This is a genomic window from Bacteroides sp. AM23-12 (assembly GCF_003434395.1).
GTDB lineage: Bacteria > Bacteroidota > Bacteroidia > Bacteroidales > Bacteroidaceae > Bacteroides > Bacteroides thetaiotaomicron.
In genome coordinates, this window is record NZ_QTLF01000023.1 from 1 (window position 1) to 57671 (window position 57671).

50 protein-coding genes (1 of these 50 running past the window's edge) are annotated in these 57671 nt (G+C 42.9%); 28 read left to right on the plus strand and 22 right to left on the minus strand.

All coding sequences use genetic code 11. The features are described from left to right. Positions 1–15 precede the first annotated feature (15 nt). The 10 genes from DW640_RS16830 (at position 16) to DW640_RS16875 (ending at position 17256) form a co-directional block, all read left to right on the plus strand. Positions 16–2991: a SusC/RagA family TonB-linked outer membrane protein gene (locus DW640_RS16830; RefSeq protein ID WP_072066160.1), complete on the plus strand. Its 2976-nt coding sequence runs from the start codon at positions 16–18 to the stop codon at positions 2989–2991. A gap of 12 nt (positions 2992–3003) precedes the next feature. After that, on the plus strand, positions 3004–4500 hold the full coding sequence (locus DW640_RS16835; RefSeq protein ID WP_117578736.1) for a SusD/RagB family nutrient-binding outer membrane lipoprotein: 1497 nt from the start codon (positions 3004–3006) through the stop codon (positions 4498–4500). A 27-nt stretch (positions 4501–4527) separates the two neighbouring features. Further along, complete coding sequence (locus DW640_RS16840; protein WP_011108196.1) at positions 4528–5220, plus strand: BT_2262 family domain-containing protein; 693 nt, start codon at positions 4528–4530, stop codon at positions 5218–5220. 10 nt (positions 5221–5230) lie between these two features. Then, entirely contained in the window at positions 5231–5731 is a 501-nt protein-coding gene (locus tag DW640_RS16845) for a lipid-binding protein (protein WP_008759578.1), read from the plus strand. Positions 5732–6171: 440 nt separating this feature from the next. Continuing rightward, positions 6172–9102: a SusC/RagA family TonB-linked outer membrane protein gene (locus tag DW640_RS16850; protein ID WP_238618409.1), complete on the plus strand. Its 2931-nt coding sequence runs from the start codon at positions 6172–6174 to the stop codon at positions 9100–9102. Between the two features lie 19 nt (positions 9103–9121). After that, complete coding sequence (locus DW640_RS16855) at positions 9122–10582, plus strand: SusD/RagB family nutrient-binding outer membrane lipoprotein (protein WP_008764022.1); 1461 nt, start codon at positions 9122–9124, stop codon at positions 10580–10582. A 106-nt stretch (positions 10583–10688) separates the two neighbouring features. Continuing rightward, positions 10689–11948: a GTPase HflX gene (gene hflX / locus DW640_RS16860; protein WP_062694536.1), complete on the plus strand. Its 1260-nt coding sequence runs from the start codon at positions 10689–10691 to the stop codon at positions 11946–11948. A gap of 56 nt (positions 11949–12004) precedes the next feature. Beyond that, positions 12005–13996 (plus strand): DUF4954 family protein, encoded by a 1992-nt coding sequence (locus DW640_RS16865; protein WP_008759582.1) that lies wholly within the window; start codon positions 12005–12007, stop codon positions 13994–13996. A gap of 311 nt (positions 13997–14307) precedes the next feature. Then, positions 14308–15942 (plus strand): fumarate hydratase, encoded by a 1635-nt coding sequence (locus DW640_RS16870; RefSeq protein ID WP_074859049.1) that lies wholly within the window; start codon positions 14308–14310, stop codon positions 15940–15942. A gap of 153 nt (positions 15943–16095) precedes the next feature. Next, positions 16096–17256 carry an acyltransferase gene (locus tag DW640_RS16875; protein ID WP_074859052.1) on the plus strand — a complete coding sequence of 387 codons (1161 nt, stop codon included), beginning with the start codon at positions 16096–16098 and terminating at the stop codon, positions 17254–17256. A 117-nt stretch (positions 17257–17373) separates the two neighbouring features. On the opposite strand, the gene pelA is transcribed toward DW640_RS16875, so the two are convergent. From pelA to DW640_RS16910, 7 genes are all read right to left on the minus strand, one after another. Next, a complete protein-coding gene (gene pelA, locus DW640_RS16880; RefSeq protein ID WP_016268680.1) occupies positions 17374–18468 on the minus strand; it encodes a pectate lyase in 1095 nt (364 codons plus the stop codon). Positions 18469–18618: 150 nt separating this feature from the next. Continuing rightward, positions 18619–19965, minus strand: a complete 1347-nt coding sequence (locus DW640_RS16885) for a TolC family protein (RefSeq protein WP_074859056.1) — start codon at positions 19963–19965, stop codon at positions 18619–18621. Continuing rightward, entirely contained in the window at positions 19962–22994 is a 3033-nt protein-coding gene (locus tag DW640_RS16890) for an efflux RND transporter permease subunit (RefSeq protein ID WP_048693989.1), read from the minus strand. The genes DW640_RS16885 and DW640_RS16890 overlap by 4 nt, the downstream gene beginning before the upstream one ends. 15 nt (positions 22995–23009) lie before the next feature. Then, positions 23010–24092, minus strand: coding sequence for an efflux RND transporter periplasmic adaptor subunit (locus tag DW640_RS16895; RefSeq protein ID WP_008764016.1), 1083 nt, complete (start codon positions 24090–24092; stop codon positions 23010–23012). Positions 24093–24407: 315 nt separating this feature from the next. Then, positions 24408–25340, minus strand: coding sequence for a ribosome small subunit-dependent GTPase A (rsgA, locus tag DW640_RS16900; protein ID WP_008764015.1), 933 nt, complete (start codon positions 25338–25340; stop codon positions 24408–24410). Between the two features lie 94 nt (positions 25341–25434). After that, on the minus strand, positions 25435–25995 hold the full coding sequence (gene frr, locus DW640_RS16905; protein WP_008764014.1) for a ribosome recycling factor: 561 nt from the start codon (positions 25993–25995) through the stop codon (positions 25435–25437). A 51-nt stretch (positions 25996–26046) separates the two neighbouring features. Continuing rightward, on the minus strand, positions 26047–26958 hold the full coding sequence (locus DW640_RS16910) for a DMT family transporter (protein WP_048693993.1): 912 nt from the start codon (positions 26956–26958) through the stop codon (positions 26047–26049). A 410-nt stretch (positions 26959–27368) separates the two neighbouring features. Between DW640_RS16910 and DW640_RS16915 the strand changes: the two genes are divergently transcribed. Genes DW640_RS16915 through DW640_RS16930 form a run of 4 tightly spaced genes read left to right on the plus strand, consistent with a single transcriptional unit; the run spans position 27369 to position 31891 of the window. After that, positions 27369–27671 carry a RyR domain-containing protein gene (locus DW640_RS16915; protein WP_048693997.1) on the plus strand — a complete coding sequence of 101 codons (303 nt, stop codon included), beginning with the start codon at positions 27369–27371 and terminating at the stop codon, positions 27669–27671. Positions 27672–27674: 3 nt separating this feature from the next. Beyond that, complete coding sequence (locus tag DW640_RS16920) at positions 27675–29723, plus strand: hypothetical protein (protein ID WP_117578737.1); 2049 nt, start codon at positions 27675–27677, stop codon at positions 29721–29723. 20 nt (positions 29724–29743) lie between these two features. Continuing rightward, the gene (locus DW640_RS16925) at positions 29744–30799 is read left to right on the plus strand and encodes a hypothetical protein (RefSeq protein WP_233525448.1); all 1056 of its coding nucleotides are present in this window, start codon (positions 29744–29746) and stop codon (positions 30797–30799) included. Positions 30800–30805: 6 nt separating this feature from the next. Beyond that, a complete protein-coding gene (locus tag DW640_RS16930; RefSeq protein ID WP_117578738.1) occupies positions 30806–31891 on the plus strand; it encodes a carboxypeptidase-like regulatory domain-containing protein in 1086 nt (361 codons plus the stop codon). Positions 31892–31896: 5 nt separating this feature from the next. Here the strand turns inward: DW640_RS16930 and DW640_RS16935 are convergent, their stop codons facing one another. The 4 genes from DW640_RS16935 to DW640_RS16945 form a co-directional block, all read right to left on the minus strand. Further along, complete coding sequence (locus tag DW640_RS16935; RefSeq protein ID WP_233525449.1) at positions 31897–34011, minus strand: tetratricopeptide repeat protein; 2115 nt, start codon at positions 34009–34011, stop codon at positions 31897–31899. Beyond that, the gene (locus DW640_RS24030; protein ID WP_233525450.1) at positions 33974–34378 is read right to left on the minus strand and encodes a carboxypeptidase-like regulatory domain-containing protein; all 405 of its coding nucleotides are present in this window, start codon (positions 34376–34378) and stop codon (positions 33974–33976) included. Before DW640_RS24030 ends, DW640_RS16935 begins: the two co-directional genes overlap by 38 nt. 139 nt (positions 34379–34517) lie before the next feature. Further along, positions 34518–35228 carry a UMP kinase gene (pyrH, locus tag DW640_RS16940; protein WP_008759596.1) on the minus strand — a complete coding sequence of 237 codons (711 nt, stop codon included), beginning with the start codon at positions 35226–35228 and terminating at the stop codon, positions 34518–34520. Between the two features lie 73 nt (positions 35229–35301). Continuing rightward, the gene (locus DW640_RS16945) at positions 35302–36621 is read right to left on the minus strand and encodes an MATE family efflux transporter (protein ID WP_011108187.1); all 1320 of its coding nucleotides are present in this window, start codon (positions 36619–36621) and stop codon (positions 35302–35304) included. Positions 36622–36732: 111 nt separating this feature from the next. On the opposite strand from DW640_RS16945, the gene DW640_RS16950 reads away from it, so the two are divergent. Beyond that, positions 36733–37416: a lipopolysaccharide assembly protein LapB gene (locus tag DW640_RS16950; protein ID WP_008764006.1), complete on the plus strand. Its 684-nt coding sequence runs from the start codon at positions 36733–36735 to the stop codon at positions 37414–37416. Between the two features lie 62 nt (positions 37417–37478). Here DW640_RS16950 and DW640_RS16955 read toward each other — a convergent pair whose 3' ends face one another. The 4 genes from DW640_RS16955 to DW640_RS16970 all read right to left on the minus strand — a co-directional run bounded on the left by DW640_RS16955 (position 37479) and on the right by DW640_RS16970 (position 40376). Beyond that, a complete protein-coding gene (locus DW640_RS16955; RefSeq protein ID WP_074859065.1) occupies positions 37479–38783 on the minus strand; it encodes a zinc-dependent metalloproteinase lipoprotein in 1305 nt (434 codons plus the stop codon). A gap of 72 nt (positions 38784–38855) precedes the next feature. Then, positions 38856–39620, minus strand: coding sequence for a biotin--[acetyl-CoA-carboxylase] ligase (locus DW640_RS16960; protein WP_187323705.1), 765 nt, complete (start codon positions 39618–39620; stop codon positions 38856–38858). After that, positions 39604–39960 carry an MmcQ/YjbR family DNA-binding protein gene (locus DW640_RS16965; RefSeq protein WP_117578740.1) on the minus strand — a complete coding sequence of 119 codons (357 nt, stop codon included), beginning with the start codon at positions 39958–39960 and terminating at the stop codon, positions 39604–39606. Before DW640_RS16965 ends, DW640_RS16960 begins: the two co-directional genes overlap by 17 nt. A gap of 50 nt (positions 39961–40010) precedes the next feature. Further along, on the minus strand, positions 40011–40376 hold the full coding sequence (locus DW640_RS16970; protein ID WP_008764002.1) for a YraN family protein: 366 nt from the start codon (positions 40374–40376) through the stop codon (positions 40011–40013). Between the two features lie 67 nt (positions 40377–40443). Between DW640_RS16970 and DW640_RS16975 the strand changes: the two genes are divergently transcribed. Continuing rightward, positions 40444–40677 carry a hypothetical protein gene (locus tag DW640_RS16975; RefSeq protein WP_008759602.1) on the plus strand — a complete coding sequence of 78 codons (234 nt, stop codon included), beginning with the start codon at positions 40444–40446 and terminating at the stop codon, positions 40675–40677. A gap of 2 nt (positions 40678–40679) precedes the next feature. Continuing rightward, on the plus strand, positions 40680–41120 hold the full coding sequence (locus DW640_RS16980) for a nucleoside deaminase (RefSeq protein ID WP_008759603.1): 441 nt from the start codon (positions 40680–40682) through the stop codon (positions 41118–41120). Positions 41121–41174: 54 nt separating this feature from the next. Here the strand turns inward: DW640_RS16980 and DW640_RS16985 are convergent, their stop codons facing one another. The 3 genes from DW640_RS16985 to DW640_RS16995 form a co-directional block, all read right to left on the minus strand. Beyond that, entirely contained in the window at positions 41175–41474 is a 300-nt protein-coding gene (locus tag DW640_RS16985) for a DUF4834 family protein (RefSeq protein WP_008759604.1), read from the minus strand. A gap of 66 nt (positions 41475–41540) precedes the next feature. Further along, positions 41541–42248, minus strand: coding sequence for a CDP-diacylglycerol--serine O-phosphatidyltransferase (gene pssA, locus DW640_RS16990; RefSeq protein ID WP_008759605.1), 708 nt, complete (start codon positions 42246–42248; stop codon positions 41541–41543). A gap of 10 nt (positions 42249–42258) precedes the next feature. Next, a complete protein-coding gene (locus tag DW640_RS16995) occupies positions 42259–42945 on the minus strand; it encodes a phosphatidylserine decarboxylase family protein (RefSeq protein WP_008759606.1) in 687 nt (228 codons plus the stop codon). 161 nt (positions 42946–43106) lie between these two features. On the opposite strand from DW640_RS16995, the gene dnaE reads away from it, so the two are divergent. The 5 genes from dnaE to DW640_RS17020 all read left to right on the plus strand — a co-directional run bounded on the left by dnaE (position 43107) and on the right by DW640_RS17020 (position 49236). Beyond that, positions 43107–46910, plus strand: coding sequence for a DNA polymerase III subunit alpha (dnaE, locus tag DW640_RS17000; protein ID WP_008759607.1), 3804 nt, complete (start codon positions 43107–43109; stop codon positions 46908–46910). Between the two features lie 68 nt (positions 46911–46978). Next, positions 46979–47293, plus strand: coding sequence for a thioredoxin (trxA, locus tag DW640_RS17005; protein WP_008759608.1), 315 nt, complete (start codon positions 46979–46981; stop codon positions 47291–47293). A gap of 43 nt (positions 47294–47336) precedes the next feature. Further along, positions 47337–47672, plus strand: coding sequence for a hypothetical protein (locus DW640_RS17010; protein WP_008759609.1), 336 nt, complete (start codon positions 47337–47339; stop codon positions 47670–47672). Positions 47673–47833: 161 nt separating this feature from the next. After that, a complete protein-coding gene (locus tag DW640_RS17015; protein WP_016268649.1) occupies positions 47834–48328 on the plus strand; it encodes a GNAT family N-acetyltransferase in 495 nt (164 codons plus the stop codon). A 302-nt stretch (positions 48329–48630) separates the two neighbouring features. After that, positions 48631–49236: a DsbA family protein gene (locus tag DW640_RS17020; RefSeq protein WP_008759610.1), complete on the plus strand. Its 606-nt coding sequence runs from the start codon at positions 48631–48633 to the stop codon at positions 49234–49236. Positions 49237–49245: 9 nt separating this feature from the next. Here DW640_RS17020 and DW640_RS17025 read toward each other — a convergent pair whose 3' ends face one another. After that, positions 49246–49971, minus strand: coding sequence for an RDD family protein (locus DW640_RS17025; RefSeq protein WP_074859085.1), 726 nt, complete (start codon positions 49969–49971; stop codon positions 49246–49248). Positions 49972–50071: 100 nt separating this feature from the next. On the opposite strand from DW640_RS17025, the gene DW640_RS17030 reads away from it, so the two are divergent. The 6 genes from DW640_RS17030 to DW640_RS17055 are packed head-to-tail and all read left to right on the plus strand — an operon-like array spanning position 50072 to position 56209. Continuing rightward, the gene (locus DW640_RS17030) at positions 50072–51034 is read left to right on the plus strand and encodes a stage II sporulation protein M (RefSeq protein ID WP_074859140.1); all 963 of its coding nucleotides are present in this window, start codon (positions 50072–50074) and stop codon (positions 51032–51034) included. Beyond that, positions 51015–51947, plus strand: a complete 933-nt coding sequence (locus DW640_RS17035; RefSeq protein ID WP_074859089.1) for a hypothetical protein — start codon at positions 51015–51017, stop codon at positions 51945–51947. Before DW640_RS17030 ends, DW640_RS17035 begins: the two co-directional genes overlap by 20 nt. Positions 51948–51967: 20 nt before the next feature. Beyond that, positions 51968–52582 (plus strand): DUF4129 domain-containing protein, encoded by a 615-nt coding sequence (locus DW640_RS17040; protein WP_008763992.1) that lies wholly within the window; start codon positions 51968–51970, stop codon positions 52580–52582. Next, positions 52579–53853 (plus strand): DUF4350 domain-containing protein, encoded by a 1275-nt coding sequence (locus tag DW640_RS17045; protein WP_117578741.1) that lies wholly within the window; start codon positions 52579–52581, stop codon positions 53851–53853. Before DW640_RS17040 ends, DW640_RS17045 begins: the two co-directional genes overlap by 4 nt. A gap of 11 nt (positions 53854–53864) precedes the next feature. Beyond that, positions 53865–54839 carry a MoxR family ATPase gene (locus tag DW640_RS17050; RefSeq protein WP_048694035.1) on the plus strand — a complete coding sequence of 325 codons (975 nt, stop codon included), beginning with the start codon at positions 53865–53867 and terminating at the stop codon, positions 54837–54839. Positions 54840–54898: 59 nt separating this feature from the next. After that, on the plus strand, positions 54899–56209 hold the full coding sequence (locus DW640_RS17055) for a DUF58 domain-containing protein (protein ID WP_117578742.1): 1311 nt from the start codon (positions 54899–54901) through the stop codon (positions 56207–56209). A gap of 60 nt (positions 56210–56269) precedes the next feature. Here DW640_RS17055 and DW640_RS17060 read toward each other — a convergent pair whose 3' ends face one another. The 3 genes in view from DW640_RS17060 to DW640_RS17070 are tightly spaced (at most 14 nt apart) and all read right to left on the minus strand, a layout consistent with a single transcriptional unit that may run on beyond the window. Beyond that, complete coding sequence (locus tag DW640_RS17060; RefSeq protein WP_016268643.1) at positions 56270–56506, minus strand: immunity 17 family protein; 237 nt, start codon at positions 56504–56506, stop codon at positions 56270–56272. Further along, entirely contained in the window at positions 56503–56916 is a 414-nt protein-coding gene (tsaE, locus tag DW640_RS17065) for a tRNA (adenosine(37)-N6)-threonylcarbamoyltransferase complex ATPase subunit type 1 TsaE (RefSeq protein WP_008759702.1), read from the minus strand. The genes DW640_RS17060 and tsaE overlap by 4 nt, the downstream gene beginning before the upstream one ends. Positions 56917–56930: 14 nt before the next feature. Beyond that, on the minus strand, positions 56931–57671 hold the 3' portion of the coding sequence (locus DW640_RS17070) for a metal ABC transporter permease (protein ID WP_008759703.1). It continues 69 nt past the right edge of the window; the window shows 741 of its 810 coding nt (coding positions 70–810); the start codon falls outside the window, past its right edge; the stop codon is at positions 56931–56933.

Below are 57671 nucleotides of genomic sequence, written 5' to 3' on the forward strand. Positions count from 1 at the left end.
AGTTCTGCAAAGACTTTGCAAATTTCGTACATCGGTATGCAAACTCAAGAAGTAGCGATTAAGCCTAATTTAAAGGTAGTACTTAGGTCGGATGCTCAACAGATCGATGAAGTTGTTGTTACAGCAATGGGTATTAAAAGATCTGAAAAAGCATTAGGTTATGCTGCGACTTCAGTGGGTGGAGAAAAAATTGCGGAAAGCCGTACATCTGATGTGATGTCAAGCTTGGCAGGTAAAATTGCAGGTGTACAGATTTCCAGCACTTCATCTGACCCCGGAGCCTCTAATTCGGTCATTATCCGTGGAGTTAGCTCACTCTCCGGTACCAACCAACCACTATATGTCGTGGATGGAGTACCTTTGAATAACTCTACCGTATACTCTACAGATGGCTTGAATAGCGGATATGATTTTGGAAACGGTGCCAACGCTATCAATCCGGATGATGTGGCAAACATGACTATTTTGAAAGGTGCTGCGGCCACTGCTTTGTATGGTAGCCGTGCTGCCAACGGTGTAGTCATGATTACTACCAAAAGCGGCCGGAAAGAAAAAGGAGTTGGAATCGAGTATAACGGTGGAGTTCAGTGGTCAACTGTTCTGCGTCTGCCGGAATTTCAAAATGAATTTGGTATGGGATGGAACGGCAACCATACAGAATTGGAGAACGGTTCCTGGGGACCTCGTTTCGATGGTTCCATGCAGTTGTGGGGTAATGTGTACAACAACTCTCAGAAACTGAAACCTTATGTGGCAATGCCTGATAACATCAAAGACTTTTTTGATGCGGGATTCAGATATAGCAACAGCCTTTCATTCAATGGAGCTACAGATAAAAGTGATTATTATGTATCATTCTCTCAGATCAGCGATGATGGTATGATCCCGACAGATGCTGACAGCTACGATAAATATACTTTTTCTGCACGCGGCAGCCATAAGGCAGGAGCGTTGACATTCTCTTCTTCACTGAATTACGCTTATCAAAAGAATAACTTTGCTACTACGGGACAAGGTTTGTCTATGCTAAACTCTTTATATCAGACACCAAGAGATATCAGCATAATAGGACTGGAAGACCAGAATGATCCGTTCAACACTCCGGGATATTATTATACCCCCTACGGAGTTATGAACCCTTATTATATTTTGAATAACTATTTGAATGAATATGAATCTGAAAGATTCTACGGAAAATTTCAATTGGATTATGAATTCCTGAAATACTTCAAGTTTACGTACCGTATGGGCTTGGATACTACAACAGGACAAAGTGACAAAGGAAAACCGAATCTGTACGCTCTTTATTATGAAGGTACTCCTAATGGAGAAGGTCAGGGCTCCAGCAGTCCTTTCTCTGGTGAAACCGGACAATATTCCGAGCAGATAACCCGTCGTCGCGAGATAAACCAGGATATTATGGTTAATTTCAATATGCCGGTTAACGATTTTAATATCAATGCACTGGTCGGTTTCAATGGCAATGAACGTAAAGTCTCTTATCAATATTCAGAAGTTAATGATTTAACGATTCCTACATGGTTTAATCTGAAGAACTCCGGCAAAACTCCTATAGTAGAACAGCACATGGAACTCAGACGTCTGATGGGTGTTTTCGGACAGTTTGAAGGTTCATGGAAGAATATGCTCTATTTAACGGTTACTGCCCGTAATGACTGGTCTTCTACTCTTCCGAAAGAAAATCGCAGTTTCTTCTATCCTGGTATTACCGGTAGTTTTATTTTCAGCGAATTATTGAATGACAATCTGCAAGATGTGATAACTTTTGGTAAGATACGCGCCAGCTGGGGTAAAACAGGTAACGATGCTGATGTGTATATGGTTAATCCTGTGTATGCCCAATCTTCCAATAGAATACCTTTCGGTTCTCTGACTTTCCCTCTAGGAGGTGTCAACGCTTACTCTGCAGGAAATGTACTCGGAAGTAATACATTAAGTCCGGAAATGACCACAGAATCTGAAGTCGGTTTAAATATGGCTTTCTTCAAAAACCGCCTCTCTTTTGACGTATCTTATTATAATAGGAATACCGATAAGCAGATTTTCTCTTTGGCTATGGACCCTGCTTCAGGCTATACAGCACAGAATATGAACCTGGGTAAGATTCGTAACCGTGGTATAGAACTCCTGATCAGCGGCACTCCGATAAGAACAAAAGATTTCAGTTGGGAACTGACATGGAACTTCACAAAGAACTGGAGTAAGGTGATCAGTTTACCGGAAGAATTGGGTGGCATTACAACGATTTATGGTCTCAATGGAGGTACCAGTATGTACGCTATAACAGGCATGCCTGTTGGTGTTTTCAAGGCTCAGGTAGCCGAACGTGATCCGCAAGGACGTATTGTAGTAAATTCATCAACAGGTCTTCCGGTTGAAGCCAGCGAATTCGGAATCTGCGGAGATATGAATAACAAATATCAAATGGGTGTTTCTACTAACTTGAAATATAAAGGTATAAGCTTAGGCATTGATTTTGATATCCGTCAGGGCGGAGTGATGTATTCACGTACTAAAGATATAAACTATTTTACCGGTAACGCGATACAGACTGCCTACAATGACCGTAATCCTTTGATTGTTCCTAACTCAGTAAATAAAATAGTGAATGGAGAAAACGTTACTTATGTAGAAAATACAACTCCTATTACAAGCTCTAACATTTATAAATACTGGGGCGACGGTGGCTCTGATATGGGAAGCTGCTTCCTGGTAGACAAATCATACGTCAAGCTTCGTTCTGTTGTATTAGGTTGGGACCTGCCCAAAAGATGGTTGGCAAAAACTCCTTTCCAGGCAGTAAAAGTGTCTGCATATGGCAATAACTTATTTGTCTGGACTCCATCCAGCAATACATTTATTGATCCCGAAATGACTTCATTTGGTAACGACCTTGAAGGTAACTATGGAGAATACACGGCTAATCCCAGCTCACGTCGTTTCGGTTTCAACTTAATGGTTAAATTTTAAACAGGAATAAAAATGAAAAAAATATTATTATATGCATCATTAGCAACAACAGCATTGTTTGCAGGTTGCGACCTGAACATCAATGACGACCCGAACTACCCGATGAATGATCAGGTGACGGCGGATTTGATATTCCCCTCTATCAGTGCTTCCATTGCTTCGGCGGTAGGCGGAGAAATTTATAATTACGCTGGCTTTTTCGCTCAGTACTATGAACAGAAACCGGAGTCGAATCAGTATAACACTCTATGTGAATATACATTTACCGAATCTTCCCAACAAATGGATTATTCTTATAGAATCCTGTTTGCAGGAGCTTTGGAAGATGCAAAGCAGGTGCTGGAAAAGACCACAAACCCTGCCGACCGATTCGCCACTACCATACTGAGAGCATATGCCTTTCAGATAATGGTAGATAATACCAGTGACTCACCTTATTCGGAAGCTCTGCAAGGTAATGCCAATGCCACACCTAAGTGGGATACGGGTGAAACAGTATATAAAGGTATATTAGGTGAGATAGATGCGGCAGAAGCTGCTTTGGATGGAAGTGGTATGGATGTGCCGGATTTGATATTCAACAAAAATATCGCTCAATGGAAAGGTTTTGCCAATGCTCTTCGCCTCCGTATGTATCTGCGTTTCATTGATGCCAACATAGATGCGGCTTCGTATACAGAGAAAGTGAAGACCTTAGTACAAAACAACGAATTCTTTACCGGTGACGTGAAATTGGATTGTTTCTTGGATGAAACAGACAAACGGAATCCATGGTATAATACGAATGCGGTCGGCTTGACCGGTAATCATTGTGCTGCCTATCCGTTAGTATCTTATTTAAGCAGCACGGGAGACCCTCGAATCGCTTATGGTATTAGTAAAACAGATGCGGATGGAAAGTATGTCGGTCAACTTCCCGGAGGAAAAACACATATGCAAAGCATTCTGGGTACTGACAACTGGAAAAACAAAAACGTAAGTGCGATTGATTACTCTATCGGAGCCACAAAACCTGTCTATTTCTTTACTCAGGCTGAATTACAATTCCTGATAGCTGAGGTATATGCTCGTTTTCACAATGATGATGCGAATGCAAAGAGTGCTTATGAAGCAGGTGTAACTGCAGACTTTGCCGTTCGTGGATTTGCAGGTCAAGAGAATACCATTTTGGAAGGAGCGTGTGCATGGTCTGCTGCTTCTACACAGGCAGACAAGTTAAACTTGATTTATATGCAGAAATGGGTATCTCTTTTCTATATGAATCATATGGAAGCATGGAGTGAGATTCGTCGTACGGATTGTCCGAAACTGTCTTCTTATTCAGCAGCACAGATACAGGCTAATGAGTCAGTATACACTCCGGGAGAGTTAGTTGCCCCATGGACTAATGGTCTGGAAGCGGGTGGACTGATGAAACGTATGACTTATCCATTAAGCGCACGTCAGCAAAATGTGAATACTCCTGCAGGGGTACCGGGAAGTACTCCGGTTTGGTGGGATATCAAATAGTAACCAATAACTTAGTAAGTTTTACGTATGAAAAATATAATATACAGCATATTAGTATGTTTGCCGTTTGTCTTTGGAGCTTGCGACAAATCAACAGATGACACTTCTAAAGTCACCTATTTTGTTACGTTGGAAAGAGAGGGTGATGAAAAGATCGTTTTAGAAAAAGGGCAACCCTTTGTGGAGCCGGGATATTATGCGGAAATGAACGGAGAAGATATTACTGAATCTGTTCAGATAAAAGGTAGTGTTGATGTCAACACTCCGGGAATCTACAATTTAGTATATGCGGCATACAACGAGGACGGTTTTGCCAAAACATTTACACGAACAGTATATGTGGCAGATAATACTGCTTCTCCTTTGAAATCCGGAATTTATACCGTAGCCGAAGGAAGCAAACGTACCGCCCCTTCTGTGGTAGCTTTCAGTGGATATGAGATTGTGATTTTCCAGATGGAACCGGGGATTTTTTATATCAGCGATTTCTTAGGAGGCTGGTATGACCAGCGTGCTGGCTATGGACCGGACTATGCAATGGTTGGCAAATTCGAATTGAATGATGATAATACCATTACTCCTCTGGAAAGTTATGTTGCAGGTTGGGGAGATTCCATGGATCAAATGACTAATACATTATTGGACCCTGCGACTGGGACTCTGAAATGGACTGTTGCTTATGCCGGTCAGCTATCTTTTGACATTATAGTAAAACAATAAAAATACGATTATGAAGAAATATATGATATTACTTTTAGCTTCACTGGCTTTTACATTCGTGGCATGCGACAACGATACAGAACCAGGTGGTACTGCTGTTGAAAAAATGGCAGGAGACTGGTGGGTGACAGTGAATGCATTTATTGACGGGAAAGAAGTAGAAGATCCTTTCGGAGCAGGACATCTGCAAATGAGTACTTACAATACAGCCAGCAACAGTGAAACTGAAATGTGGTTGGATGATTTAGGAAACTTCTGGGAATATAAACTGAAAGTAAACGTGAATTATGCAGCGAGGACTTTCTCGACAACAGGCTTTGTGGATAATGTAACATATGAATCCAAAGTGAAAATAACTGATGGCAAGGTACTGGAAAAAGCTGCCACAACTCCTAGTGGTATGCCTGCTGACAGTATCGTATATATGGTACAATTCGACGACGATGAAGATGGATTAACTTATAAAGTTTCAGGCTTCCGTCGAACAGGTTTCCCTGCTGACGATTTTTAACAGAAGAGTTTAAATATAGAGAGGGCTGTTCCAATGATCGGAGCAGCCTTTTTTTGCAATCTAACCTCAACTAAGACAGATCAATATATAAGCAGTCTCCAATATTTACAATATTTCCTTGCCTTTAAAAGAAAAATGAATGGGACAATGTTTTTAATTAGCAACATCCATTACCTGATTAATTGTATACAAATAAAAGCGCCTCTTATAGCATGATACTATTTTTTGTTTATAATAGCTCCTTGTTTTATAGATATAATATTGATTATAAGATAAATAGTTTTCATTTCGGTAGAGAAGTGGTATTACATAAAAGAGAGTAAAACATTAGCTGAATTAGGGTAATTAACTGTCAAATAGATATATAAGCTATTTCTGCTTGATAAAATATCGACTGGTGTTACTGATTTATCCCCTATATACCTAACTGATTATCAGTTATATATAAATCCATTAGTTCTGCAAAGACTTTGCAGATTTCGTATATTGGTATGCAAACACAAGAAGTCGTAATCAAACCTACTTTGAAAGTTTTGTTAAAGTCTGATTCTCAGAATCTTGAAGAGGTAGTGGTAACAGCTATGGGTATTAAGCGATCTGAAAAATCTTTAGGTTATGCAGTATCCAGTGTAAAAGGAGATGAGATAACTAAAGCGCGTGAAAGTAATGTGCTTAATTCATTGTCCGGTAAGATTGCAGGTTTGCAAATTGCACAGTCGTCTGGAACGGTAGGTGGTAGTTCAAGTATACAGATTCGTGGTGCTTCCTCTATTGGCACAGTTTCTTCCCCTTTATTTATTATTGACGGACTTCCTATTGACAATGGTTCTTACAATCCTGACAGAACCAATGGTATAGTCGATGTAGGTAACCGTGCAGGAGATATCAACTCTGACGATATTGAATCTATTAACGTATTGAAGGGTGCAGCTGCAACTGCATTGTATGGAGCACGTGCAAAAGACGGTGCAATTGTTATTACTACTAAGAAAGGGAAGAAGAATTCACCGGTATTTGTTACGGTAAACTCTTCAACACGATTTGAGAATGTACTTAAATTGCCTGATTTCCAGAATGAGTATGCACAAGGTAGCTACGGAGTATATAATGTAAAAATGCTGAATGGATGGGGACCGAAGATTTCATCGGTACAAGATCAGCAATTTACAGATTATAAAGGAGATAAAGTGACCTTGAAAGCAAATCCTGATAATGTGAAGGATTTCTATGAAACCGGAATGAGCTATATTAATAATGTGTCAGTAGCCGGAGGTGGTGAAAAGGCTGATTTCCGTTTGAGCTTTACTTCTACTAATCAGACCGGTGTTGTGCCAGGTTCTGACTATAACAAATATGCATTCTCTGTGAATGCAGGTATGAACTTTACTAGCAACTTCACAGGACGCATCTCTGCCCAATATATACGTTCAGATTCTGAAGGTCGTCCGGCACAGGGGGCAAATGATAGCAACTTGCTGATTCCTTTAATCAATGGATTGCCAAGAACGATTGATATTCATGATATTAAGCAGAACTGGATTGATGAAAATGGCAAACAGGTTACGTTGGATCCGGAAGGCAAAAGTAATAATCCGTACTGGATTATTAATAAGAATAAATTTACCAATAATCTGGATCGTATGATCGGTAATATCACATTGACTTATAAGCCGATTGAAGGATTGACTATCACTAACAATGCCGGAACTGACTTCTATACAGAAGGAAGACGTAAACTTTACGCAAAGGGTACTGTAGGAGCCTTAAATGGTAAGTTTCAGACTTGGAATTTGTATAAAAGAATTATAAATAATGACTTAATGGTTTCCTATGAGAAGACTTTTGCCAATGATTATCATTTTAAGGCGATGGTAGGTCATAATCTCTATCAGGAAGAATGGAAGAATGAAAATGTACAAGCTCAGAACCTGGTAGTTGACGGATTGTATACATATACTAATGCGAAATCTACTACTCCGGTGAATTATTATGAAAAGAAACGTCTTGTCGGTTTATACGGAGATATTAGCTTGGGATACAAAGATATGCTTTTTATTAATGTAACAGGACGTAATGACTGGTCGTCTACTCTGCCTATTAATAACCGTTCTTATTTCTATCCATCTATCAGCGGTAGCTTTATTTTCACAGAATTGATGGAGAATAAAGACATCCTGAATTACGGTAAGATTCGTTTAAGTTATGCGAATGTGGGTAGTGACGAAGATCCGTACAATTTGGCATTTAAATATACTCCAGCTAGTACTTACTTTTTGCAATATCTGGGTAATGTCAATACTTTCCCACACATGGGACTGGTTGGTTTTACCGGGCCTCGTGTTCTGCCGAATGAAAACTTGAAACCTCAGAACCAAAGTTCATTCGAAGTCGGAGCTGATTTACGTTTTTTTGGTGGAAAGATTCGTTTGGATATGACTTATTATAGCAATATCACAAAGAATCAGATTGTAAGTATTGATGTCCCGTTATCAACAGGTTACTTTGCTAATAATATCAATGCCGGAAAGATTGCCAATAAGGGTGTCGAAGTAACTTTGGGCTTGACTCCTGTAGAAACACGTAACTTTAAATGGGACTTGGATGCAACGTTTGCTTCTAATAAGCAGACTGTAGAAGAGTTGGCTGAAGGACTTGATGAATATACATTGACTAGCGGATTGAGTGGTTTGCAGATTAAGGCTGCCAAAGGTGATTCGTTCGGTTTGTACGGTACTGCCTGGAAGCGTGATGATCAAGGTAATTATGTAATCAACTCTAAGACAGGTTTGAGAGAAACAGTCAATAACGTACGTTTGGGAGACGTTTATCCTGACTTTACAATGGGTATCAACAATACACTTACTTATAAAGGGCTGACTTTTAGTTTCTTGATTGATATCCGTCATGGAGGTTCCTTATATTCGGAAACAGTAGCTAATTTGAGAAGCAGTGGTTTGGCTGCAGAAACAGTGGCTCACCGTGAAGATGCCTCTTTTATTGAACCGGGTGTTATTCTTCAGGATGACGGAACTTACAGACCTAATGATGTTCCGGTGAAGAGTATGCAGGACTACTGGCAGCATGTGGCGAACTCCAGTAATAATGAAGGAAATATCTATAATGCATCATTTGTGAAACTTAGAGAAGTGCAATTGTCCTATAGTTTTCCGCGTAAATGGTTTAAGAGTTTCTTTGTTAAATCATTGGATTTAGGCTTCGAGGCACGTAACTTATGGATCATCAAAGATCATGTGCCGCATATTGATCCGGAAGCTAACTTCTTCGGTCCTTCTCAGATCGGAGGCGGTGTAGAGTTTAACAGTATCCCTTCTACCAGAAGTTTCGGATTTAATCTCAGACTAACATTGTAAGAATTAAACGAACATGATTATGAAAAAGAAAATATTAGCATATGCATTGAGCGCTTTGACATGTGGGTTATTTACTTCATGCAGCGACTGGCTTGATATCAACCATGACCCCAATACTGCCGAGAAAGTTGATCCCGGATATTTGTTTAACTATGTAGCCGTAAACTGGGCCGGAACACGTACCGGTGGTGACTTCTATATTCCGTTATCAATGAGTTCACAGTGTCAGGTTGATGGTGGACTTGATTATGGTGGCTGGGATGAATCGGTATATACCATTTCCCCTTATAGTACAGGAAATACGTGGAAACATTACTACTCTGTCGGTGGTAATAACTTGATGCTGGCTATTAAAAATGCGGAAGAAGCAGATCCGGTGAATCACAATGCTATTGCACAGTGTAAGATTCTGTTGGCTGAACATATGTATGAAGCGACGATGCTATGGGGGGATATCCCTTTCACTGAATCTTGGAACGGAACAATTAAGTATCCGAAATTTGATTCTCAGGAAAGTGTATTGAATGGGGTGTTGTCATTGCTTGATGAAGCACTGCAGATCATGGATTTGAATGATGCCAATGCGATTGATGAATACGATATCTATTATAAAGGTGATATGAATAAATGGATGACTTTGGCCAAATCTTTAAAGTTCAGAACACTGATGGTTATGGTGGACAAAGATCCTTCTAAAGCTACTGCCATTGGTACGTTGTTACAGGCTGGAGGCATGGTATCATCAGCATCAGATAATTTGGTGTTCCCTTATTCTGCAGAACCGGGTAACCAGAATCCTAAGTATGAACTTATAGAATTGGTTGGCGGTACACAGATATTGTTTTTTGCCAGCAACTATATGCTGAAGCCGATGCAGGAACGTAATGACCCCCGTATTCCTTGTTATTTTGAACCGGGTGCCGACGGTGTATATAGAGGCTTAGGTAACCGTGAACCTGCTGTTACTGATGACAAAGATAATATGTTATCATCTGTTGTGAGCAGTTATCTTTTCAGAAAAGATGCACCGGAGTTAATATACTCTTGCCAGGAGCAGTTGCTTCTGGAAGCGGAAGCTTATGCGCGCGGTTTGGGAGTTGCTCAGAATTTGTCGAAGGCTAATGAATTGTATAAGAAAGGCATTCGGGAAGCATGTGCATTTTATGGAGTAGCGGAAGCGGATATTGATACATATGTTACAGGTTTGCCGGAATTGACAGCGCTGACTCAGGAGAAAGCACTGTATGAGATTCATATGCAGCAGTGGATTGATTTAATGGATCGTCCGTTTGAGGAGTTTGTACAGTGGAGACGTTCTGGTACTGCTGGAAATGAAGTCCCGACCTTACAAGTGCCGGAAGATGCAACTTCAAAAGAACTGATCAGAAGATGGGAGTATAGCCCGGAAGAGATGACTGCTAATATCAATGCACCGAAAGAATCTCCGAAAATTTGGGAAAAGTTATGGTTTGATTTATAATTGAATTATTATAAATGGTTACGAAAAAGAGGACAATACAACATTGTCCTCTTTTTTTTTGTTATATTTGCGACCATATTTAGATTTATATAGTAGAAGTTAAAGAATGAAAGAATTTATAATATCCGAAGCCAAAGTAGAAACCGCAGTACTTGTCGGACTCATTACCCAGATGCAGGATGAGCGGAAAACGAACGAGTATCTGGATGAATTGGCTTTCCTTGCTGAGACGGCTGGGGCGGAGGTAGTGAAACGATTTACACAGAAATTGCCGACAGCCAATTCGGTTACTTATGTCGGAAAAGGAAAACTGGAAGAGATCAGACAATATATACGGACAGAAGAGGAAGAAGAACGTGAAGTGGGAATGGTCATCTTTGACGATGAACTTTCCGCGAAACAAATACGTAACATTGAAGCCGAACTGAAAGTAAAGATACTAGACCGTACTTCATTGATCCTCGATATATTTGCGATGCGTGCACAGACTGCCAATGCGAAAACGCAGGTAGAACTGGCTCAGTACAAATACATGTTACCACGTTTGCAACGACTCTGGACTCACCTGGAACGTCAGGGTGGTGGCTCCGGTAGCGGAAGCGGTAAAGGAGGTTCTGTGGGACTTCGCGGACCGGGTGAAACGCAGCTCGAAATGGACCGCCGTATCATCCTCAACCGTATGTCACTGTTGAAAGAACGTCTGGCGGAAATAGACAAACAGAAAGCCACACAGCGCAAGAACCGCGGACGCATGATCCGTGTTGCATTGGTCGGCTATACAAATGTTGGAAAATCGACCATCATGAACTTGCTGGCAAAGAGCGAAGTGTTTGCCGAAAACAAGCTGTTCGCTACGCTTGATACAACGGTACGCAAAGTGATCATCGATAACCTGCCGTTTCTTCTGTCGGACACAGTCGGATTTATCCGTAAGTTGCCCACTGACCTGGTAGACTCATTCAAATCGACTTTGGATGAGGTACGTGAAGCCGATTTACTGGTGCATGTAGTAGACATCTCTCACCCCGGATTCGAAGAACAGATCGAAGTGGTGAACAGGACACTTGCCGACATTGGCGGCGGTGGCAAACCCATGATACTTATATTCAATAAAATAGACGCCTACACCTACGTGGAGAAGGCGCCGGACGACCTTACCCCCCGAACAAAGGAAAACTTAACACTCGAAGAACTGATGAAGACGTGGATGGCAAAGATGGAGGACAACTGCCTCTTTATTTCCGCCCGCGAACGAATCAATATAGACGAACTGAAAGATGTAGTTTATCAGCGAGTGAAAGAATTGCATGTTCAAAAGTACCCCTATAACGATTTTCTTTATCAGACTTACGAAGAGGAAGAATAATAATCAATGTACCGCTTACTGATTGGGGGAGGCGGTACATATCTATTTTTATCTATATGAAAGACTATCGTAAATTGACTGAGGACGAAGTGCTTCAGTTGAAGAGCCAGTCGTGTCTGGCTGATGATTGGGGAAATGTTTTGGTTGCCGAGGGGTTTAACTGTGAGTATGTTCACCATACCCGCTTTTCGGGTGAAGTGAAATTAGGCGTATTTGATGCCGAATTTACACTGCCCGGAGGGATCAGAAAACATTCGGGACTCCGTCATGTAACTCTGCACAATGTGGTAGTAGGGGATAACTGCTGCATTGAAAACATTCAAAACTACATTGCTAATTATGAAATCGGAAATGATACCTTCATTGAAAATGTGGATATCATTTTGGTAGACGGGCTAAGCACCTTTGGTAATGGGGTGGAAGCGACAGTGCTCAATGAAACGGGCGGACGTGAAGTGCTGATCAATGATAAATTGTCGGCACACCAGGCATACATACTTGCATTGTATCGTCACCGTCCGGAACTGATTAATCGCATGAAGGCGATTGCCGATTATTATTCCAACAAGCATGCTTCTGCGGTAGGTAGTATAGGTGATCATGTGATGATTCTGAACACAGGGTCTATCAAGAATGTACGGATCGGTGATTATTGCCATATCTGCGGTACTTGCCGTTTGACAAACGGTAGCGTCAACAGTAATGTGACAGCGCCTGTACATATCGGACATGGAGTGATATGTGATGATTTCATAATCTCTTCCGGCTCCGAAGTAGATGACGGAACGATGCTGACCCGTTGTTTTGTCGGTCAGTCTTGCAAACTGGGACATAACTATTCAGCCTCCGATTCCTTGTTTTTCAGTAACTGCCAGGGAGAGAACGGGGAGGCATGCGCCATCTTTGCGGGACCTTTCACGGTGACTCACCACAAATCGACTTTATTGATTGCCGGTATGTTCTCGTTTATGAATGCGGGATCGGGATCGAATCAGAGCAACCATATGTATAAATTGGGACCTATCCATCAGGGAACCATGGAAAGAGGGGCCAAAACGACCTCCGACTCCTATATCTTATGGCCGGCACGTGTCGGAGCCTTTTCTCTGGTAATGGGACGTCACGTTAATCATGCCGATACCTCCAATCTTCCTTTCTCTTATCTGATCGAGCAACGGAACACGACTTATCTGGTTCCGGGAGTGAATCTGAGAAGTGTGGGTACCATTCGCGATGCTCAGAAGTGGCCGAAACGTGACAAGCGGAAAGACCCGAACCGATTGGATTATATCAATTATAATCTTCTGAGTCCATACACCATTCAGAAAATGTTCAAGGGACGTTCTATTCTGAAAGAGCTTAAGCGGGTATCCGGCGAAACATCTGAAATCTATTCCTATCAGAGCGCAAAGATCAAGAACTCCTCTTTAAATAATGGTATCCGTTTTTATGAGATCGCTATTCATAAGTTTTTGGGTAACTCCATCATAAAACGCCTGGAAGGCATTAATTTCCAGAGTAACGAAGAAATACGCCAGCGTCTGAAACCGGACACGGAAATCGGAACCGGCGAATGGGTGGATATGTCCGGACTGATCGCTCCTAAGAGTGAAATAGACCGTCTGCTCGATGGCATCGAAAATGGTTCTGTCAACCGGTTAAAGTCCATCAACGCCAGCTTTGCGGAAATGCATGAGAATTATTATACGTATGAATGGACCTGGGCTTACAACAAGATTCAGGAGTTTTACGGCTTGAATCCGGACGAAATAACGGCACAGGACATAATCCGTATCGTAAAAGCGTGGAAAGAGGCGGTAGTCGGTCTTGATAAAATGGTATATGATGATGCCCGCAAAGAGTTCTCGCTGTCTTCGATGACAGGATTCGGAGCCGATGGTTCTCACGATGAAATGAAGCAGGACTTCGAACAAGTACGTGGTGATTTTGAAAGTAACACGTTTGTGACGGCTGTCTTGAAGCATATTGAGGACAAAACTGCGCTTGGCAATGAATTGATCAAAAGAATCGGGTCCATTCAAGAGTAAAATCTAAAGTCGGCTTGTTGGTTAGTCGCCTCATTAACAGTAGTTATTGTGATCTAAAGTTCTCAGACCATTCTCATCTCGATGAGAAAAAATTCTCACCACAATGAGAAAATTTTCTCATCGCAGTGAGAAAAAATACTCATAGGCATGAGAAAAAGTTCTCACTGCAATGAGAATAAATTCTTGTTGCGGTGGGCATAGTTCCTTTCTGCGTTATTCATTCTTAATTCTTCATTCTTCCGTTATCATTCTTTATTTTTAATTACTACCTTTGCCTCACTAACTAACATTACGTAATAAAATAAGAAATTATGGCAACACCTCCGTTTAAGTATCAGCCCATGTTTGAAAAGGGAAAAGATACCACTGAGTATTATCTGCTTACAAAAGACTATGTATCGGTAAGCGAGTTTGAAGGAAATCCTATCCTGAAAATTGAGAAAGAAGGCTTGACTGCGATGGCAAATGCAGCTTTTCGTGATGTGTCATTCATGCTTCGCCGTTCGCACAATGAACAGGTTGCTAAGATTCTGAGTGATCCGGAAGCCAGCGAGAACGATAAGTACGTAGCACTGACTTTCCTGCGTAATGCGGAAGTGGCTGCCAAAGGTGTACTTCCATTCTGTCAGGATACCGGTACTGCTATTATCCACGGTGAAAAGGGACAGCAAGTGTGGACCGGCTATACCGACGAGGAAGCTCTGTCACTGGGTGTTTACAAAACATATACCGAAGAAAACCTGCGTTACTCTCAGAATGCGCCTCTGAATATGTATGATGAGGTAAATACAAAATGTAACCTGCCTGCACAGATTGACATCGAAGCTACCGAAGGCATGGAATACGAATTCCTCTGCGTAACGAAAGGTGGTGGTTCTGCCAACAAAACATATCTGTATCAGGAAACAAAAGCAATTTTGAACCCTGGTACACTGGTTCCGTTCCTGGTGGAAAAAATGAAGACTCTGGGAACTGCCGCTTGTCCTCCTTATCATATCGCTTTTGTGATCGGCGGTACTTCTGCTGAGAAGAACCTGCTGACAGTGAAACTGGCTTCTACTCACTTCTACGATAATCTGCCGACTACGGGAAATGAATTTGGCCGTGCTTTCCGTGATATCGAACTGGAAAAACAAGTACTGGAAGAAGCTCACAAGATCGGTCTGGGTGCACAATTTGGCGGTAAATATCTGGCACATGATGTTCGTATCATTCGTCTGCCTCGTCACGGTGCTTCTTGTCCGGTAGGTCTGGGCGTATCTTGTTCTGCCGACCGTAATATCAAATGTAAAATCAATAAAGATGGTATCTGGATTGAGAAACTGGATTCAAATCCAGGTAGTCTGATTCCGGCAGAATTGCGTCAGGCTGGTGAAGGTGATGTCGTGAAGATTGATCTGAACCGTCCGATGGCTGAGATTCTGAAAGAACTGACCAAATATCCTGTATCTACTCGTCTGTCACTGAACGGTACTATCATCGTTGGCCGTGACATCGCTCACGCTAAACTGAAAGAACGTCTGGATCGTGGAGAAGATTTGCCTCAGTATATCAAGGATCATCCTATTTACTATGCTGGTCCGGCCAAGACTCCGGCTGGCATGGCTTGCGGTTCAATGGGACCGACAACTGCCGGACGTATGGACTCGTATGTTGAGTTGTTCCAGAGCCACGGTGGTAGCATGGTTATGTTGGCGAAAGGTAACCGTAGCCAGCAGGTTACAGATGCTTGTCAGAAATATGGCGGCTTCTATCTGGGTTCTATCGGCGGACCGGCTGCAATCCTAGCTCAGAACAACATCAAGAGCATTGAATGTGTGGAATATCCGGAACTGGGTATGGAAGCTATCTGGAAAATAGTAGTAGAAGATTTCCCGGCATTTATTTTGGTAGATGACAAAGGAAATGACTTCTTCAAACAGATAAAACCACGTTGTGCCAAATAACAAATAACAAGTAATAAGTAATAAGTAACAAGTAATAAGTAATGGCAAGTTATTCTTGCGGTTGATTACATAAACATTCATTTGGGATACCTGTCAGTTTTCGTATGGGTATCCCTTTTTTTATAAACTTGCTTATCTAATAATTAAAACACCATGAAACCACTAGTGATGAATTTATCCAATCAAAAGAACCAGCATATTGTTTGGCTGGATGTCGTTCGTTTTATTGCGATGTTTACAGTTGTCTGCTGTCATTGCACCGATCCGTTTAATTTTTATCCCGGCACGGCTCCGAATATCGGAGAAATAAAACTTTGGGGGGCTATCTACGGATCTGTACTGCGTCCGTGCGTGCCTCTGTTTGTGATGATTACCGGTGCATTGCTTCTGCCTGTAAGAAGTGATGCTTCTACTTTTTACAAGAAACGTATTCCCCGCGTCTTTTATCCGTTCCTGATATGGTCGGTGCTCTATAATCTGTTCCCTTGGATTACAGGCCTGTTGGGGCTGAATCCTCAGATTATTCTTGATTTCTTCCCGTATGCGGGAGAGGAAGTGATGCAGCAATCATTCTCTGTATCTTTGGAATATATTTTGATGATTCCGTTCAACTTCTCCATTTTAGCCGTGCATATGTGGTATATTTATCTGCTTATCGGGTTGTATCTGTATTTGCCGGTTTTCTCAGCTTGGGTAGAGAAGGCTTCGGAACGTGCCAAACTGATGTTTCTGCTGGCTTGGGGGGTAACTTTGCTGCTTCCTTATTATTATCAGTTTGTTTCTAATTATTTATGGGGAACCTGTTCATGGAACTCTTTTGGAATGCTGTATGCTTTTGCCGGTTTCAATGGCTATCTGTTGTTGGGGCATTATCTGAAAAATCTGGAATGGAGCTTGAAGAAAACGTTGGCGATTGGCATTCCGATGTTTGCAGTCGGTTATGCGGTGACATTCTTAGGTTTCAGGCATATAACCGCATTGCCGGAATATACGGATGAGATGCTGGAACTCTTCTTTACCTATTGTTCTCTTAATGTTGTAATGATGACGATACCTGTGTTTATGTTGGCAAAGAAAGTAAAAGTGAACTCGGAAAGGATGAAAAAGGCATTGGCGAATCTCACTGTTTGCGGATTCGGTATTTATATGATACATTATTTCTTTACAGGGCCGTCGGTCGTGCTGATGAGAGCTATTAATATGCCGATTGGTTTGCAGATACCTGTAGCCGCTATTCTTGCTTTCGCTGTTTCATGGGGATTGGTATGGCTGATCTATCGTGCAGGAAAGGTTGCTAAATATATAGTAGGATAGTCATAGAAAATAGAAATAGATGAGAGGTTATCAAAAGTCAATAGTAACTCTCCTCCTTCAGGAAGGAGGAGAGTTACTATTGACTTTTGACATCCCCTCTTATCGCATCCTCCGGTATTATTTCCTATTTAATTCCTTCTTCCATTTCTCATATTTTGCCAGTACTTTGCTGCCGTCTTTATTGTACCAGCTATATCCGTTCCGGCGTTCATGTCCGATTTCTGAGATATCGTATTTTTTAATTCCGTCGCGGTCGGAGAAGAAAGGACGATTGGTATCCAGTTCATAAAAACGTGCCCATAATACGGGGCAATCTTCGCAAGGGACCATCCGGTAATCTCTTTTTCCGTCACTGTTGGTGAAGTATTCTTTTTGTACTCCTTTTATTTCGGACTTCTTGAACCATTTGACGGCTGATTCTATCGATTCAATTACTTTTTCCGATGGATGGGGGAGAGACATCAGTAGAAGCACGATATTGTCAGATTCTTGTCCGCTCAATGAAGGTAACTCGTATGCACGTGCCTTGCAGGGCTCCAGTGTAATGCGGTCATGCTGCGCGCACCATACTGTCAGTTCCCCGTTTTGGCGAACCTGTGTCCGGAGGATACATTCTATTCCTTTGTCAAAGGCTTTACGTGCTTGCTGGCAGGTTTCATCGGGGATGAAAGTATAAGGGGACTGCTTTTCGTAGATTTCCCGTAACTGCTGCATGACTCTGACCATTGCGTTATCATTGTAGGTGATTTGGATATAGTATCCTGTAGGACGCGGATAAAACTGAGGCCATCCGCCATTGTCATATTGTGCTTTGAGCAGATATTGGATACCTTTCAGTACTCCTTCTTTGTATTTCTCTTTTTGTGTAGCTTGATAAAGACGGGCCAGATATTGAATTTCGGTTGTCGTGGCGTTGTTGTCAATGGTACTTTGGTTGACGTCTTCTTTCGCATTCCTTGCTTTGGCATATTCCTGCTCAGTCAGTTCTGCCGGCATATAGATGTTTTTGGGCCACCCTCCGGTGACTTGCTGGTATAGCAATACATTGTCTCCGATACGTTGTGCTTCTTCTGTCCGGAAAAAGGCATCATCGAACTTGGGAGCGAGGTGTACCCATTCTTTGTAATTCTGTTGTTTCCTGTAATCTGTTGCTTGGGCTGAAACTCCGGTCTGAATGAAAAGTAACAGAAAGAAAAAGGCTGTTTGTCTCATGACTTCTATTATTAAGTGAATGTTAGGGTGTGTGCAAATGTAGAAGAAAAGGTTGGGAATGAAGGGTAATATCTGTTCTTAATGGCATAAAAATTGGGCTAATCGCTTTTATCAGATGATTAGCCCAATGAAAACAGGAGAATCAATGTTTTATTGCTCCAGATATTTGGTGATTTTTCCGCTGATTTGCAGTAGTGAAATTTCGCAAAGTTTGGTGTTGTATTCTGCCGAGAGAATACGTTCTTCGGCATCCAGCAGACTCTTTTGTGCCTCGCGTACTTCAAAACCGGAAAGGTCTCCCTGTATATAACGGTCCATGGCGATATCATGATTGTCTTTGGCAGTCACAAGATTCTGCCGTTCCAGATTCAGCAGCTGAAGATTATTACGGTATGCTTGCCACAAGTTGCTGAGATCGGAACGAAGGGCTAACTCCAGTTCCTGTCGTTCCAAACGACGATTCTTGAAGGCAAGGGTTGCGTTGCGCTTTTCACGGCGGCGGTTGCCGTCGAAGATATTAAAACCGACAGTAACTCCGGCATTAAAGCCTAAGTTGCCTCTTCTGCTATTTGCATTGATATCATACTTATTAAAGGTATATCCATAGCCGGTATTCAGTTTGAGGTATGGATAGTTGCGGGAGTTGATCTTTTTGTAATCCAGCTGTGCCAGTACGGTGTTCTGGTCGGCTTTCAGCAAAGAAGCATTGGTGGATAAGGTAGCATTCCATAAATCGTCGAACAGTAAGTCACTGTGTACGTCAATGGTAGAATCTTTGATGACGATAATCTGATTTACATTATTGTTGGCCATCAATTCATTAAGTTGGATGCGTGAGGAGTGCAGCAATTCCTGTTGCTTGATGTATTGGGCACTGTCCGCATTGAAGTCCACTTTGGCTTGCTGATAATCCAAACCTGAGAATTTACCGACAAGATGGCTCGCTTCTGCTATACGCAAGCGTTCTTTGGAAAGTGACATCGCATAATGAAAGTTCTTCAAACGGATCTTTTGCTGGATGAAGTTGTAGTATTCCGAGGCAAGATCGGCGATGAAGTCTTCAATGGCAATGCGGGTATTGATTTCGCCCTGCCGTTCCAGTTCCTTTAGTTGCTTGTACGTAGTGCTGATATTGAATCCGTCGAAGATGGTCCAGTTGAGGTTGAGGCCGACGTTAACTGTCTGGTCGTAGACTCCATTATTTTTGGTGACCTCTCCGGTGGCACGGGCTTTCGTCTCGATGTTGTCCAGGTTTCCGGTATATCCGGCAGAAAAGTCCAAAGTAGGCAGATAACCTGCATTTCCGAGTGTCGCGTTATTCTTGCTGATCTGTTCTTCGTTATGGACGATGCGCAGAGAATAATTGTTTTGCAGCCCTTCTTCCAGGCAGTCTTTTAAGGAATAGATTCGCTGTGCCTTCACTGGAGAAACTAATACGAAGACACATGCGGTAACTATGTATATGATTTGTTTCATGCAAATACTTTTCTGTTTCATTCTTTTGTTATTTTGATTCGGTTAGTCGAAATATAACTGTAGATGGCCGGCACGATATACATAGTAAGCAGTGTGGAAACAACCATACCACCTACTACAGCCGTACCCATGGCGATACGCTGATTGGCGCCTTCTCCGCTGGCAAATGCCAATGGAATAAGTCCCAGTACAGTAGAAGCACTTGTCATTAGAATCGGGCGCAGACGCTGTAATGCGGCATCTTTGATGGCGCTCATTTTATCCTCGCCTGCTTCTTGTTTCTGATTGGCGAATTCCACGATCAGGATACCGTTTTTAGCCACGAGACCAATCAGCATGATAATACCGATCTGGCTGAAAATATTCATTGTGATATCTCCGAAATACATGAATACCAAGGCTCCGGCGATAGCCAAAGGCACTGTTAACATGATTATTAACGGGTCCTTGAAACTTTCAAACTGTGCTGCCAGGATCAGATAAATCAGAAGGATAGCCAAAATAAAGGCAAACATCAGGCTCGAAGAACTTTCACGGTATTCCTTGGAGTCTCCGGATAATGCGGTACGGAAAGTATCATCCAATGTTTCTTTGGCAATCTTGTCCATTTCATCCAGTCCTTGTCCGATGGTCTTTCCGTCAGCCAGTCCGGCGGAAATTGTGGCTGATACAAATCGGTTGTAGCGGTACAGTTTGGGTGGAGCGATACCGTTTTCCAGCTCAATCAGATTATCCAGCTGTATCATATCTCCATTGCTGCTGCGGATGTAGATAGCTTTCAGGTCGGCAGGCTTGTTTCGTTGCTGGCGGTTGATTTCACCCAAAATTTCATACTGCTTTCCGTTCATATAGAAATATCCCATACGCTGGCCGCTCAATCCGTATTGCAGCGTTTGGGCGATGTTTTTGGTACTGACTCCCATTACACTTGCTTTGTCACGGTTGATCTTGATGCGGGCTTCCGGTTTGCTGAACTTCAAGTCTACGTCTGCCATCTGGAAAACCGGATTCTCATATACTTTGGCCATGAACTGCGGTAATACCTCCTGCAGTTTTTCAAGATTGGTAGCCTGAAGTACGTATTGAACAGGCATACTTCCCCGGCGTCCGCCGAAAGAAGACTGCTGTTGTACGAACGAGCGTGCCATGGTCTTTTTCTGAACTGCCTTTGATATCTTTTCCGCAACTTCCATCTGCGTGTAGTCACGGTCTTTCATGTCTTTCAGTGTAATGCGTACGTTTCCGCTACCACTGGATACACGTGCTGTCACCGCTTCCGCATCCGGCAGAATAGAATCTACAAGCTGGTTGATATCTTCGGTATAGTCCCGGATATATTCATAAGTGACACCCTCCGCACCTCGGGTGTTGATCGAGATTTGCGACCGGTCTTCAAGCGGTGCCATTTCTGCCGGAATAGCATTCCATAAGAAGCCGATCAGGCAGATGGTTATAAAAGTGAACGGAAGTGCCAGCCAGCGCTTGCGCAAAAAAGCAGCGAGCGAACGGCTGTACCATCGGTTCATCCCTTCAAAAAACGGTTCTGTTTTAGTGTAGAACCAGTTTTGTTTCTCACGTTTGATGAGTAACTTCGTGGCCAGCATCGGTGTGAAAGTCAGTGCCGCAAATGAAGAGATAATGACAGAACCGGAAATTACAATACTGAATTCCCGGAACAAACGTCCTGTCATACCTTGCATAAAGACAATCGGGAAGAATACTGCAACTAGTGTGATGGTCGTTGAAATAACGGCAAAGAAGATCTCTTTGGCTCCTTCTATTCCCGCTTCTTTCGGACTCATTCCTTTTTCGATACGGATATAGATGTTCTCCGTCATTACGATGGCGTCATCCACCACCAGTCCCACGGCCAGCACAATGGCAAGCATGGAAAGTACGTTAATGGAGAATCCGGCAAGATACATGACGAAGAATGCTCCAATCAGCGATACGGGAATTACGATGCACGGAACCAGCGTCACCCGCCAGTCGCGTAAGAAAAGGAAGATGATGATGATAACCAGAATAAAGGCTACATATACAGTCTCTTTTACCTCATTGATAGATGCCCGGATAAATTTGGTATTATCAAAACCATAGCTATACGTCACATCTTCCGGCAGGTCCTTCTTCATCTGTTCCATGCGTTTGTACACAGCATCGGCAATTTCGATGTGATTGGCTCCCGGCTGTGGAATAACAACAACACCTACCATGGGTACACCGTTCATTTTCATGTAACTCTTGATGTCGGCAGGACCAAGTTCTGCACGTCCGATGTCACTGAAACGGACGATACGGTTGTTATCTTCTTTTACAATAAGATTATTGAACTCATCGGCAGTATGCATTAATCCCAATGTACGGATTGTCAGTTCGGTAGTGTTTCCTTCAATACTACCCGAAGGAAGTTCGACATTCTCATTGTCTACCGCATTCTTTACATCAATCGGAGTGATGCCATATCCTGCCATCTTGACCGGATCGAGCCAAAGGCGCATGGAATAACGCTTTTCACCCCAAATAGATACACTACTTACATCAGAGATGGTCTGTAACTGCTCTTTGACAGTCAAGTCTGCAATCTCACTTAATTCAAGCAGTGAGCGTTTGTCGCTTTGGAGGGCAACCATTAAAATAGGCATCGCATCGGCATCGGCTTTTGATACAGTCGGCGGGTCACAGTCCCGGGGCAGATAACGTTGGGCACGGGAAACTTTGTCACGTACGTCATTTGCTGCAGTTTCCAGATCGACTGAAAGTTCAAATTCTACCGTAATACGGCTTTGTCCCTGCTGGCTGACGCTGGATAGAGACCGGATGCCCGGGATACCATTGATATTTTGTTCCAGTGGCTCGGTTATCTGGTTCTCAATGACGTCGGCATTGGCTCCCGGATAAGAACAACTGACAGAAATGATCGGGTTGTCCACCGATGGATATTCACGGACACCCAGATAACTGTATCCGATAAATCCAAAAAGGAGAATAATGATTGTCAGTACCGTAGCTAATACCGGACGGCGTATACTTAATTCAGATATATTCATAAGGCATGGCAGGTATTAGTCAATATTATCCAATGTAACAGGAAGTCCCAGGCGAAGTTGCAGTGTTCCTGATGTAAGAATGGTATCTCCTACTTGAAGTCCTCTTACAATTTGTACTTCAGCATCTGTACGAATGCCTGTTGTCACTTCTACAGGTTCGGCTTTTCCTGATTTATACAAGAAAACTTTATCCTTTCCCATCTCCGGTACGATAGCTTCCGTCGGAATGGCAATCGCATTCGGGATTTCTTCTTTCTTTAATTGGATACTTGTATATCGGCCGGGAAGTAAGGCGCGATTGGTATTTGGATAAAGTGCGCGTGCTGTAAATTGATGCAGGTTGGGATCAATCGTTGATTCTACAGCATATACTTTTGCGCTGAAGGCATCTAGTTTTCCTTCAATTCTAAAATTCAGGTTCGTACCTTTCTTAATCTGGCTTGCATAGCGTTCCGGTACTGAAAATTCTACTTTCAGCGGAGTAATCTTTGTCAGTTTGGCAACGATAGTTGTCGGCGAAGCGTATGAACCGACACTGATTTGCCGAAGTCCGATGATTCCGTCAAATGGAGCACGGAGCTCGGTTAGGGCAATGTTCGCTTTTACTATTTCTATATCAGCATTTAGAGTTGCCAGGTCAGTCTTTACTTGTTCATAAGCTTCTTTACTGACTGCATCTCGTTTAAGCAGAGCATCTTGTCGGAATACACGGTCCTCAGCTAACTTTAGTTGTGAAACCAACCGTTGAAGTTGTGCCTGTAGCTGGCGGTCGTTGACTTTGGCAAGAAGTTGTCCTTTTTTTACGGGAGTTCCTTCTTCGAAGTTGATCTCTATTACTTTCCCGGAAGTCTCAAAAGACAAATCAACTTCTTCATCCGGCAGAAGTACGCCGGTAGTAGTGTATTCGTCTGTTAACAGTTGAGGCTTTATTACTTTGGCGTTGACGTTCAGAATCTTTTTTCCATTCTTTTGGGTATTTTTTACCTTGTCAGCAGCAGCCAGTTCGTCGTTAGTTTTTGGTAACTGTGAGTAAATTCCCCCACCGATAATTCCGGCACCGATAAGAATAATGATGCCCCATTTAGTTTTTTTATTCATGGTTTAGTATAGTATATAGCATGTTATATAATATCTTCTGATGATTAGACGACACTTGAAAGAAAAGGTTTAATGCTGGATAAAGTAAAAGAAAGTTAATGTTGTGTCTGGCTTTAATAACAGACAAAAGGAGAATTTCGACTTTTCATCTAATTTACTTATTTAAATTAGTGAGATTTTGCTTGAAGTTTAAATTAAAATCAAAGTTGTGTTTGTTGTTTGAATTTTGGAATCAGAATGTTCGATTGTTGTCGTTTTTTTAATAGAAATTAGATTTATTTTTTATGTGTAATTTCTTGCTGATTAGTTAAGAGATTAGTATGCCGCCCGATACTTTCCCTCCTCCTTATCCTCCAGCATATTCAGATAAGAAGTATAACGAGACTCACTGATAAGATGCTTTTCCACTGCCTCACGTACCGCACATCCCGGCTCATGCCGATGTGTACAGTTACCATATTTGCAATCAGCGGAAACCTTGAATATTTCAGGGAAATAATGCCCGATTTCTTCTTCCTCCATATCGAACGTTCCGAATCCTTTGATTCCCGGAGTATCGATAATATATCCATCCCCGTCTACAGAGAACATTTCAGAGAAGGTAGTCGTATGCATACCTTTGTTGTGATAGGTCGATATCTCACCGGTTTTTACTTTGGTTCCCGGTAAAATGGCGTTGATGAGCGTCGATTTTCCAACTCCCGAATGACCGGAGAAAAGTGTGATCTTGCCTTCCAGGTCTTTTTTGATGGCATCCACTCCGGTTCCTTCCTTGGCAGAAACCTTGAAACAAGGATAACCGATATGCGTATACAGATTAATAAGAGCGTCCAGATAACGGAGCTCATCCTCGTTATAAGCATCTACCTTATTAAATACCAGTTTGACAGGTACACGATATGCTTCGGCAGAAGCGAGAAAACGGTCGATAAAAATGGTGGATGTTTCGGGATAGTTGACAGTAACCACTAACATACATTGATCGAGGTTAGCGGCAAGAATGTGAGATTGTTTGGAAAGATTGGAAGAACGGCGGATGATGTAGTTCTTTCTGTCTTCTATTTCATTGATAAAGGCAGTACCTTCCTGATTGAGTATAATCTGAACGCGGTCGCCCACGGCTACCGGATTGGTGCTGCGAATACCTTTTAACCGGAAATTACCTTTGATTTTACATTCAATAAATTGTCCGTCGTCGGTCTTCACCTGATACCAACTGCCCGTGTTCTTGATTACTAATCCCTTCATTTATTTAATGGATAATGGATAATGGAGAATGGATAATGGAGAATGGGCAATGGGACTGCATAGTAATTATCCATTGTCCATTCTCCATTTTCCATTAAACCGTCATGATTTCTTTATCCTTGTCAGCAAGCATATCTTCAATCTGTTTGATATACTTATCATGGATTTTTTGTAACTTGGCTTCCGCATTCTTCTGCTCGTCTTCTGCCAGTCCGTCTTTTACTGCTTTTTTCAGTGCGTCGATGCCATCGCGACGAGCGTTGCGTACACTTACTTTGGCAGTTTCGCCTTCCGCTTTACACTGTTTAGCGAGCTGTCTACGACGTTCTTCCGTCAGAGGAGGAATACCAATACGGATTACTTCACCATTATTTTCGGGCATAATGCCAAGGTCAGAGTCGATAATGGCTTTTTCGATGGCACGGAACATACTTTTGTCCCACGGTTTGATGGTGATACTGCGAGCATCCGGAGTGGATAAAGCAGCTACATTGCTGATAGGAACCATACTTCCGTAAGAGTCTACGCGGATACCATCCAACAGTCGGGTACTCGCTTTTCCAGCGCGGATATGTGCCAATGCTTCTTCGAGATACATTACAGCCATATCCATTTTTTCTTGTGCATTGTCAAGGCAAGTCTTTACGTCTACCATATTTTTTGATAATTAAAGTTGCTATTTGGTTGATTGATTAGCAAAAGTATACTATTTTTTGCTTATCTGCAACAGCACACTCATCTTTTTTATAAGCGACTTGCCGATGATAATCAATGTAACGGCAGTGATAATCATTAAAATACCGACCATTAATCGGGGAGTCAGTTTTTCGTGAAACAGGAGGACCCCGAAAAATAACGCTGTCACAGGCTCCAGAGCACCGAGTATAGCAGTAGGAGTGGAGCCTATAGATTGAATGGCTAATGCGGTGCAAATCAATGACACGGCAGTGGGGAGAATGGCCAAGGCCAGAACATCTGCCCACAATAAGGGAGAGGGTATGATTTGCAATTCCGTGCAGAAATTCAAGCGGACTATGTAAACCGATAATCCGAATAATATAGCATAAAAAGTCAGTTTGGTAGTCGGTAATGTTTTTAATGAAGACCGGTTGACTCCTACGATATAAATGGCATAGGAGAGAGACGACAGTAAAACAAAGATAATTCCTACGGTGGAGAGTGGTTTGTTGCCATCTCCCTGATAGAGCAGGGCAATGCCCGAAAGTGCCAACAGGATCGAAAAAACGGTGATTGCGGAAATCTTCTCTTTGAAAAAGGCGCCCATGATCACAGCTACCATCACCGGATAAACGAACAGAATGGTAGAAGCAATACCGGCATCCATATAGTTGTAACTCATGAATAGAAGCAGAGATGAAAACGAAAACAGCAATCCCATGATTACCAAGGGGAGAATGTCTGCCTTGCGAAGAGTAAAAGACTGCCCTTGCAGCTTCATCAAGACACCCAATACAATTACGGCAAATGCGTAACGGTAGAATAAAACAGTATCGACACTCATGCCGGCAGCATAGAGCGGGAGTGTGAAGAGAGGATTCATACCGTAGCTTGCAGCGGCAATGGCTCCATAAATAAAACCTTTGGTCTTGTTATTCATTATTTTAGCCTCTTAAAAATGGCGTGCAAAAGTACGTAGTTTGCCGATGATAAACAATAGTTTAGGGCGTTGATAGTATAATTTAATTTTTCGTATGCGACGGATTACTTGGAGAATAGCATGAGATTACTCTTCTGCTAGCCGTAAACTAACATTGTTTATGCTTGAATTTATTCGTCTGACAGCTGTTTTCTTTTCGTCTGACAGCTGTTAGACGAAAGATTAACAGTTGTCAGACGAAAGTTCAACAACTGTCAGACGAATAGTTTTATGCAATGCGAGACTTAGATTTTAGCACTATAGCCATTAAGAAATAGTATTGAAAGCTGTAAATCTTAGTCTTTTTATTATCTTTGCATCAATGACATGCCTTGCATCTTAATACATTAGATAAATACAGAATATAAAATATGAAAGAAAATAAACTGGATTACACCCCCGAACCGATGGACCTTTCATCGGTCGACCTTCCCGAATCTTTAATCCAATTATCAGAGCGCATCGCTGAAAATGTACATGAAGTGTGGGCAAAAGCCCGGATGGACGAAGGCTGGACTTATGGCGGAAAACGCGATGATATCCATAAAAAGCACCCTTGTCTGGTGCCTTATGATGAGTTGCCGGAAGAAGAAAAAGAGTACGATCGGAATACGGCTATGAATACGATCAAGATGGTGAAGAAATTAGGTTTCAGAATAGAAAGGGAGGAGTAAGTTATGAATGCTCGTTGGTTTGACCGGATTATTTATGGCGGGGCCTGGAAACAGATATGTTTCCTAATTATTATAGTCATTTCGCTGATTGTTCTATCTTGTCTGGGAGTACACTGGGGAAGCAAGCATCAGATGGCTCCTTCCGAAGAGATGACTGCGCTGGCTGCCGACTCTGTGGCGAACCATTCTTTCCAGAAGACCCTGTGGAATGTATACAATAACTTTGTTGATTCGGGCAATCTGATTAGTATAAGTCCGGAAGACCGCCCGTGGGCATTGATTATTAGTTTGCTGGGTTCCGTCGTTTTGGGCGGATTGTTGATCTCCACGCTTTCCAATATCATTGAAAGGCGGGTGGAAAATTGCAGAAACGGGTTGATTCATTATAAACTATCTGATCATTTTGTGATCATCGGTGCAGATGCGATGTTGCCCTGTCTGATACGACAGTTATGCCAACGGGAGAAGGATTGCACATTAGTCATTCAGACTTCCAAAGACGTCAATGAAGTACGGATGGAATTATTCTCCAATCTCACAAAGGACGAGGAGAAGAGAATCGTTTTGGTTCATGCCATGAGAGACTCTAAAGAAGAACTGAAAAAGTTGTATGTGGCGGATGCGAAAGAAGTCTTTATATTGGGAGATAACGGAGAGCTGGATGATGTGGAATATTATCATGACTCGATGAATGTCGACTGTCTGAATCTGATAGGCGAACTTTGCAAGGAAGAGAATCGGAAACCTCCTTTGAAGTGCAACGTACTCTTTGAATATCAATCTACTTTTGCCGTCTTCCAATTCTCGGATATTGATGATGATATAAAGGAATATATTGATTTCTGTCCGTTTAACTTTTACGAAACATGGGCGCAAAAAGTATTTGTGCGAAATGCGTGTAGTATCCGTGAGATTAATTATCTGCCTTTGGATTATCAGCCTGTCACTTACGAATCAGAGAAATATGTGCATCTGGTAATTGTGGGAATGTCGAGGATGGGAATTGCTTTGGCTGTCGAGGCTGCCCATATAGCCCACTATCCCAACTTTATCCGGGATAAAAAGAAGAAAACGCGCATCACTTTTATCGATAATGAAGCAATGCGTGAGATGAACAGCTTCAAACAAGCGTATGAAAACCTGTTTGATGTATCTTATTCTACCTTTATAGACACAGAAAACGGTTTGGTCCGCAGGGATGAACCTGCTGAGGTTTATGCTCATTTGGGAACAGATTTTATAGACATAGAATGGCAGTTTGTACAGGGAACTATCGAATCGCCGGAAGTCCGTGATTTGATTACAGACTGGTGTGAAGATGAGGATGCGCTGATGACGGTTGCAGTCTGCCTGAACCTGACTCATCAGTCTATTTCTTCTGCTGTCTATCTCCCGCGTTGTGTCTATGAGAAAGGTGTTCCGGTGTTGGTTCAGCAACGGATAACATCGGCTATCATTGAAAAATTATCCGGTAATCCATTGAAGGGAAAAGGAGGAACCAATCAGCGTTTCAAGAATCTTCGTCCGTTCGGGATGTTGGATGATTGTTTCGACTTGTGCATGGCAGACGAGATGTATGCCAAGCGTGTAAATGCGGTGTATGAAAAGTGTGAAGGAGATAAAGTCTTGACAGAACTGCCATCTGCGAAAGAAATGGATGAACTATGGCACAATCCGAAGTTCAAAACGGTAAAGAAATGGTCTAATATTTATAATGCGAATGCCATTCCTACCAAATTGCGTTCAATCGGCTACACCAAGGAACATTGGGACAACGGAAAGCAACTTAGCGAAAAGCAGGTGGCGATTTTGGCAGAGGTGGAACACAACCGATGGAATGTGGAAGAACTGTTACTGGGATATAGACCTGTGACAAAAAAGGAACAGGAAGAGATAGAACAAAAGGTAGCCTTGAAGAATAAAAAGCGGGATGAAGAATATGCTCATTATGACATTCGCCCTTACAACGATTTGCGGAATGGCAGTGAGAAATATGATATTGCTTTGACACGGCATCTGCTTTTGATTGCGAAGCCGGACGAAAAACTATAAAATGGATTAGGATTTGTGATATGGGGAATCATCAAAAGGAAATATTCTTAGTGCTCTCTATCTTTCTGATTGGCTTTCAGTGCGTTTGGGCACAAACCACTCAGAAGGGAATTGTCATGGAAATGAGTAGCAATAACAAGCCCGTAGCCGGTGCTGAAATAAAAGTAGCGGGTGCTTCGCCTACGGACAGCGATCAGGAAGGGCGGTTTATTCTGAATTTCACCGCTTCCTTGCCGGGCGATCCGTTGATGATTAATGATATCTATAAGAAAGGTTTCAAAATAGTCAATTACGAGAAAGTAGCCAACTGGAATATATCGTCTGCCTCCGAACTGAAAATTGTATTAGGGCGTACCGAAGTCATCAATGCGTTGCGCAAGAAATATTACGATATAGGCGAATCCAATAGCGAGAAAGAATATCGGAAAACATTGGCTGAACTGGAAGAACTGAAGAAACAGAACGCATTGTCCGCAGTGGAATATGATCAGAAAGTTGACTCCATGTCTAAAAGTATGATGGAATGGCAGAAACGTCTGGAAATATATGCGCTTAAATTTGCCTGCATCAATCGTGACGAGCTTGATGCTATGGAAAAGCAGGCAATGGAACTGCTCGATCATGGTGATGTGCATGGAGCTATTCGTCTTTATGAAGAGATGAAACTCGATTCTGCCATGACATTGAAGATTGCAGTCAGACAGGAAGCCAAAGAAGATATGAAACTGCTTCTTCCATCCTTAGTGAATAATTTCCAGTTGCTGAAGCAAGCCGATGATAAAGTGGCGTGTGACTCTGTTGCTCACTTGATTTATGAGATGGCGATGGATATCAAGCTGAAATTAATGTCGGTAGAGTGGTTCTTTCAGCGGAATGACCCAAGTGAAGTTCTGGATCAGTATAGCTTAATCGTAAAGGATACGCAAAGTATGCAAGAGATTGAGCTGGTGGAGAATAGCCTTCAGCAGTCATTGAAAGAAGTAAAACTGAAAGGAGAACTGAAGAAAAAGGCACAGTTGGTTTTCGAACGAATCGAAGACCGCAAGAAATGGATCAGTATAAAGGAAAAAATATAGAAACAGATGAAGAAGATCAAGATTTTTATTGCATCATCGGCGGAGTTGAATGAAGACAAACAGATGTTTGACTTGTACTTTTCGGATAAGAATAAACTTTATCGTGACCGGAATATAGACTTCGATCAGCGTACGTGGATGGACTTCAGCAGTTCGCTGAATGAAGGTCGTCTGCAGGATCGCTATAATGACTATATCCGCGAATGTGATATTGTGATTTTTCTGTTCCACACACGGATGGGGCGCTATACCAAAGAAGAACTGGAAGTGGCCCATGAAATATATCTGAAGACTAAGGCTGCAAAACCTAAAATATTTGTCTATTTCAAGGAGGAGGGGATCGTTGATGAGTCTCTCAAAGATTTTAAATCTTATTGCGAGAAGAATCTCGGACACTTCTGCGACTTGTATACCAATTATGATGATTTGCGTCTCAAGTTCGACAAACAATTGCAGATTTTGGAGAATGAAGGCTTTATCAAGCCCGATCCGGTAGATGTGAAACGGACATTGAGGTTCGTATTATTGTATGTCCTTGTGCCTGTACTGGTGGTGGCACTGGCTTTCTTTGCTTTCTATTATTATTCGCCGGTCACTTCCACGGTGCGTCTTACGGATACTTCCAAATCTTCTTTGCCTTTTTATGGCGCTGATATAACATTGGAGTATGCCGATAAGAGCGAAACCCGTCATGTGGACAGACTTTCTGACGAGGTTGTCTTCAAAAAAATTCATACTAAATATCTGGGTGAGAATGCCCGTCTGAAGATAGAATCGAAAGGATATGTGACGGTAGATACGGTACTGAGCCTGGAAAAGAATGTGACTCTTGGCATCAGTCGGGATTCTTCATTAGCGATGATTTTCGGTACTGTGAAAGATGAGGATAACCGTCCGCTGGCGGATGCTACTGTTCAAGTGCTGGACATGAAGACGGTATCTGACGGAATGGGAAACTTCCAACTGCCCATACCTGCCGAGAAACAAAAAGAGGAGCAACGGGTGACGGTATACAAGGATGGATATCAATTATGGGACTTCACCGGACCGGTATCCGATAAAGTCCCATGGAAGATTATTCTGAGAAAGTAATGCCTTTACTTTCTGTAAATGCTATTATTGTTGGTCCGGTAATCATTGATAAGGTAGAGCAGAACGGCATCGTTAGGCAGCGTGCCGCTCTTATACTCCAGACCTGCTTTTAATAATTCCTCGGAGCCGGGCTGGGATAATTTGGCCAGAAGGTCTCCTTTGGCAAACCGGACAACAAGAGGGTAGGAGCTGAAAAGCTGATTGAGTTCTTTCAGTTCGTTTGCGATGTTTTCCGCCTCTTGCAGAAATTTCAGAGCCTCCGCATTATTGCTGTTCTGATAGTAGGCGATACTTGTATTGAGAGTCATCAATAGATAGTTCGTGCCAAGTTGGGCTTTATTATGCGGATATAGTGTCTTGATGATTTCGTATGCTTTCTTTTGCACTTCCAGTGCTTTGGCATATTTTTTAAGTTTGCCGTATCCCAACGACAGGTTATTGTAGGTAGTGGTGATACTGCCCATCATATCCACGTCGTTCGGCTTTTGTTTCAGGTGCTTTTCCCTGTCTTTCTTTACTTTTTCCAGATGTTCCACTCCTAATTCATACAGTCCTCCGCAAACCATTGCGGTGCCTATACTGTTCTCTGTTCTCAAGTCCTGAAATCCCCATACTCCTTGCATGGTGTATAATGCTTCCAGGTCGATGGCGGCTTTCAGAGCTTTGTCATGTTCGGAAAGTTCCAGGAGCATATCGATATACGATGCCTGCGCACTGATAATCTCAAGAACAAATCTTGCCGGATTCAACTGATTCAGTTTTTCGGCATATTGGTATGCTTGTTCCACATGCTTCCTTTCTTCGGGTTTATTTCCGTTTTTGGAGTAATATAGAATGTATTGTTTCTCGATATTGTACAATAATGAGGTCTTTTGTTCTTCACTGTTGATTTTTAATTCGTTGGCTACCTTGTCTTCAAATGCTTTTATGGTCGTGAGGAAGTTTTCCGGTTCTGTTTCTGTGCTTACGCTGATGTAGGCGAAGTTCCATAAAGCATACCAGTAGGCACGGGACAAGGGACGCATCTTATACAGTTTCTCGGCTTTTGCCAGAATCTCTTTTATACTGCCGGCTGCCAGTTTGTAATCCGCCTTCTCTACTGCCTGATGGAACAGGTATTCTTGTCTTCCTATTTCAACTTCGAGTATGGCTTCTTCATTATCTCCTGCATTCTTTTTATTTAGTTCGAATAATTTCTCTGACAGTTCGTTGACTTTAGACACATTGCCTTCCTTCTTGTAAATGTCTGTCAGCGAACTGTATATGTTGGCAAGTTGAGAACTTTGAATATTTATGAACAGCTGATTGTTGCTGTCTGCTATCTCTTCACTGATTTCTTTGATCTGGTCTTCATAGATTTCCTTTGCTTCTTTGAATTCGTTCATGGCTTCGTATGTCTTTCCCATTGAATAGAACGTCTGATGGTAGATAGCATAGTAATCGCCCGAAGGCATGGAAATATTTTTGTTGGACAGTATTTCCAGTGCGTTGATGTCATACTCCAAGGCTTTGATATAGTCTTTCTGATGATGACGCGCAAGGGTACTTTTTATGTTCAGTACTTGTACGAGAGATTTCTCGTCAAATGAAAGTTTCTGGCATTTGTCCAGCCATTCCATGGTATCACTGTCTTCCAGTCCTATTTTCTGCAATGCGTATTTAAATACGTATGTAAACCTGTCGGGAAGTGCTTCGGCTACGAACTTGTAGGCATCATTTGCTTTCTTCTCGTTTTCCATTCCTCCGGTCAGGGCGCAGAGGTCGGCATATCGGTACATTATTTCGGCCAGTTTGTCGATGTCTTCCTCTGCTTTTGTTTTCTGTGACAGCTTCTCTCTGGCCTGAGTGATAATTCCGGATTTATTGTATAGCTCGATGGCTTCAGACAGTTTTCCGGCATTGACCAGTTCCAATACTTGCTTCTCAATGGCGTTGATGTCATCTGGATTTATTCTTGCAAACTTCTCAGCGTACTGATCGATCTGATTCATAAATGATCTGGATTCCTCCGCCATCGCTTTCAGACGGTCGCTGCGCTCTTGCAGACTGATTTTCTGTGCTATATATAGCTGGTTGATTTCTTCAATGGCTTTTTTCTTGTTTCTTCGAAAAGTGGGCAACGGAGATGGAATAATACTTGTTCTTGCTTTCTTCTATAGTGCCTTCGGGAGCCATCACAATGCTCAACGGACGTTTTTCGGATAGAATCCACCCGTTGATCATGTCTTTATTCACCAGTTCATATCCTTTCTTATATACATTCGGAGAAGCGATAGCCATTCCCGGTTTCTGTTTGCTGAAGTTGAACTGGAAATTCCCGTTGGCATCCGTATCGGTGGCAGGGGCATCGGTAGCTGTCAGTTGTACTCCCGGTAGTGGGGACTTATTTGAATTAAAAATCTGTACTGTACCTTTTTGAGACATTTGTGCGTAAGCACTTCCGGATAGTAATAAGAATATCCAGAAACAGGCGTTTTTGGTTTTCATAGCTTTTATTTCTTAATGATGTATATGCAAGTCAACAAAAGGAATGTGGAGGGAGAAAGTAATCGGGACTGACTAAAAAGTCTGAAAGCTGATTATATCCTTTTTAGTCAGCCCCGGGTATATTGGTAGGGAGTCAGGATCAGTTGTGTACTACTGTTCCTATTTCTTCTCCGCTGATTACTTTTTTGAGGTTTCCTACCGTGTCCATGTCAAAAACAACAATCGGCAGGTTGTTTTCCTTGCACATACAGGTAGCTGTGAGGTCCATCACTTTCAGACCACGTTTCAGTACTTCATCGTATGTGATATCACTGAATTTTGTAGCTGTAGGGTCTTTCTCCGGGTCGGCTGTGTAGATGCCGTCTACGCGGGTACCTTTCAGCATTACGTCTGCTTCGATTTCGATGCCGCGCAGTGAAGAGCCGGTGTCTGTGGTAAAGAAAGGATTTCCCGTACCGCCGGACATGATAACGATTTCACCGTTTTCCATGCATTCAATCGCTTTCCATTTGCTGTAGAATTCACCGATCGGCTCCATGCGGACTGCTGTAAGTACACGGGCCTTTACTCCGGCTGCTACTAATGCGGAACTTAATGCAAGGCTGTTGATGACAGTTGCCAGCATACCCATCTGATCACCTTTCACACGGTCGAAGCCCTTGTTGGCTCCGCTTAGTCCACGGAAGATATTTCCGCCGCCGATAACGATGCCGATTTGTACTCCCTGTTCATGGATTTCTTTGATTTGTGCGGCATATTCCGCCAGTCTTTTTTCGTCAATGCCGTATTGTTTTTCCCCCATCAGGCTTTCTCCGCTGAGCTTCAGCAGAATTCTTTTATACTTTGCCATATCTTTTTACATTTAGTTTAGCGCAAATATAGAGATAATTTGTTGGATAGACCTCATAGTTGCGCGATAACTTTTATATCGCTTTCTTCACTATTTCTCTTCCGATGAAGGTCTGCACGATTCCCCTCAATGAAAGGTAAGTGATGAAAGCCAGCCATAAAGCGTGATTTCCCAAGAGATTGTGGAAGGCATAGTAGATCATAAAAAAGCTGACGGAAGCAACCAACATCGAATAAAGCATCTGGCGGGTGGCGGTGGCGCCGATAAACACACCATCCCATAAGAAAGCGGAGAAACCTGTCAATGGGATGGCGAGTGCCCAATAAAAGTAAGTGTCTGAGGAGCTTATTACCGAAACATCATTTGTCAGTAACCCGAGAAATTCTTTTCCGCCTATTGCATATAAAAGGGTGAATGCTGCCGAAAGTCCGATGCCCCAATAGAAAAGGTGATTGACCGTATTGCGGAGAGCCGTTTGATTTCTTGCGCCGATATAGCGTCCGGCTAACGCTTCCCCTGCATAGGCGAATCCATCCATAATATAAGAGAAGAGCGTGAACAATTGCATCAGCAGTGTATTTACTGCCAGAACGACTTCTCCCTGTGCAGCTCCTGCAGAGGTGAAGAACATCGTTACGATTACCAGGCAGAGGGTACGGAAAAAGATGTCACGGTTTACCCGGAAGAAACGGTACATTGCCTGCTTCTGTATGATATCTTTCCATACAATACGTTTTCGGAGCGTGCTGTAATAACGCATATACAATAGTATGGCCATAAAGAAACCTGCATACTGTGCGATAAGGGTTCCGGCGGCGACTCCTGCCACTTTCATATCCAAGAGATAGACGAAAGACAAACTGGCGATAATATTGACAATATTCTGCGTGATGGCAATATACATCGGGAAGCGTGAGTTCTGCATTCCGATAAACCAGCCTGCAAATCCATAAAGACCTAGCATTGCCGGAGCTCCCCAAATACAGATATAGAAATAGGTAGTTGCCAGTTGCTTTACTTCTTCTGTAGTCTGTATGAGTGTGAATGCCGCATTAAGGATAGGATATTGAAGGATCAGCAGGCATAGGGCAATAAAGAGTCCGACACCGACAGAACGTATCAGTAACCGGTTGATTTCGTTTAAGTCATGCTGCCCGTAGGCTTGTGAGGTCATGCCGCTTGTTCCCATACGTAGGAATCCGAAGATCCAGTAGATGATATTGAACAACATTCCTCCTACGGCAATCGCTCCGATATATGCCGGAGAGCCGAGATGTCCAACGATAGTGACATCGATAAGTCCCAGCAATGGCACGGTAATATTCGAAATAATCGATGGTACGGCAATCTGTAATATTCGTCTGTTTTCGGAGGTCGTCTTTTTATTTATCATCTTGTAGAAACACTTTTATCAAATAGATTGTTCTTTTTGCGAACAAAGGTACATATTTTATTATTTTATTGTATCTTTGCGTGTCACGAACTAGAAACAATGTAACTGATTATGAAAACCTTAACTCTCCTTCTTTTTTCTTTGTTTTCGTTGCCGCTGATGCTGAATGCACAGACGGCCGATGAAATGTTGCATAAAGTCACGGCTGCTATTGAGGCTGGACAGCATGGACAGGCGGTTAGCTATTTCCGTCAGGCTATCAGTCTGAATATAGACCGCTCGGAAATGTTCTATTGGACGAGTATAGACAAGAGTAGTGAGATCAGCTCGAAACTTTCTAATGAGTTGGCTCTTGCCTATAAGAAGAATCGGAATTATGACAAAGCCTTTTTGTTTTATAAAGAACTGTCGCAGAAGGACCCTGATAATGTAGATTATCTGGAGGCTGTTGCCGAAATGCAGGTATGTCGTGGACAGGAGAAGGATGCGTTGCGTATGTACGAGAATATATTGAAGTTGGATGCGGATAATTTGGCAGCCAATATTTTTCTCGGTAATTATTATTATCTGATGGCGGAGCAGGAGAAGAAAAAACTGGAAAGTGACTACAAAAAGCTTTCTTCACCGACAAAAATGCAATATGCACGTTATCGGGATGGGCTGTCGAAATTGTTTGCTACCGGATATGAGAAAGCACGAAGCTCTTTACAGAAAGTGGTGCTACGGTTTCCTTCTACAGAGGCTCAGAAAACGTTAGATAAGATTTTGAGGATAGAGAAAGAGGTGAATCGCTGAGCGGTTCACCTCTTTCTCTATTAGTCTTTTCCTATAAGGATTTAAATTTATCAGAAGTAACCTTAGTATTTGAATTGTATTGGTGGTTTCTCATCACTAGCTAAAGAACGAGTATCAGTAGATGTATATTCTTTAGGCCCGGGTATCAATGGACTATATGAAAGTACATGGCGGATTCTTTTGCGTTGATCGGAAGTGAATACATCAGAGAAACAGTAAGCATAATCCATAATATTGCGTGATATGAATGACTCTCCTTCGCAGTTATGTCTTGCGCTTAAGTAAGTGAGGGTATACTGTTGGTCTCCTGACAGCCCATTTACCCAGTCTGTATATTCTGTAATATTATAAGTTGGAGTATCATCACAATAATCCGTATCCTTACATAAATCTGTATTATCTCCATCCTCGGAAAATGCATGATGAAGACCCAAATAATGTCCTAGTTCGTGTGCGAGGGTGACATAAACATCATAAGGGGTATATTGGATATTATTGCTATTTTCATAGATGTAAGTACTATTGATGGATACACAATGAGGGTATGCTACTTCATTTTTTAAATAGTAATTACCGTTATTCAAACCTGCTAGCGGGTAGGTAGATAGCGCATAAGGTAAATGCGAAATCCCCAAAATACTTTTATTTGTGAATGGATAAATGAAGATGTTAATATATAATTTCGGATTCCAAATCATTTTTGCATATTCTTTTGCTTGACTTTCATTCTTCCCATCCATAAACAGGGTACAGTCCATGGATGGAGTATCCCATTCAATATATTCAATACCCGGTTCCTCTAAAGAAGTACCATCAGGCGCTTCGGTAGCCATAATGAATTCCAAATTCATATCTTGGCTAATGTTATTATTTGCGTTTTTATATATTTTGTTTTGATAAATCGAATTACAGGCATTTATGATTTCAGTAAGTCGTTCTTTTTCTACATATTGATTCCGGTCTGCCGGGTTATTATAGAGTACATGAAAGATGACAGGTAACTTATAATGATATTCATCAACAGGAGTAGTAGTAGCTAATTGAGATATTTTGATGATTTTAGTTACTTTCTTTGAGATAATAGTAACGGTTGCATTTCTTTCTTTAGAAGTATTATTTGCATGAATAGTTAAAATAAGTTCTCCGTCACTGTTGGCACTTTGTTTGTTAGGTATACACCATGACTGGTTGCTACTTGTCTGCCAGGTAGAGTTACACGTCACATCTATTTTTAATGTCTCGCCATTTGCGCTAACATCATCGAAAGTTGATTGCGATAATTCCAGTTTCGCTGTTTCTGAATCTGAATCGCCACAACTAATAAGGAAAAATAGTAATGGAAGTAGGAAGATTAATCTTGTTTTCATAAATAAGCGAGTTTTTATAGTATATATAAACGTATGGCTCAAAGATAATGTTTTTTGAAACAATAGAGGCTTTTATTTAAAGATGTATTCTACTTCTTTAAACATATATCCTCTTTTTTTCTGCGCATCATCTTCCAGAATTAGCTTCCCTTCGGGTTCTACGCAAATAATTCTCGCAAAGAACTCTCCATCAGCATCTTTATACCGATGCATCCCTTCTTTTCTGAAAAGAGCTTTTTCATATCGGTGGGCTATGAGTTCAGTGTCACCGTTCCGGAGCAATTCATAACTGGATTGAATGCGGAGCATGATATTTTTGAGAATTTCGAAAATGTCATACTGCTTTCCTGTGATTTGCCGGAGCGATATCGGATTTGGAGCAGTACTATGGAATACTTCTTGATTCACATTGATCCCGATTCCGGAAATACTCTGACTGATATTACGCCCCATCAAATCATTTTCGATCAGCATCCCACATATTTTTTTGTCTTTCCAGTAGATATCATTCGGCCATTTGATGGAAAAATCGTCAGCATAGCTATCTAGTTCCTCTTTAATAGCCAAAGACACAATCTGAGAAATCAAGAACTGCCGGCGTGCTTCCAAGAAATCCGGGAAAAGAACAAAACTGAAAAGAAGATTCTTTTTGGGTTCAGATTCCCACGAATTGCCACGTTGCCCACGTCCGGATGTCTGGAAGTCGGCAACTACAGTCGTAAATGCTGCAACTCCCTGTTGCTTGGCACAAAGAGTCTGCAGATAACTGTTTGTAGAGTTTGTCTCACTGATGTGAATCAATGGGACAGGAAATGACATATCAGGGGAGGGCATCATATTCAGCACGCAGTTTCTTAGTGAATTTCTTGATAACTTCCTCGTAAGAATGATCGACGAGTTCCTTTATTAATTTATCGTCTACGTCTCTATCGAAGTAAACGCCATTCCAATATTTTTTGTTGAAATGGTAGGCTCCTTCAATGCCTGCATAATGTTCGCGCAGTTCAATGGCACGTTTCGGATCGCATTTCAGTGAGATGGAGTTGGCTCCTTCCAAGTCGATGAGGGCAAACATTTTGTCCATCACCTTCATAACCAGCGATACATCATCAAACGGGAATGATTCGGTAACCCCTTTTTTACTTAAGCAGTATTCCCTGATCGTTTCTACATTCATAAGTCTTTCGATTTTATGTTTTTGCTCTTAGTTAAAATACTTGTTTCCTATTAAAATAAAGGAGGATAAAAAGCTTCCTTTATATGGTCTATTCTGAAATTTCCGTTCTCGCCAATGACAGTGATGATATCGAAACGTACCGGAACGTCAATCTGAAATAGTTTCATATATGCGTCGGCAGCACGTACTGTCCGTTTAATCTTTGGTAAATCGACGGCTTCTTCCGGTTGGGCAAACAAAGTATTACTGCGTGTTTTCACTTCTACTATCACCAGTTCATTCTCTTTGGCGGCTACGATGTCCAGCTCGAAGTGTCCCTTTCTCCAGTTCCGGTGTCGGATAAGATAACCATGCTCTTCGAGATAGGCTACTGCGGCATTTTCTCCTGCTTTCCCTAATTCATTGTGTTCAGCCATCTTTTTTTGCAAATTTACAGCTTTTATTCTTTGTTTTTACAGAAGTAAAAGTAATTTTGCAGAAGATATGAGAAAAAGGAGCAAAAAGTGCCTGAAAATGCACGCTGAGTATACCAAACGGGAACGGCGGATGAGCATTTTGTTGAGCGAAGACGAGCAGCTGATTGTCGATCGTTATCTGGAAAAATACAAGATAACGAATAAGTCACGCTGGCTTCGCGAAACCATTCTCATGTTTATCCATAAAAATATGGAAGAAGATTATCCCACCCTCTTCGGAGAACATGACATGAGACGCTGATGATGACACTGGACGATACTTACTTCATGAAACAGGCATTGATAGAAGCCGGCAAGGCTGCAGAGCGGGGCGAAGTCCCTGTAGGGGCAGTGGTTGTCTGCAAAGAACGGATCATAGCCCGTGCCCATAACCTGACAGAAACATTGAATGATGTGACAGCCCATGCTGAAATGCAGGCTATCACTGCTGCCGCCAATGTACTTGGCGGAAAGTACCTGAACGAGTGTACGCTGTATGTTACAGTAGAACCCTGTGTGATGTGTGCCGGTGCCATTGCTTGGGCACAGACCGGCAAACTGGTTTTTGGTGCGGAAGATGATAAGCGTGGATATCAGCGATATGCGGCTCAGGCGCTGCATCCTAAAACGGTCGTTGTAAAAGGGATCCTTGCAGATGAATGTGCCACATTGATGAAGGACTTTTTCGCTTCTAAGAGAAGATGAAACAGTGATTAGTAAGTTGCTGACTACACGTTACTAACCACTTTCTATATTATATTATTTTACTTCCTCGAAATCTACATATTCACCGTCATCCTGAGTGAATATTTTCTTATGTTTGGTTCTTGGACTGTTTTCAGCAAAGATTTCCCCTTCGTTATCGGCACGGCTGTCCGTGTTCTGGTTATAGTTGGGACGACCTTGCTGCTGGCCATTTTGTCCACTCCTTGCCTGCTTCGTCCGGGAAGACGAACCACGGCCAAGCCCGAAAATGGCTCTTAATACAAATCCGACAATCGAAAGGCCAAATATGACAATGGCAGCTAGAAAAAGAAGTAAGAATAAAAGTATATGCATTGGGCTATGATTTTATGTTGTAACTTCGATAAAACTCATAGTACAACAAACGTGCCAAGAGATTGTTTATTTACTTTTTCTTGTAAAAAGTGAAAGTAAAATATACCAGACAATGATCGCTGCGAAGCTGCTGATACCTAAGAAAACAAGGAATGGGATACATACAATCAAGAAAATGAAACTGATTTTATTTGTATTCCATGAAAGATTCTTGAATTTCAGCGAGAACATCGGTATCTCTGACACCAGCAACCACGAAAACAGACAAACCAATAAAATAAGGTAGACAGGATGGCAGTTCTCGGAAACGAGGAAGTCATGCGCCCCTACTACGAACGATCCCCAGAATAAGGCGTTTGCCGGAACAGGAAGACCTACGAAAGAACTGGTCTGCCGGGTATCATTATTGAATTTAGCCAGTCGTAACGCTGAGAATACGGAAATCAAAAAGGCTGCGTATGGCAGGTAAGGAGCAAGAAATTCCATATTTGCCGGATAGTACATCTCTTTAAATAAGGAGAATACAATCAGTGAGGGAGCCACACCGAAGCTGACATCATCTGCAAGTGAATCCAAGTCTTTTCCGATGATTGAGTGTGCATTGAGAATACGAGCCAGCATGCCATCGAAAAAATCGAAGACTGCACTCAGAACAATAAAAAGCAGTGCTAGGTCATAACGGGCTTCGAAAGCCATGACACAAGCGATACAACCGGAGAAAAGGTTCAGGCAGGTTACTGTATTCGGAATATTGTTCTTTATAACATTTGTCATTGTGACCGAATTATTTAAGTTTGGCGATAACCGTCTGGTTACCGGTCGTTAATTGTCCCATGTTGACACAGACTTCCGTGCCGAGGGGCAGATATACATCCACACGGGAACCGAATTTGATAAAGCCCATGTGTTCGTCGATATAGCATTCTTCTCCTACTTCTGCGTAGGTGACAATGCGTCGTGCCACGGCTCCGGCGATTTGTCGGGTCAGCACTTCCACTCCTTCCGGAGTTTCTATGACTACGGTAGAACGTTCGTTCTCCGTACTGGCTTTAGGCAACCATGCTTTCATGAAGTTACCGTTGTGGTGGGCTACCTTTTTAATGGTGCCGTCCACCGGATACCAGTTGGCATGTACGTTAACGATGCTCATGAAGATAGAGATCATCAACCGGCGGTCATGGAAGTATTCGTTTTCGTCCACTTCTTCAATGACTACGATTTTGCCGTCAGCAGGAGCGACGACTATCTTTTCTGTATCCTTTCCGAAAAGTCGGATCGGACAGCGGAAGAAGTTAACCATCAGCAGATATACTGCAATACTGGCTACTGCAACCACATAAAAAGGAATTTTGCAATCTATTCCCCAATAAAGGGCCGCATTAATCAGTAGCAGTAGCAGAAAGCTAGCCCATAATATATGTGTTCCTTCGCGGTGAATACGTATCTTTTTTAATTTCTTTAGTCGGCCCATGAATGCTGTTTAATGATATTGTGTGCAAAAATATACTTATTTTAAAAAAACAGCAAGTAAATGAGCAGAGAAATGCGAGTGTTGATAACTTTTTGAGGATTATTTTTGTTTATAACGCGGGAGGTAGTAATTTTATGCCTTCAAATTAACTACTTATCATTATGCAGGATTTCGTTCATTTACACGTTCATACGCAATATTCTCTACTGGATGGTCAGGCAAGTGTCGCCCGTCTGGTAGATAAAGCCATGAAAAATGGGATGAAGGGTATTGCCGTGACCGATCATGGAAATATGTTCGGCATCAAGGAATTTACGAACTATGTCAATAAGAAGAATAGCGGTCCGAAAGGGGAAATCAAGGATCTGAAGAAGCGGATTGCAGGGATTGAAGCCGGCACAGTGGAGTGTGAGGATAAGGAGGCGGAGATAGCTGCCTGCAAGGCGAAGATCGTGGAGGCGGAGAACAAGCTCTTTAAACCGATTATCGGTTGTGAGATGTACGTCGCCCGCCGTACGATGGACTTGAAAGAAGGGAAGCCGGACCAAAGCGGTTATCACCTGATTGTACTTGCCAAGAATGAGAAAGGTTATCATAACCTTATTAAATTAGTATCGCACGCGTGGACGCGCGGGTACTATATGCGTCCGCGTACCGACCGCAGTGAGCTGGAGAAGTATCACGAAGGTCTGATTGTCTGCTCGGCGTGTCTGGGTGGCGAGGTGCCGAAGCGTATTACCGCAGGGCAGTTTGCCGAAGCCGAAGAAGCGATCCAATGGTATAAGAACCTGTTTGGTGATGACTACTATCTGGAGATGCAGCGTCATAAGGCGACTGTACCCCGTGCCAATCATGAATGTTATCCGCTACAGGTAAATGTGAACAAATACTTGCAGGAGTATGCCCGGAAGTATAATATCAAGCTGATCTGCACCAACGACGTTCACTTTGTGGATGAAGAGAATGCCGAGGCACACGACCGTTTGATCTGCCTGAGTACGGGTAAAGACTTGGATGACCCTAGCCGTATGCTATATACCAAACAGGAATGGATGAAGACCCGTGAAGAGATGAATGAACTCTTTGCAGATGTTCCCGAGGCACTGAGCAATACGCTGGAAATTCTAGATAAAGTCGAATATTATTCGATTGACCATGCACCTATCATGCCTACCTTCGCTATTCCTGAAGACTTCGGAACAGAAGAAGGATATCGTGCCAAATATACGGAGAAAGACCTGTTCGATGAGTTTACACAGGACGAAAATGGTAATGTGGTGCTGAGCGAAGAGGAAGGACAGGCCAAGATCAAACGTCTGGGGGGATATGAGAAACTGTATCGTATCAAACTTGAAGGCGACTATCTGGCAAAGTTAGCATTTGACGGTGCGAAAAGAATATATGGCGACCCTTTGTCGGAAGAAGTGAAAGAACGGCTCAACTTCGAGTTGTACATCATGAAAACGATGGGTTTCCCCGGATACTTCTTGATAGTGCAGGACTTTATCAATGCCGCACGCTCGGAACTGGGCGTATCGGTAGGGCCCGGACGTGGTTCGGCTGCCGGTTCGGCAGTGGCTTACTGTCTGGGTATCACCAAGATCGACCCTATCCAATACGACTTGCTGTTCGAGCGTTTCTTGAATCCGGACCGTATTTCGTTGCCCGATATCGATGTGGACTTCGATGACGACGGTCGTGGTGAAGTGCTTCGCTGGGTAACCAATAAATATGGTCAGGAAAAAGTAGCGCATATCATCACGTATGGTACGATGGCTACCAAACTGGCTATCAAAGACGTTGCCCGTGTACAGAAACTTCCTCTCTCGGAGTCCGACCGTCTGGCAAAGCTGGTGCCGGATAAAATCCCCGATAAGAAGCTGAACCTGCGGAATGCCATCGAATACGTCCCCGAACTGCAAGCGGCTGAGGCATCGTCCGACCCGTTGGTGCGAGACACTCTTAAGTATGCCAAAATGCTTGAAGGTAATGTTCGTGGTACCGGTGTGCATGCTTGCGGTACGATTATCTGTCGTGACGACATCACCGACTGGGTGCCTGTAAGTACGGCCGACGATAAGGAAACGGGCGAAAAGATGCTCGTTACCCAGTATGAAGGTTCGGTGATCGAGGATACCGGATTGATCAAGATGGACTTCCTCGGATTGAAAACATTGTCTATTATTAAGGAGGCGGTTGAGAATATCCGTCTGAGTCGTAGTCTGGAGATAGACGTAGACCAGATCGATATTACCGATCCGGCAACTTACAAATTATATAGTGACGGACGTACCATCGGAACGTTCCAGTTTGAATCTGCCGGAATGCAGAAGTACCTGCGCGAATTGCAGCCTTCTACCTTCGAAGATTTGATCGCCATGAATGCCCTCTATCGTCCGGGGCCGATGGATTATATTCCGGACTTCATCGACCGTAAGCATGGCCGTAAGCCGATTGAATATGACATTCCGGTGATGGAGAAATATCTGAAAGATACGTATGGCATTACGGTCTATCAGGAACAGGTGATGCTTTTGTCACGTCTGCTGGCGGACTTTACCCGTGGTGAGTCCGATGCCCTTCGTAAAGCGATGGGTAAGAAGCTGCGTGATAAGCTGGATCACATGAAGCCTAAGTTTATCGAAGGCGGACGCAAGAACGGGCATGACCCGAAAGTACTTGAAAAGATTTGGACCGACTGGGAAAAGTTTGCCTCTTATGCGTTCAACAAATCGCACGCTACTTGCTACTCATGGGTAGCTTATCAGACAGCCTATCTGAAAGCAAACTACCCGTCGGAATACATGGCGGCTGTCATGAGCCGAAGTTTGTCCAACATTACCGATATCACGAAGCTGATGGACGAATGCAAGGCAATGGGTATCCAGACGCTCGGTCCGGATGTGAATGAGAGTAACCTGAAGTTTACTGTCAACCACGACGGTAATATCCGTTTCGGACTGGGAGCGGTGAAAGGCGTAGGCGAAGCTGCCGTGCAAAGCATTGTAGAAGAACGTAATACCAACGGACCATTCAAAGGTATCTTTGATTTCGTACAACGTGTCAATCTGAATGCCTGCAATAAAAAGAATATGGAATGTCTGGCGTTGGCGGGAGGTTTCGACAGTTTCCCCGAATTGAAGCGGGAGCAGTACTTTGCCGTCAACTCTAAGGGCGAAGTATTCCTCGAAACCTTAATGCGATACGGTAACCGCTATCAGGAAGACAAAAGAGCTGCCATCAATTCATTGTTCGGCGGAGCGAATGTCGTCGATATCGCCACCCCCGAAATACCTCAGGGAGTAGAGCGCTGGGGCGACCTCGAACGTCTGAACAAGGAACGCGACCTGGTAGGTATCTACCTTTCCGCCCATCCGCTGGATGAGTTCGCGATTGTGCTGGATCACGTCTGCAATACCCGTATGGCAGATTTGGAAGATAAGGCGGCTTTGGCAGGCCGGGAGATTACAATGGGTGGCATTGTGACCAGTGTCCGTCGTGGAGTCAGCAAGAATGGCAATCCGTATGGCATTGCCAAGATCGAAGATTATTCGGGCTCTACGGAAATACCTTTCTGGGGAAATGACTGGGTGACTTATCAGGGATATCTGAATGAAGGCACGTTCCTGTATATCAAAGCCCGTTGTCAGGCCAAGCAATGGCGGCAGGACGAACTGGAAGTCAAGATCACTTCAATGGAACTTCTGCCCGATGTGAAAGAAGAACTGGTGCAGAAGATCACCATTATCATTCCTCTGTCAGTGTTAAATTCGGGACTTATTACCGAGCTGGCCACTTTGACCAAAGAACATCCCGGCAATACGGAACTCTACTTCAAGGTGACGGATGATACGGACAGCCGTATGTCGGTCGATCTGATTTCCCGTCCGGTCAAGCTTTCGGTAGGCAGAGATTTAATAACATATTTAAAGGAGCGCCCCGAACTTGGATTCCGTATAAATTGATTATCTTTGTAGCGCAAATCTACAAACGAAGTAATACATAATAATTAATACTTAATACTTAAAAAGAAATGGCTTTAGAAATTACAGACAGCAACTATAAGGAAATCCTTGCAGAAGGAAAGCCTGTTGTGGTGGATTTTTGGGCTCCCTGGTGTGGCCCTTGTAAAATGGTGGCTCCTATTATTGAAGAATTGGCCGCGGAGTTTGAAGGACAAGTCATCATCGGTAAATGCGATGTGGATGATAACAGCGATGTGGCTGCCGAATACGGTATCCGCAACATTCCTACTGTTTTGTTCTTCAAGAATGGTGAGATTGTAGACAAGCAGGTAGGCGCAGTCGCCAAACCGGTATTCGTGGAAAAAGTGAAGAACCTTCTCTAGACTTTGTCTAATATTTAATACTTATTACTTAATACTTACAACCATGGGACTGGAAGATGATTTTTTATTAGAAGATGCCGATGACGAAAAGACCGTCGAGTTTATCAAGAACTATCTGCCTCAGGAACTGAAAGAGAAGTTCGAGGACGATGAACTGTACTATTTTCTCGATCTGATAGACGAGTACTATTCAGAAAGTGGCATTCTTGACGCTCAGCCCGATAACGACGGCTACGTAAACATTGACTTGGAAGAGGTCGTAGCTTACATCGTGAAAGAAGCCAAGAAGGACGAAATGGGAGAATATGATCCCGAAGAAATCCTTTTTGTGGTTCAGGGAGAAATGGAATATGGAAACTCTCTGGGGCAGGTGGACTAATTGTCGCTAGTCACCACTGTAGATAAATGAAAGGAATATAGCCTGAAAGATTCGCGTCTTTCAGGCTATTTCTTTTTCCATCCTTATGTTTTCGCTTTCCGGTATTTCCTGCCAAGTAAATTGGCAGTACCTTTGTTCTATAGTTTTAAATAAAACACTTTATGAAGTACAACGAATCAATTATAATTAGAGAATATCTGCCAACAGATAAAGATGCTATAATGAGTTTAATCAAGCTGAATACTCCCGATTTTTTCGCAGAAGAGGAGGCGAATGATTTAAGCAAATATTTGGATGAAGAAATAGAACAATACTATGTTTTACTCGTTGATGGAGAAATCGTTGGGTGTGGAGGAATAAATTTTGCAGAAAACGGCACTATAGGGAAAATAAGTTGGGATATGATACATCCCGCCTTTCAAGGTAAATCATTAGGAACAAAGCTGTTGAAACATAGAATTGAAGTGCTGGAATCTATCTCCAGTGTTGAAAAGATAACCGTTAGGACTTCACAAGTAGCCTATAGATTCTATGAAAAACAAGGGTTTGTTTTGAATGACATTAAAAAGAATTATTGGGCGGAAGGATTTGATATGTACAGTATGGAGTATAAGAGAATATTAAAAAGCAACCACAAAGCTTTTATTAATCCGTAATTTCCATTGCTGTAAAATTCAGTCTGTGTTCCTCAGAATACACTGTACCTGCTATCTACTTATTTTATTAAATACCCATGTGGGAAATAGTTTCGGGGCTTTCAGATTTTTAGTATCTTTGTTCGTTGTTTTATTGCGTATCACTAAGGTCTGATAATTGAAGCACCTTGGTGCTTCAATTGTTGCACGTAGGTGACTCTTTCGTTGCACCTAAGTGCAACGAAAGAAAATAACCAAGCAAACGACTAATTGCTTAAATAGTAACAGATAAGTTATTAACAGCCAAACATAAAATTATTCTTATGAGCATTTATTACGACCTTTATGAGAATCCGGATAAAGAGGGTACCGAAGAACAGAAGTTACTGCATGCACGAGTAGTGCCAAGCGGAACATATACAACCAAAGAGTTTGTGGAGCGGGTATCCATGATGCACCATATTCCTCATGCGCAATTAGTTGGAGCAGTGGAAGCTATCACCGACGAGTTGCAGACGCTGTTGTCCAGAGGATATATTGTGGAGTTTGGAGATTTGGGGCATTTTTCTCTGACCCTCTCTTTGGAGAAAGAAATCACTGACAGAAAAGAAGTGCGCTCTCCATCTGTCCATCTGAAAAATATCAAATTAAAGGTAAAGCAAACATATAAGAGAGAACTGAACTCTAAAATGGATTTAGAACGAATATCTTCCCCTACGCGTTCCAATATGAACATATCAGAAGAAGAATGTCTGAAAAGATTGCAGGACTTTTTGGAGAAACATCCTTGTATCAATCGGGCAGATTATTGTGCTATCACCGGAATGAATAAAACACAGGCTATACGGCAATTGAATCTTTTCATTGAAAAGGGAGTTATTCAGAAATATGGGATTGGGAAGACGGTAGTGTATATACGTGTTGTGTAAGTTCTTATTTTAGATTTCCTCCAATGCATAATACTGATAATCCCGAAGTACCGTTTGGAGGAACTTCTCCTGATTATTCTCTCGTGGAGTAACAGATAAGATTTCCTGCACCTTTTTGGCGAGTAACGTAACGCGCCTTACCCGATCCTTTTCACCGGACTCCAGCGTTCGGGTGATTACGTTCACCTGTTCCAATGATAAATCGGCAGATTGTGGATACGTCGGATGATAATTCTTTGTCAGATAGTCAAATTCATCGAGGCTGACGTGTATCTTGCGATAATTCTTCTCTTTGATCACCATCGTTCCGGCTGCTAAATCACCCAGTCTCTGACTGTTTTTAGTCAGCAGAACGACTAAAAGCCCTAAACCTCCTGTACCGGGACCATCAATGATGAAGAGAAGCCAGCGCAGCAGATAAGCACTGATGCTGGGAGTAGAACCGTCTGATTTTACGACGCGTATATTCATCAGACGTTTTCCGAAACTCTGCCCGTGATTGAACATTTCGCAGAGGAACGAGTAAAAAAGTACAGGCAAATAGACGAGGCACAGAAAAAAGACCGTACCGACTCCGGAGGATAAATGCAGTTTAACAATGAGTGTCGTCATAGAATATAGATAAATCACAATCAGGGAATAATCGATGACCAAAGCCAGCAATCGTTCGCCGATACTGGCGGGCGTTTGGCTGATTCGAACAAACTGACCGGTAATAATCGTAGATTCTGCCATTCTTGGTTAAACATTTTTAGATTTAAGTTGCAAATATATCATAATTCTTTTACTTTTGCTTCCGGTTTCGGACAAAACTTATCCGAAATCTCTGAAAAGCATGAAGGAAGTTACGTTTATCCGTCGGAACATTGAAAAATGGAAAGGGACCGAAAAGGTGGTGGAACAGGCTGCAAACCTGTCCCCTGACCAACTTGCCGACACCTATACGGAACTGACTGCCGACCTGGCTTTTGCACAGACCCATTTCCCGACTTCCCGCATTACCATTTATTTGAATAATCTCGCTTCAGCCCTGCATAATGAAATCTATCGGAGCAAGCGTGAGAAATGGACACGCATTATCACTTTCTGGACACGGGAAGTGCCGCAGACCATGCATGATGCGCGGCGTGAGTTACTGATCTCTTTTATCATCTTTGCCGTCAGTGCGTTGATCGGGGCAGTATCTGCCGCCAATGATCAGGAGTTTGTGCGTTTGATAATGGGCAACCAATACGTAGATATGACATTGGACAATATTGCCAGAGGTGAGCCGATGGCAGTATACAATGGCTCTCCCGAAGCTTCGATGTTTCTGGGCATTACAATCAATAATATAAAAGTATCCTTCCTGTGTTTTGCCGCGGGGATACTGACCAGTTTTGGTACGGGGCTTATACTTCTTCAGAATGGAATTATGCTCGGTTCATTTCAGATGTTCTTTTATCAGCACGACCTGCTTTGGGAGTCGGCACTTGCCGTCTGGCTGCACGGAACTCTTGAAATATGGGCGATCATCGTAGCCGGTGCTGCCGGACTTGCTTTGGGCAACGGCTGGTTGTTTCCCGGCACCTATTCGAGACTCGAATCTTTCCGCAGAGGAGCGAAAAGAGGGTTGAAGATTGTAATCGGTACGGTGCCCGTGTTTATCATGGCGGGATTTATCGAAGGCTTTATCACCCGTCACACCGAACTTCCGGATATGCTGAGGCTCGGCATCATCCTTACATCCCTTGCATTTATCATCTTTTACTATATTTATTTACCAAATAGAAAAAAACATGGAATCACAGAAACCTAAGGTTGCAATGTACGTGAAACGTTCTTTCGGTGATAAGTTGAACGCTTCTTTTGACTTCATAAAAGAGAATTGGAAAATACTGTTGAAGTTTACGACTTATCTGCTTTTGCCTGTAAGCCTTATTCAGGCATTAAGTCTGAACGGACTGATGGGAGGAGCGTTTGCCATGACTGCTATGTCCAAGACTGCGACGGTGCCGGATACTGCATCTTTATTGGGATTTATGTCCTATTACGGTCTGTATATGATTGTATTTATGATAGGCAGTATTTTGCTGACCTCCATGATCTATGCATTGATCCGTACTTATAATGAACGTGAAGAACGCTTGGAGGGAATCACGTTGGGTATTTTGAAGCCTTTATTGTTCCGCAATATCAAGAGATTGCTTGTAATGACCCTTTTCTCCATCTTAGTCATGCTTTTGGTGGGGCTTGTGGTAGGGCTGCTGGCGTTTCTGTCACTATTCACCTTGTTTCTGACCATTCCGCTTCTTATCGCTTTTGTAGTGCCGCTTGCATTATGGGCGCCTATCTACCTGTTTGAAGATATTACAGTGATGGAGTCTTTCAAAAAGACATTCCGGCTGGGTTTTGCCACTTGGGGAGGTGTCTTCTTGATATCTCTGATCATGGGATTTATTGCTAATGTATTGCAGGGAGTAACTATGATGCCGTGGTATATCGCTACGCTGGTGAAATATTTCTTCTCATTAAGTGATGTCGGAAGCGAGACGACAGTATCGGCAGGATATAGTTTTATCCTTTATCTGCTTGGTATTGTACAGGCGTTCGGCGCTTATCTTTCCATGATTTTCACTTTTGTCGGAATGGCCTACCAGTACGGTCATGCTTCCGAAGTGGTAGATAGTGTAACTGTAGAGAGCGATATTGATAATTTCGATAACCTCTAAACATATATAATTCAGAATAGATGCTGACATCCCCGGCTGATACATTGGTTTGCGACACCGTGCAGATTGCCAAATGGCAATCCGAATCGGCGTATGACTACAATCGTGAACTGATAACTCCTGAAATCAATATCTTTGAATGGTTTCGCAGGCAGTTTGGGGAATTGTTGCGGAAGATATTCGGCAGCCGTTTTGCCGAAGAGTATTCCGAACTTATATTAATATGTCTGGCCATTATTATTCTGCTCCTGATTATATGGTTTGTTTATAAGAAGCGTCCGGAGTTATTCATGCGTTCGCCCAAGAATAAACTGCCTTATGAAGTGGGAGAAGATACGATTTACGGTGTGGATTTTTCGGGAGGGATTGCCGATGCGCTTTCCCGTTCCGATTATCGGGAGGCGGTGCGTCTGCTTTATTTGCAGACATTGAAACGGCTTAGCGACGAGAAACGCATTGACTGGCAGCCTTATAAAACACCGACACAGTATATCAATGAAGTACGGATACCCGTTTTCCGTCAGTTGACCAATCATTTCCTGAGGGTTCGTTACGGTAACTTTGAGGCAACGGAAGAACTGTTCAATTCCATGAAATCCTTGCAGGAAGAAATAGGGAAAGGAGGGGGCTCATGAGGGGAAGCCGCTGGTTTATCTTCTTTGTCCTTGCTTTTCTGCTGCTGATGTTTGCCATAGAATATCATCTGCCGAAGAAATTTGTATGGGTGCCTACCTTTAGCCATTACGATGAGCAGCCTTTCGGATGCGCTGTGTTCGACAGTCTGCTGACTGTTTCACTGCCTTCGGGATATACACTGTCCCGAAAGACTTTTTATCAGATGGAACAGGAAGATACTGTTCACAATAAAGGAATACTGCTGATTGCCACTAATTTACCTTTCGGACGGGTGGATATAGAAGCCTTGCTCAAAATGGCGGATCGGGGAAATAAGATCATGCTGGTAAGCAGTTCTTTTACCAAGATTCTGGAGGATACGCTGAAGTTTGATTGTACTTATTCTTATTTCAGGTCGGTCGATCTGAAAAAATATGCCACTTCGTTATTAAAGCGGGACAGTATTTATTGGATCGGTGATCCGGAAGTTTATTCACGGCAGGTGTTCCGTTTTTATCCGCAGTTCTGCAAGTCCTATTTCCGCCGTTATGATTCGCTGCCGGTACGTAAACTGGCGGAGGTCAATTTGGCAAGCGATATGGGGCACGCATTGGATGAACTGGATTCTACGACCGTTTCCCGCAATTATCATCCGTTGGTGGCTATGGTTCGTCCGTGGGGAAAGGGTGAAATCATTCTGGTTTCTACTCCTTTGCTTTTTACCAATTACGGAGTGCTGGATGAGAAAAATGCGACTTACATATTCCGCATCCTGTCGCAGATGGGAGAACTGCCTATTGTTCGCACCGAAGGATATATGAAGGAGACTGCACAGACGCAGCGATCTCCTTTGCGTTATTTTCTGTCGCAGAGGCCGCTTCGCTGGGCGATCTATCTGTCGATGTTCGCTATCTTGCTCTTTATGGTGTTTACAGCACGGAGGCGGCAACGGGCAATACCTGTCATACAGGAACCGGAAAACAAATCCCTTGAATTTACCAAGTTGATAGGCACGCTTTATTATCAGAAGAATGACCATGCCAATCTGGTTCATAAGAAGTTCACCTACTTTGCGGAAGTGCTGAGAAGAGAAATTCAGGTAGATGTGGAGGAAGTAGCAGACGATGAACGTTCTTTCCATCGGATCGCTCAGAAGACGGGGATGGAGGTGGAAGAAATCAGCAGGTTAATCCGCGAAATCAGACCGGTGATTTATGGAGGACGTGTTCTTTCCGGCGAAGAAATGAAGGGATTTATTGATAAAATGAATGAAATAATCAATCATATTTAAAGAAGATATTTATGGAAGAGAATACAGAACAACGAGTGGATTTAACTCTCTTTTCCGAGAAGATACAGGAATTGAAGGATCAGATTGCTTCCGTTATTGTTGGTCAGGAACAGACGGTGGACTTGGTGCTGGCAGCCATCCTAGCCAATGGTCACGTACTGATAGAAGGCGTGCCGGGAGTTGCAAAGACATTGCTTGCCCGATTGACGGCTCGTCTGATCGATGCGGACTTCAGCCGTATCCAGTTTACGCCGGACCTGATGCCGAGCGACGTATTGGGTACCACTGTGTTCAATATGAAAACCAATGATTTTGACTTTCATCAGGGACCGATCTTTGCCGATATCGTATTGGTGGACGAGATCAACCGTGCTCCTGCCAAAACGCAGGCTGCCTTGTTCGAGGTGATGGAAGAGCGTCAGATAAGCATTGACGGCATTACTCATAAGATGGGTGAGCTCTATACCATCCTTGCCACACAGAACCCTGTGGAACAGGAAGGAACTTATAAACTTCCCGAAGCGCAGCTCGACCGCTTTCTGATGAAAATAACGATGGACTATCCTTCGCTGGAAGAAGAAGTGGATATTCTGGAACGTCACCATACGAACACTTCATTAATCAGGCTGGACGATATCAAGCCTGCTATCACCAAAGAAGAACTTCTGTCACTGCGTGCCTTCATGAATCAGGTATTTGTAGACCGTACGCTGCTCCAATACATTGCATTGATTGTGCAGCAGACGCGTACCAGCAAAGCTGTATATCTTGGCGCTTCTCCGCGTGCATCAGTTGCAATGTTGCAAGCCTCCAAGGCGTATGCCCTTTTGCAGGGACGTGACTTCGTGACACCGGAAGATATTAAGTTCGTTGCTCCGTATGTGCTTCAGCATCGTCTGATCCTGACGGCGGAAGCGGAAATGGAAGGATATTCTCCGGTAAAGGTTACGCAACGTCTGATTGATAAAGTAGAGGTCCCCAAATAAGAACCGAATCTCTATAATTTGTAACTCAAAACTTAAAACTCAAAACTCAGAACCCGAAATTGTACTTAACCCGTCGTTTCTATATTGCCCTTATTCTGGTTATCCTCTTATTGGGTAGCGGATATCTGTTTGCTCCGTTTTTTGTCATCGGGCAGTGGGCGCTTTTTGCCTTATTCGTGTTGGTATCGGCAGACGGATATATTCTCTACCGTACCCAGGGGATTCAGGCATTCCGTCGATGTTCCGACCGTTTCTCCAATGGCGATGACAATGAAGTGAGCATTCGTGTCGAAAGTACTTATTCGTGTCCTCTCTCTCTGGAGATCATAGATGAAATACCTTTTATCTTCCAGAATCGGGATGTCTGTTTCCGGACCACCCTTCAGCCGAACGAGGGGAAAACAATCAGTTACCATCTTCGTCCGACCCGTCGCGGAGTATATTCTTTCGGGCAAATCCGTGTATTTGTGACCGACAAGATCGGGCTGCTTTCCCGTCGGTACACTTGTGGACAGCCGCAGGATATCAAGGTATATCCTTCCTATCTGATGCTTCACCGATACGAATTGCTGGCAATGAGTGATAACCTTACCGAACTGGGTATCAAGCGTATCCGCCGGGTAGGCCATCAAACGGAATTTGAGCAGATCAAGGAATATGTAAAGGGAGACGACTACCGGACTATCAACTGGAAAGCGAGTGCCCGCCGGCATGAGCTGATGGTAAATGTCTATCAGGACGAACGCTCTCAGCAGATTTACAGTGTGATAGATAAAGGCAGGGTGATGCAGCAGGCTTTTCGGGGAATGACTTTGCTCGATTATGCGATTAATGCTTCACTGGTGCTCTCGTATGTGGCGATGCGGAAGGAGGATAAAGCGGGGCTGGTGACTTTTGACGAGCATTTTGATACCTTCGTTCCGGCTTCCAAGCAGCCCGGACATATGCAGACGCTGCTTGAAAAACTGTATAGCCAGCAGACTACTTTCGGTGAAACGGACTTCTCGGCTCTTTGTGTGCATCTGAACAAGCACGTCAATAAACGTAGCTTTTTGGTTCTGTATACCAACTTTGCCAGTATCAGCAGCATGAATCGCCAGTTGGCTTACTTGCAGCAGCTCAACCGGCAACATCGTTTGCTGGTGGTTTTCTTTGAAGATGCTGACTTGAAAGCGTACATCGAAAGTCCGGCGAGGGATACGGAAGATTATTACCGGCACGTGATTGCCGAAAAGTTTGCTTTTGAGAAGCGACTGATCGTTTCTACATTAAAGCAGCATGGCATTTACTCTCTGCTGACGACACCCGAAAATCTGTCTATTGACGTAATCAATAAATATTTGGAGATGAAATCACGGCAACTACTGTAGTAAGAGTCGTTGATTGGTCTGATGTAGTTCTTTTATTTCCTTATCGGGCTTCTTGTTTGTTTAGAAAAGGGGTTGCCCCATTGCCTTTCGTGTTTCTACAAAGAAGAATACAGCCATTCCTATTATAATGACTCCCAGTATGCCGTAAAAGAGCCGTGCTCTGCCGCGACCTACATTCCGGACGATTGTCTGGGCATTGCGTGTGGTGAAGAACCAGTTCCAGTTCAGTAAGGAAGCTAGCAGGGAAGTGATTCCCGCTAGCGCAAAAATTCCTTGTACGATGTATTGTCCGGTCATAGTCTGATCACTCTGCTTCCGTCTTCCAGTTCTTCAATCGTCACTTTTACGGCATCTCCCGGCAGTAATTCTTCTACCAGTTCCGGCCATTCGATAAAGCAAAGGGCGCCGCTATAGAAATAATCTTCGTATCCCATGTCATATACTTCACTTAGCTTTTTGATGCGGTAAAAATCGAAGTGATAAATCAATTCTCCGGTTTCGTCCGAACGATATTCGTTAACGATAGCGAAAGTAGGAGAACTGATAACGTCTGATACACCTAATTCCTCGCAAAGAGCTTTGACGAAGGTCGTTTTGCCGGCTCCCATTTTACCATATAAAGCGAAAACGGTGTTATCACCCATAGCAGCGATAAATTCCCGGGCTGCCTCATGGATACTTTCCAGTGATTGAATCTTGATTTCCATATACTATTCTATTATTATGACTGTTTCTTGCAACAACTCTTTCCGATCTTGCAAACGGCATAAATCAGGATAGAGAAGAATATAATCGAAGCGCCCGAAGGGACTTTCCAGTGGTAAGAAATAAACAGACCGCCCAGACAGCCCAGAAAACCGATACCGATGGACAGCCAGATGATTTTCTTGAAACTGTAGGTAAAGAGGTTGGCCGTCATTTGTGGAATGGTGAGTAGCGATATTGCGAGAACGATGCCTACCATACGCAGACAAGCGACGATGGTCAACGCAATAAACATCATCAGCACATATTCGAATATCTCTACCGGAATCTTTTGCGAACGGGCAAACTCGCGGTCGAATGCAATATATACGATAGGACGGATAAACAGATAAAAGAATCCGGTTAATATCAGAGCCAATATGCCCAGCATCCACAAGTCCGCCTGATTGATGGTCAGGATATTACCGAAAAGATAAGCTGACAAGTCCGGAGCAAATCCCGGTGACAGGAAACTGAACATGATTCCCAAAGCCATTCCCAGCGTCCAGAATACGGCAATCGCAGAATCTTCACGCATATCTTTCCGCCGGCTCAGCCACTCGACACCGAATGCGGACAATACAGAGAAGACGGCGGCTGAGAGTATGGGAGAAATTCCCGCAAACAGTCCCAGTCCTATCCCTCCGAAAGAGGCGTGCGTGATTCCTCCACTGATAAATACCAGACGGCGGGTAACAATGTAAGTACCGATAATCCC

What these genes read in the sequence shown, in the direction of transcription:
- DW640_RS16890 (WP_048693989.1), bottom strand. Translation starts at nt 22,994, where the DNA reads ATGAATATATCTGAATTAAGTATACGCCGTCCGGTATTAGCTACGGTA.
- DW640_RS17025 (WP_074859085.1), bottom strand. Translation starts at nt 49,971, where the DNA reads ATGGCAGAATCTACGATTATTACCGGTCAGTTTGTTCGAATCAGCCAA.
- DW640_RS16925 (WP_233525448.1), top strand. Translation starts at nt 29,744, where the DNA reads ATGGGGAATCATCAAAAGGAAATATTCTTAGTGCTCTCTATCTTTCTG.
- DW640_RS17010 (WP_008759609.1), top strand. Translation starts at nt 47,337, where the DNA reads ATGGGACTGGAAGATGATTTTTTATTAGAAGATGCCGATGACGAAAAG.
- DW640_RS16975 (WP_008759602.1), top strand. Translation starts at nt 40,444, where the DNA reads ATGAGAAAAAGGAGCAAAAAGTGCCTGAAAATGCACGCTGAGTATACC.
- DW640_RS17020 (WP_008759610.1), top strand. Translation starts at nt 48,631, where the DNA reads ATGAGCATTTATTACGACCTTTATGAGAATCCGGATAAAGAGGGTACC.
- DW640_RS16980 (WP_008759603.1), top strand. Translation starts at nt 40,680, where the DNA reads ATGACACTGGACGATACTTACTTCATGAAACAGGCATTGATAGAAGCC.
- DW640_RS16955 (WP_074859065.1), bottom strand. Translation starts at nt 38,783, where the DNA reads ATGAAAACAAGATTAATCTTCCTACTTCCATTACTATTTTTCCTTATT.
- DW640_RS16895 (WP_008764016.1), bottom strand. Translation starts at nt 24,092, where the DNA reads ATGAATAAAAAAACTAAATGGGGCATCATTATTCTTATCGGTGCCGGA.
- DW640_RS16870 (WP_074859049.1), top strand. Translation starts at nt 14,308, where the DNA reads ATGGCAACACCTCCGTTTAAGTATCAGCCCATGTTTGAAAAGGGAAAA.
- DW640_RS17045 (WP_117578741.1), top strand. Translation starts at nt 52,579, where the DNA reads ATGAGGGGAAGCCGCTGGTTTATCTTCTTTGTCCTTGCTTTTCTGCTG.
- DW640_RS16985 (WP_008759604.1), bottom strand. Translation starts at nt 41,474, where the DNA reads ATGCATATACTTTTATTCTTACTTCTTTTTCTAGCTGCCATTGTCATA.
- DW640_RS16960 (WP_187323705.1), bottom strand. Translation starts at nt 39,620, where the DNA reads ATGATGCCCTCCCCTGATATGTCATTTCCTGTCCCATTGATTCACATC.
- DW640_RS16885 (WP_074859056.1), bottom strand. Translation starts at nt 19,965, where the DNA reads ATGAAACAGAAAAGTATTTGCATGAAACAAATCATATACATAGTTACC.
- DW640_RS17040 (WP_008763992.1), top strand. Translation starts at nt 51,968, where the DNA reads ATGCTGACATCCCCGGCTGATACATTGGTTTGCGACACCGTGCAGATT.
- dnaE (WP_008759607.1), top strand. Translation starts at nt 43,107, where the DNA reads ATGCAGGATTTCGTTCATTTACACGTTCATACGCAATATTCTCTACTG.
- DW640_RS17060 (WP_016268643.1), bottom strand. Translation starts at nt 56,506, where the DNA reads ATGACCGGACAATACATCGTACAAGGAATTTTTGCGCTAGCGGGAATC.
- pssA (WP_008759605.1), bottom strand. Translation starts at nt 42,248, where the DNA reads ATGACAAATGTTATAAAGAACAATATTCCGAATACAGTAACCTGCCTG.
- DW640_RS17015 (WP_016268649.1), top strand. Translation starts at nt 47,834, where the DNA reads ATGAAGTACAACGAATCAATTATAATTAGAGAATATCTGCCAACAGAT.
- trxA (WP_008759608.1), top strand. Translation starts at nt 46,979, where the DNA reads ATGGCTTTAGAAATTACAGACAGCAACTATAAGGAAATCCTTGCAGAA.
- DW640_RS17035 (WP_074859089.1), top strand. Translation starts at nt 51,015, where the DNA reads ATGGAATCACAGAAACCTAAGGTTGCAATGTACGTGAAACGTTCTTTC.
- DW640_RS16840 (WP_011108196.1), top strand. Translation starts at nt 4,528, where the DNA reads ATGAAAAATATAATATACAGCATATTAGTATGTTTGCCGTTTGTCTTT.
- DW640_RS16855 (WP_008764022.1), top strand. Translation starts at nt 9,122, where the DNA reads ATGAAAAAGAAAATATTAGCATATGCATTGAGCGCTTTGACATGTGGG.
- DW640_RS17030 (WP_074859140.1), top strand. Translation starts at nt 50,072, where the DNA reads ATGAAGGAAGTTACGTTTATCCGTCGGAACATTGAAAAATGGAAAGGG.
- hflX (WP_062694536.1), top strand. Translation starts at nt 10,689, where the DNA reads ATGAAAGAATTTATAATATCCGAAGCCAAAGTAGAAACCGCAGTACTT.
- tsaE (WP_008759702.1), bottom strand. Translation starts at nt 56,916, where the DNA reads ATGGAAATCAAGATTCAATCACTGGAAAGTATCCATGAGGCAGCCCGG.
- frr (WP_008764014.1), bottom strand. Translation starts at nt 25,995, where the DNA reads ATGGTAGACGTAAAGACTTGCCTTGACAATGCACAAGAAAAAATGGAT.
- DW640_RS16970 (WP_008764002.1), bottom strand. Translation starts at nt 40,376, where the DNA reads ATGGCTGAACACAATGAATTAGGGAAAGCAGGAGAAAATGCCGCAGTA.
- DW640_RS24030 (WP_233525450.1), bottom strand. Translation starts at nt 34,378, where the DNA reads ATGAAAACCAAAAACGCCTGTTTCTGGATATTCTTATTACTATCCGGA.
- DW640_RS16910 (WP_048693993.1), bottom strand. Translation starts at nt 26,958, where the DNA reads ATGAATAACAAGACCAAAGGTTTTATTTATGGAGCCATTGCCGCTGCA.
- DW640_RS16945 (WP_011108187.1), bottom strand. Translation starts at nt 36,621, where the DNA reads ATGATAAATAAAAAGACGACCTCCGAAAACAGACGAATATTACAGATT.
- DW640_RS16930 (WP_117578738.1), top strand. Translation starts at nt 30,806, where the DNA reads ATGAAGAAGATCAAGATTTTTATTGCATCATCGGCGGAGTTGAATGAA.
- DW640_RS16965 (WP_117578740.1), bottom strand. Translation starts at nt 39,960, where the DNA reads ATGAATGTAGAAACGATCAGGGAATACTGCTTAAGTAAAAAAGGGGTT.
- pelA (WP_016268680.1), bottom strand. Translation starts at nt 18,468, where the DNA reads ATGAGACAAACAGCCTTTTTCTTTCTGTTACTTTTCATTCAGACCGGA.
- DW640_RS16915 (WP_048693997.1), top strand. Translation starts at nt 27,369, where the DNA reads ATGAAAGAAAATAAACTGGATTACACCCCCGAACCGATGGACCTTTCA.
- DW640_RS16865 (WP_008759582.1), top strand. Translation starts at nt 12,005, where the DNA reads ATGAAAGACTATCGTAAATTGACTGAGGACGAAGTGCTTCAGTTGAAG.
- DW640_RS16995 (WP_008759606.1), bottom strand. Translation starts at nt 42,945, where the DNA reads ATGGGCCGACTAAAGAAATTAAAAAAGATACGTATTCACCGCGAAGGA.
- DW640_RS16845 (WP_008759578.1), top strand. Translation starts at nt 5,231, where the DNA reads ATGAAGAAATATATGATATTACTTTTAGCTTCACTGGCTTTTACATTC.
- DW640_RS16920 (WP_117578737.1), top strand. Translation starts at nt 27,675, where the DNA reads ATGAATGCTCGTTGGTTTGACCGGATTATTTATGGCGGGGCCTGGAAA.
- rsgA (WP_008764015.1), bottom strand. Translation starts at nt 25,340, where the DNA reads ATGAAGGGATTAGTAATCAAGAACACGGGCAGTTGGTATCAGGTGAAG.
- pyrH (WP_008759596.1), bottom strand. Translation starts at nt 35,228, where the DNA reads ATGGCAAAGTATAAAAGAATTCTGCTGAAGCTCAGCGGAGAAAGCCTG.
- DW640_RS17050 (WP_048694035.1), top strand. Translation starts at nt 53,865, where the DNA reads ATGGAAGAGAATACAGAACAACGAGTGGATTTAACTCTCTTTTCCGAG.
- DW640_RS16950 (WP_008764006.1), top strand. Translation starts at nt 36,733, where the DNA reads ATGAAAACCTTAACTCTCCTTCTTTTTTCTTTGTTTTCGTTGCCGCTG.
- DW640_RS16835 (WP_117578736.1), top strand. Translation starts at nt 3,004, where the DNA reads ATGAAAAAAATATTATTATATGCATCATTAGCAACAACAGCATTGTTT.
- DW640_RS16875 (WP_074859052.1), top strand. Translation starts at nt 16,096, where the DNA reads ATGAAACCACTAGTGATGAATTTATCCAATCAAAAGAACCAGCATATT.